Origin of the sequence: Streptomyces sp. NPDC050759, from assembly GCF_044456945.1 — a bacterium.
Classification (GTDB): Bacteria; Actinomycetota; Actinomycetes; order Streptomycetales; family Streptomycetaceae; genus Streptomyces.
Genome location: NZ_JBITGI010000009.1, coordinates 109712 through 167382, shown reverse-complemented (window position 1 = coordinate 167382; position 57671 = coordinate 109712). Strand labels below are relative to the sequence as shown.

Sequence of the window (57671 nt, the reverse complement as noted above, 5' to 3'; positions counted from 1 at the left end):
CGCACAGACCACCGAGGGCCGAGGACCGAGGACATCGCAAGGAGCTTCAGGTGTTCAATGACATAGGACCGCTCGAGCTGATCACGCTCGTTGTCCTCGCCGTGCTCGTCTTCGGTCCGGACAAGCTCCCGAAGGTCATCCAGGACGTCATGCGGACCGTGCGCAAGATCCGGGAGTTCTCGGAGAGCGCCAAGCAGGACATCCGCTCGGAGCTGGGCCCGGAGTTCAAGGACTTCGAGTTCGAGGACCTCAACCCCAAGACGTTCATCCGCAAGCAGCTGGACAACGACGAGCTGGGGCTCAAGGAGATCCGTAACGGCTTCGACCTGAAGAAGGAGATGGCCGAGGTCACCGACGCGGTGCACAGCACGGACACCCCCGCGGCGTCTTCCTCCGGTGGCCGGATCGACATGACCAAGAAGCCCGAGGAGCCCGGCGAGGACAACCGCCCGCCCTTCGACGCGGACGCCACCTGAGCCGTACGCCCCACCGGAAGGCGCCTGTCGAGCGGTTCGGCTCGAGGGCGCCTCTTTCCGTCGTACGTGACGCGTTTCATACTCTGCTCTCACCTCGTACGGCCTGAAGCCACCCCCCGTACGCCCCCGCGCGCCGGGCGGAATCCCGGCAGCTCGGAGCGGTGTGGCTATGCTGCCGAGTTGTTGTGCGGGCCGAACGCAAACCAGCGACGCCGCCCGAAGGGGGGCGGGGCCGGTCCGGTCCGACGAGAGCTAGTAGGAGGCGTCCGGCACATGGAGACGACGAGTGGGGCGGTCGCGCAGGCGCCGGCCGCGGAGGGTGGCCAGCAGGTTTCCTCCGCCCGGCGCACGGTCGACGGCTACCTTCAGGCGCCCTTCCCCTGGTACGGCCTCGACGAGGCCTTCACGGGGCCGCGCTGGCTGATGCAGGTCGGCACGTCGGCCGACGGGGCCGTCGAGCACGGGTCGATCGGGCACGGTGACGAGCCCTCGGTGAAGAACGAGGCGGGTTCCACGGCGGAGCCGAAGGAGAAGTTCGCGGTGGTCGTGACCGTCGCCGCGAACCCCTCCCGCAGGAGCGCGGACGGCACGGGGCTGCTGGAGGCCACGTCCGTCTCCTCCGCCGCCTGGCTGGCCGGGGTGGGGCTGCTGTCGTTCACCTGGCCCGGCCAGATGGACCACTCCCTGCGGGACGACTGGCTGGACCAGCAGACCGAGACGGCCTGGGTCCTGGCGGACGACCTCGAAGGAGCCGACTGGTCCACGCTGTCCCTGCCGGTGGACGGGGTGCCCACGCCCTTCCACTACCGGGAGTCGGAGTTCGGCTGGGTGCTCGCGGGTTCCACGCGGGAGGGGGTGCACGTGGGGGCGTACGGGAGAGGCATGAGCGCGTACGGGCTCGGGTTCGCGATGATCAAGGACATCTCGGCGTACGCCTAGCTCGTACAGGGGCACCGCAGGCCCGTGCGGTGCCCCACAACCGTCCTATCGGCCCAGTCGTCGCCGTACCCGCCGAACCTGGCGGTGGTCGGCGAGCGCGTCGAGGAGCCGGCGTCCGGTGCCGGCCTCGTGAGCCGGGCCCTCGAGCCGCAGCAGGGCGCCGTCGCGGACGACGGCGTACGCGAGGGGCGCGTCGGTCTTCGGCAGACTGACCGGGTGGCGTCCGGCCGGGAGCCTGAGACGGGCGGGGAGCCGCAGTTCGGCCGTCGTCCCGCCGTCACCGGGGATCAGCTCGGCGTCCACCGTCAGGGCGGACACGGTGACCTTGAGGCGAGCCGGGCCACTGGCCGGGGTCGCCGCGAGGTACGGCAGCGGGAGCGACCGCTCGCCGCGCCCGGTGTTCGCCGCGGCGGCACCGGCCGTGTCGGAACCGAGCTTTCGCTGGCGCTGGTCCACGTCGAGGGCGAGCTGGCCGCTGCCCGTCCAGTACGGCAGCGCGAGCCGCCCGCCGGTCAGTGCCGGGCCCGTGGCCGGGGCACCCGGGGTGCCGTCGCCGGTGAGGCGGACCATGCGGTCGACGCCCAGCAGCTGGACGTACGCCCACACGTCGTGCACCCCGCGCTCCAACGGCCGCCCGCCCGCGAGCCGTTCCGGATCGAGCCGCAGCCGCCCGGACGCGACGAGCCGCGACCGCCCCTGGCCGAAGGGCTCGAGCCGCACTTCGAGGTCGCCCTCGGGGTACCACCAGTCCTCGCGGTCGCGGTCCTTGACGACCAGTTCGGCGTACGCCAGCCGGAACGGATCGCGGACCTCCCAGCCGTCCTCGGTCCCCGGGACCCCGGCGAGCAGCTCCGGGTCCAGCCACCGCTTCCCGTCCCGCTCGACCAGCACCAGCGGCTCGCCGTCCCCGCGCAGCAGATCAAGGGTGACGTCGGCGGCCAGCCGGCCGTCCTCCCACCGGAGTCTGCCGACCGTGCTGCGGGCCTTGACCTCACGGATGCGCTCGGCGAGGGCCACGGCGCCGTCGAAGTCGCCGCGCTCGAGGAGTTCGGCGCGGAGGCGGGACACGGCGGGGAGCCCTTCGCGAACGGCGGCGGGAAACTCCGTCAGCGCCAGTTCGCGGGCCGCGTCGAAGCGGGGGCGCTGGTCGGCCGGGTCCTCGCGGAGGATCTCGGGCTCGCGGGTGCGGGAGAGGATCTCGACGTGGTAAAGGCGGTGCAGGAGGCGGTTCTGCAGCGCGTCGACGTCGTCGGACGGAGGAGTGCCGTCCTTGATCTGACGCACGATGGTGCGGCAGTTGGACCAGAAGCCGTGACGCGGGTTGAAGCGGTGCTGGGTGTTGTTGCCGCCGTCGTCCCGCTTCATCCAGTAGTAGCAGGGGTAGTCGGCCAGGACCGAGATCCGCTCGGCCTTCAGATAGGCGGCGCTGACGAAGGCCAGGTCCTCCAGGATCCAGGGCCCCTCGGGGAACAGCAGACCGTGCTCCTCGATGAAGGCGCGCCGGAACATCTTGTGCGGCGACATGCTCTGCATGAGCTCGTCGTTCTCGATGGTGCAGGCGTCCACCGTGTGCCGGAACAGCCGCCGGGGCCGCACCATCGTGCTGGACATCTTGCCGAGGACCACGTCGGCGTCATTGCGCTTCGCGTGCTCGTACAGCCGCTCCAGGGCCTCGGGCCCGAGCATGTCGTCATGGTCGACGAACTGGATGTACTCGCCCTTGGCGTGCCGCATGCCGAGATTGCGCGGTGCGCCCGGCCAGCCGGAGTTCGGCCGGGTGTGCACCTGGACGTTCGGACGCCCGGCGGCGATCTTCTCCAGCCGCTCCAGCGTGTCGTCCGTCGACCCGTCGTCGACGTAGATGACCTCGTACTCGTCGGCGGGCAGACTCTGCCCGAGCAGCGACGGCGCGCACTCGTCGACGTACTTCCCGGTGTTGTAGACGGGAACGATGACGCTGACTTTGACTCTCGGCATTCCACGGACCTTACCTGGCCCCTGGAATGCCTTCTGTCCCGTGCGTCTCAGAACTTGTTCTTGGGCGTGATCCCCAAAGACAACCCCGAAAGCCCCCGCTGCCGCCCTCCCAGCTTCCCCGCGATCCCCCGCAGAGCCGCTCCCGCCGGGGAGTCCGGGTCGGTCAGGACGACCGGCTTGCCCTCGTCGCCGCCCTCGCGGAGGCGGACGTCGATCGGGATGGAGCCGAGGACCGGGACCGTCGCGCCCGTCGTGCGGGTCAGGCCGTCCGCCACCGACTGACCGCCGCCCGTGCCGAAGACGTCCACCATCTCGCCGCAGTGCGGGCACGGCAGGCCGGACATGTTCTCGACCACGCCGACGATCTTCTGGTGGGTCTGCACGGCGATGGAGCCGGCGCGCTCGGCGACCTCGGCGGCGGCCTGCTGCGGGGTCGTCACCACCAGGATCTCCGCGTTCGGGACGAGCTGGGCCACCGAGATCGCGATGTCGCCCGTGCCGGGGGGCAGGTCGAGCAGCAGGACGTCCAGGTCGCCCCAGTACACGTCCGCCAAAAACTGCTGCAACGCCCTGTGCAGCATCGGCCCGCGCCACACAACCGGCGCGTTGCCCGGCGTGAACATGCCGATCGAGATGACCTTCACGCCGTGCGCGGACGGCGGCATGATCATGTTCTCGACCTGGGTGGGGCGGCCGTCGGCGCCCAGCATGCGCGGCACCGAGTGGCCGTAGATGTCGGCGTCGACCACGCCCACCTTGAGGCCGTCGGCCGCCATCGCCGCCGCCAGGTTCACCGTCACCGAGGACTTGCCGACGCCACCCTTGCCGGAGGCGACCGCGTAGACCCGCGTCAGGGAGCCCGGCTTGGCGAAGGGGACCTCGCGCTCGGTCTGGCCGCCGCGCAGCGCGGTCGCCAGCTCCTTGCGCTGCTCGTCGCTCATCACGTCCAGCGTGACGTCGACGCGCGTGACGCCCTCGACCGCCGCGACCGCGTCCGTCACGCGCTGCGTGATCGTCTCGCGCATCGGACAGCCGGAGACCGTCAGGTACACGGTCACCGCGACCGCCCCGTCGGCCCCGATCTCCACCGACTTCACCATCCCGAGCTCGGTGATGGGCCGGTTGATCTCGGGGTCGTTCACCGTCGCCAGTGCCTCGCGCACCGCGTCTTCGCTAGCCATACAGACGATGGTACGGCGCCGTACCATCACCCCTGTACGGCTCTCAACGGTCGTCTACGTCACGTCCCGACGGCCGATCCGACCGTTCTGCCCGGAATACACCGTGCCCGTCCTGCCTGGCCTCCAGCTCCTTCATCAGGTCCTGGAGCTCCGAGCGGATCCAGTCGCGGGTCGCCACCTCCCCGAGGCCGATCCTGAGCGCGGCGATCTCGCGGGTCAGGTACTCGGTGTCCGCGATCGACCGCTCGTTCTGCTTGCGGTCCTGTTCGAGATTGACCCGGTCCCGGTCGTCCTGCCGGTTCTGCGCGAGCAGGATCAGCGGGGCCGCGTAGGAGGCCTGGAGGGACAGCATCAGCGTGAGGAAGATGAACGGGTAGTTGTCGAAGCGCAGATCGCCGGGCGCGAAGATGTTCCACAGCACCCACGCGATGATGACGACCGTCATCCAGACGATGAACCGCCCGGTGCCGAGGAACCGCGCGATCCGCTCCGACAGCCGCCCGAACGCCTCCGGGTCCCACTCCGGCAGCAGCCGGCGGCGCGGCGACCGCGGCTGGTCGAGCCGGGTGCGGGGGCGGGTGGCCGCCGTGGCCCCGGCCGGGCCGCGCTCACGGGCCGAGGTCTCGCGCTCAGGCACCATGACGGGTCCCCTCCTCGGAGTCGAACTCCGTCTCCCGCCAGTCCTCCGGCAGCATGTGGTCCAGTACGTCGTCCACGGTCACCGCGCCGAGCAGCGAGCCCGAATCGTCGACCACGGGCGCCGCGACCATGTCGTACGTCGCGAAGAACCCGGCGACGACCGGCAGGGTCGCGTCCGGATCGAGGGCCTGCAGGTCGTCGTCGACCATGGAGCTGACGAGGGTGTACGGCGGGTCGCGCAGCAGCCGCTGGAAGTGGACCGTGCCGAGGTACTTGCCGGTCGGCGTCTCGTCGGGCGCCCGGCACACGTAGACCTGGGCGGCCAGGGCCGGGGACAGGTCGGCGTTGCGGACGCGGGCGAGCGCGTCGGCGACGGTCGCGTCCGGCCGTAGGACGATCGGTTCCGTCGTCATCAGACCGCCCGCCGTGTGCTCCTCGTACGCCATCAGGCGCCGCATGTCGGCCGCGTCCCCCGGCTGCATCAGGCTCAGCAGCCGCTCCTGCTCCTCCGTGGGGAGCTCGGAGAGCAGGTCGGCAGCGTCGTCGGGGTCCATGGCCTCCAGGACGTCGGCGGCCCGCTCCTCCTTCAGCTTGCCGAGGATCTCGATCTGGTCGTCCTCGGGGAGCTCTTCCAGTACGTCGGCCAGGCGGTCGTCGTCGAGAGCCGCGGCCACCTCGGCGCGCCGCTTGGGGGAGAGGTGGTGCAGGACGTTGGCGAGGTCGGCCGCGCGCAGCTGCTCGAAGGTGGCGAGGAGGCTCTCGGCGCCCTGTCCGTGCTCCTCCAGCGTGAAGCCGGTGACCGCGGACCACTCGACGGTCAGCGCCTCGCCCTTGCGCCGGAACGCCCCGCCCTTGCCGCCCTTGCGCACGAAGACACGGTCGATCTCCCAGTCCCGGCGGGCCGGCAGGTGGTGCATCGACGCGTCGAGGACGGTGACCCGTTCGTTCGTCTCCACGAGCGTGACGCGCCGGTCGAGGAGTTCGCCGAAGACCAGGCGCTCGGTGGGCCGTTGCTCGAAACGGCGGACGTTGAGCACGCCGGTGGTGATGACCTGACCGGACTCGATGCTGGTGACCCGGGTCATGGGCAGGAAGATGCGGCGCCGGGTGGAGAGTTCGACGACCAGTCCGAGCACGCGGGGCGGCCTGCGCCCGACGCGCAGTACGACGACCAGATCGCGCACGCGGCCCACCTGGTCGCCGTTGGGGTCGAAGACGGCGACGCCGGCGAGATGCGAGACGAAGATCCGGGGGGCTCCCGCTGCCATGGCTGTGCTTCCTTTGCATACGAGGCTGCGTACGGGGCTGCGTACGGGGTGTTTCGTTCGTCGTTCGTTGTCCGGATTGCCCGCTCGGGAGGGCTTAAGGCTAGCCCGTACCGATCGGATACGCCCTGGTGAGCGGTGCGGACGGTCTGGCTCCGCCCGGGACCCGGGGCCCCGGTACGCTGCCGTACGCCGCTGAAGGACCCTCGTCAGAAAGGCAGCCCCACCTGTGACTGCGATTCCCCAGGGCCGTGCCCGCAGGGCCGTACTGGTGAGCGCGATCTGCGCCCTGGTCGTGACGGGAACGGGGCTGACAGGATGCAGCGAGGACCCCGACGAGGGCACCAACGGGGTCGGCAAACTGCCCGCCGCCCAGATCCAGTCCAGGACCCGGGCCGCCGCCGAGTCCGCCGACGCGCTGCGCCTGTCGGGGAACGTCCTCACCAGCGGGCGTACATACAAGCTCGACATGCGCCTGAACTCCGACGGCGGCTCCGGATCGGTCACCGCGGAGGGGGCCACCTTCCAGCTGCTGCGGATCGGCGAGGAGCTGTACCTGAAGGCCGACGCGGACTTCTGGACCCAGGAGGACGGCAAGGGCGACGGTTCGGACTCGGACGCGGCCGCCGACAAGCTCGACGGCAAGTACGTGAAGGTGCCGTCGGGCGACCCGGCGTACAAGAAGTTCAGCGGTTTCACGGACAAGGACGTTCTCCTCGACGGACTTCTGACGCTGCACGGCAGCCTGGACACCGACGGCCACCATGAGCAGGCGGGTACCCGCACGATCCGCATCACGGGTGACAAAGGCGACGGCGGCACGCTGGACGTCTCCCTGGAGGGCAAGCCGTACCCCCTGCGCCTGGCCCGGGCGGGCGGCGCGGGCACGCTGACCTTCTCGGCCTGGGGCAAGAACTTCTCGCTGACCGAACCGGGCAAGGACGAGACGGTGGACTACGGCAAGCAGCTGCCGACGTCCTAGACGTCCTGGACGCGCCCTGGACGTCCTAGCGTTTGCGTCGTTTCGGGCGCTTCGCCAGCAGCCGCGGAAGCCCCGCGGGGATCGGCTCCCGCGTGGTCGCCGGTGTCGGCAGCGGCGGCTGGGCCAGGTCGCCGTCGGGGAGCGAGCCCGTGATCCCCGTCGGCTCGAGCCGGACCACCCGGCACTCGCGGGACCAACGGTCCGTCATCGCCTCGCCGTCGGGGGCGTTCAGCCGTTTCCCCTTGAGCTCGGCGACCGCCGCCTGCCACGCCTCGGATCTGGGCGCCAGTTCCACGACCTTCGCCGCCCAGGAGACCAGCCGACCGCCCTTGTCCTTGCTCCGGACGGTCACCTCGGCCGGGCCTCCGTCGGTCAGTCCGGGCAACGGCTGCTCCCCGGTGCCGTCGCCGACCAGGCACGCGGCGCCTTCGTGCCACACGTGCCACAGGGCGCGCGCCGGGCCTTCGGATCCCTTGACCCAGATGAGGCCGGACTTCTTCGTGGCCTCCTCGACGAGGGCCCGGTCGAGCAGCTCACGTGTCATGAGGCCCACCCTAGAGCCAGCCGTTGCGCTTGAGGGTGCGGTGGATGCCCAGGCAGATGACACCGGTGATCGCCATGATCACCGGATAGCCGAGCTTCCAGTGGGTCTCCGGCATGTAGTCGAAGTTCATGCCGTAGACCCCGCACACCATCGTCGGTACGGCGATGATCGCGGCCCAGGACGTGATCTTCCGCATGTCCTCGTTCTGGGCGACGGACGCCTGCGCGAGGTTGGCCTGGAGGATCGAGTTGAGGAGCTCGTCGAAGCCGAGGACCTGCTCCTGGACGCGGGCGAGGTGGTCGGCGACGTCCCGGAAGTACTTCTGGATGTCGGGGTCGACGAGCCGCATCGGCCGCTCGCTGAGCAGCTGCATGGGCCGCAGCAACGGGGCGACGGCCCGCTTGAACTCCAGCACCTCACGCTTGAGCTGGTAGATCCGCGCAGAGTCGACACCGCGTGAGACCTTGCCGCCGCGTCCCGGCGTGAACACCTCGGTCTCGACCTCGTCGATGTCGTCCTGCACCGCGTCGGCGACCGCGACATAGCCGTCGACGACATGGTCGGCGATCGAGTGCAGCACCGCCGACGGGCCCTTGGCGAGCAGCTCGGGGTCGTCCTGGAGCCGGTGGCGCAGCGCCCTGAGCGAGCCCTGGCCGCCGTGCCGGACGGTGATGAAGAAGTCCCGGCCGGTGAAGCACATGACCTCACCGGTCTCGACGATCTCGCTGTTGGCGGTGAGCTCGTCGTGCTCCACGTAGTGGATGGTCTTGAAGACGGTGAACAGGGAGTCGTCGTAGCGCTCCAGCTTGGGCCGCTGGTGGGCCTGCACGGCGTCCTCGACGGCGAGCGGGTGCAGCCCGAACTCCCCGGCGATACCGGAGAATTCCGCCTCGCTCGGCTCGTGCAGACCGATCCAGACGAACCCGCCGTCCCGGCGCACCTGGCGCATCGCCTCGTGCGGGCTCAGCTGCTGGTCGGTCGCCACGCGCCGGCCGTCGCGGTAGACGGCGCAGTCGACGACGGCGGAGGGCGTCGAAGGGTCGCGCGTCGCGTCGTACGCGCCGGTGTCCTTGCGCAGCGAGGGACGCGACGGGCGTACTGCGGCACGCAGGTCACGGATCATCGACATGGCAGGCTCCTTCGTGACGGGCAACAAAGGGCCCCGGCGACGGGTGGAACTACCCGGAATGAGGACGTCCTGCTGTGGGTGTTTGGCACGTCCACAAAGCGGGGAGCACCGCACCATCGCGGTGGCGGACTTCGTTACTGATTCAGCTACTGCTGGCGATCAGACAGATCAGGCAAAACGAACGAAGTGCTCTTCCGCACGAAGACGCGAACGTGAGAGGCGGCGGTTGCCGAAAGTCACAGAGCTGCATCAGCGGCCGGAAGAACGAGTGGTACTACCAGGTCGACTTCGATCCATGACAGCCCCACCTCCTCCGGCCGGTCCCTCGTAAGGGACGATTCATTCCCGTAAGGGAGTCTCACCAGGCGTCGGGGCTCGATTCGCGACTCCCCCAGTGCCTAAAGCCTGGGAGGTACCCCCATCTGCGTGCTGCCCCGACGACCGGGCCAGACTACCAGCAGGCCGAAGTGTCAAGGCGCTGCTTTGCCCGGTACTGACGAGTTCTATGCTCGCGGCATGGCAGATGTTCTTCCTCTGGTCGAGGCCCGGTTGCGCAGCGCGCTGGGCGAGCCGGACGCGCGCGCGGCGGTCACCTTCCTCGGCACGGACCGCATCGAGGTGCTCCGCTTCACCGACGGGGACGTCGTCCGCTACGCCACCCTCGGCATGTCCGCCCAGCCGATGGGCGACCCCACCGCGATGCTCGCCGACCCGGTCAAGGGCCCGCGCGCCGAGCTCGTCCTTTCCGTACGGTCAGGGCTCGCCGACACCGACAAGGCGCTCCGCCCGCTCGCCGTGCTCGCCGCGTCCCCGCAGGTCGAGGGCGTGGTCGTGGCTCCGGGCGCCTCACTCGACGTGGGTGAACCCCTGTGGCCGGGCGCCCCGTTCACCTCGGTCCTGGTCGCCGAGCCGGGCGGACTGGTCGAGGACCTGGAACTCGACGAGCCCCTCGACCCGGTCCACTTCCTGCCGTTGCTCCCCATGACGCCGAACGAGGCCGCCTGGAAGCGCGTCCACGGCGCCCAGGCCCTCCAGGAGCGCTGGCTGACGAACGGGACGGACCTCAGGGATCCGTCCCGGAAGTCCGTCCCGCTGGAGTGAGCCTCGCGTGAGCAAGGTCACCAAGTGGTGGCAGGTCACCAAGTGATGGCCGGAAGCCGTCAGTTGGCGAAGACGGCCACGCTGTCCTCGGTCGCGTGCCTCGGCTCCAGCTCCTCGGCCTCGTGCGTGAGCGCCTTGCGCCGTACGACGACCACCAGCGCGCCCAGTGCCGCCGTCACCGCCGCGACCACGAACGGGATGTGGATGTCGGTCCACTCCTCGATCTTCGGCGCGAAGTAGGGCGCCGCGGCCGCCGCGAACCAGCGCACGAAGTTGTAGCCCGCGCTCGCCACGGGCCGCGGGGCGTCCGAGACGCCGAGCGCCAGTTCCGTGTAGACGGTGTTGTTCACGCCGATGAAGGCGCCGGACAGGATCGTGCAGACGATGGCCGCCGTGTGGTTGCCGTAGCCGAGGACGAGCACGTCGAGCGCGAGCAGGACGAGTGAGCCGCCGAGCACCTTGAGCGAACCGAACCTCTCCTGGAGGCGCGGCGCGGCGAACACCGAGAAGACGGCGAGCAGCACACCCCAGGCGAAGAACACGGCGCCCGACTTGTACGGGGTCATGTCCAGAACGAAGGGCGTGAAGGCCAGCACGGTGAAGAACGTGTAGTTGTAGAAGAAGGACGACACCGCGGCCGAGGCGAGCCCGCCGTGGCCGAGCGCCTTGATCGGATCGAGCAGGGACGTCTTCCGGGCCGGCTTGGGCTGTTCCTTCAGGAACACCGTGATGCACAGGAAGCCGATCGCCATCAGGAAGGCCGTACCGAAGAACGGGTAGCGCCAGCTGGCGTCACCGAGCAGCGCGCCCAGGAGCGGGCCGCAGGCCATGCCGAGGCCGAGCGCGGACTCGTACAGCAGGATCGCCGCCGCGCTGCCGCCCGCCGCGGCGCCGACGATGACGGCGAGGGCCGTCGAGACGAACAGGGCGTTGCCCAGGCCCCAGCCGGCCCGGAAGCCGACCAGCTCCTGGACCGAGCCCGAGGTGCCCGCGAGCCCCGCGAAGACCACGACGAGGGCGAGGCCGAGCAGCAGGGTCTTCCTGCCGCCGATGCGGCTGGAGACGAAGCCGGTGACCAGCATCGCGATCGCGGTGATCAGGAAGTACGAGGTGAACAGGAGGGAGACCTGGCTCGCCGTGGCGTCCAGGCCCTGGGCGATCGACGGCAGGATCGGGTCCACGAGTCCGATGCCCATGAAGGCGACGACGGAGGCGCCCGCCGTCGCCCATACGGCCTTCGGCTGGCGCAGGATGCCGCCGGCTCCCGCATCGAAGGGGTCCATGGTCGTTCCTTCCACTGCTGACAGAGATGGTTGGTATATGCACATAGTAAGTTAGAGTGGCTAATTAATGCAAGCTACATCTAGTCTTGCCCGGTGAAGTCGGGGTGACCGCTTCCGTCCGGACGGGTGATCGTCCTTGACGTGAGGGAGCGAGGGTAGGACCGTGGGGCCCTATGAGGGGCGAACCCAGTTGCCCGAAGTGTGGTGGCCGGGTCAGGGCTCCCGGACTCTTCTCCGATTCCTGGCAGTGCGATGTGCACGGGACCGTGCATCCGCTGCAGCCCGTGATCCCGCCCAGCGTCGAGGCCCTCGATGTCGTGGTGCACCGCACGCAGGTGCCGGTGTGGATGCCGTGGCCGCTGCCGGTCGGCTGGCTGTTCACGGGCGTAGCCTGTGCCGGTGACGACCGCAGCGGCGGTCGCGCCACGGCCGTGGCCTGCACGGGACCCGGACCGCTCGGGGGTGTCGGCGAGCTGATTCTCGTGGCCGAGGAGCTCGGGGTCGGGCTCGGGGCGCGTTACGCGGGCATCGACGGGCCGGATCCGGGGCCGTACATGAGCGTGGAGAAGCCGGCGCAGGCGAAGGTGCTCGCCGCCGGTCGGCCGACTCCGCTGTGGCATGTCGCCGGGGCACCGGACGACCGGGCGGTGTTCGCGGGGGAGGCGCTCGGGTTGTGGCTGTGGGCGGTCGTCTGGCCCGAGCAGTCCGGGTTGCTGCTGTACGACGAGCTGGTGCTCACGGATCTGCGGGACGCGGGGGCCGAGGTGGAGCTGGTGCCCTGTGGGGCGCTGTCGCCCCGACTGCTGAAACCCTGACGGTAGGGGTCTGCTGAACCCTGACTGTAGGGGTCGCACCCTTGCGGCGGGTGTGACGGAGGGGCTGGATGATCTGGTTATCCTTGAGCGTCCTCTTCTGTTCCGTCAGCGTCTGGAGTCCGCGTCGTGCGTATCGATCTGCACTGCCACTCCACGGCCTCCGACGGGACCGACACGCCCGCCGAGCTGGTGCGCAATGCCGCCGCTGCGGGACTGGACGTCGTCGCCCTCACCGATCACGACACGACCCGTGGGTACGACGCGGCCATCGCCGCGCTGCCCATGGGGCTGACCCTCGTCACCGGGGCCGAGCTGTCCTGCCGGATCGGCGGGGTGTCCATGCACATGCTGGCCTACCTCTTCGATCCCGAGGAGCCGGCGCTGCTCGCCGAGCGGGAACTGGTGCGGGACGACCGGGTGCCCCGGGCGCGCGGGATGGTGACCAGGCTTCAGGAGCTGGGCGTGCCGGTCACCTGGGAGCAGGTGGCGCGGATCGCCGGTGACGGATCCGTCGGGCGGCCGCATGTCGCCACCGCGCTCGTCGAGCTCGGAGTCGTCGCGAGCGTGGACGACGCCTTCACCGGCGACTGGCTGGCCGACGGCGGCCGGGCCTACGTGGAGAAGCACGAGACCGACCCCTTCGAGGCGATCCGGCTGGTCAAGGGGGCCGGCGGGGTCACCGTGTTCGCCCACCCGGGCGCGAGCAAGCGCGGTCACACCGTCCCGGAGTCCGCGATCGCCGAGATGGCCGCCGCCGGGCTCGACGGCATCGAGGTCGACCACATGGACCACGACGAGGACACGCGCGTACGGCTGCGGGGGCTCGCCAAGGAGCTGGGGCTACTGACCACCGGCTCCAGCGACTACCACGGCAGCCGCAAGACGGTCGCCCTCGGCGAGTACACGACGGACCCCGAGGTGTACGGGGAGATCACACGACGGGCGACGGGCGCGTTTCCCGTCCCGGGGACCGGCGGAATCTGAGGCCCGACCCCGCTTCCCGTCACCCGGCGCCAGGCCGTGCCCGGCTCCGTGTTCCACCCCCTTCGGTAAGGCAAGTTCCGTCATGTTCGACGTCGCCGTCTTCGGCTCGCTCTTCCTCACCCTGTTCGTCATCATGGATCCCCCCGGGATCACCCCGATCTTCCTCGCGCTGACCGCCGGCCGGCCCGGCAAGGTGCAGAAGCGGATGGCCTTCCAGGCCGTCTGCGTCGCGGGCGGTGTCATCGCCGTCTTCGGGCTCCTGGGCCACCAGATCCTGGACTACCTGCATGTCTCCGTGCCCGCGCTGATGATCGCGGGCGGCCTGCTGCTCCTGCTGATCGCGCTCGACCTGCTCACCGGCAAGACCGACGAGCCGAAGCAGACCAAGGACGTGAACGTGGCGCTCGTACCCCTGGGCATGCCGCTGCTGGCGGGTCCGGGGGCGATCGTCTCCGTCATCCTCGCCGTGCAGAAGGCCCACAGCGTCGCCACGCAGGTCTCGGTGTGGACGGCGATCCTCGCCATCCACGTCGTGCTGTGGCTGGTGATGCGGTACTCGCTGCTGATCATCCGGGTCATCAAGGACGGCGGGGTCGTGCTGGTGACACGGCTCGCGGGCATGATGCTCTCCGCGATCGCCGTGCAGCAGATCATCAACGGGATCACCCAGGTGGTCCGCGCGAGCTGAGCGGCCATGGGTACGGCGGCCATGGGTACGGCGGCCATGGGTATGGCGGCCATGGGTATGCGCAGAGCCCCCGCCCGGCGTCGATGCCTGGCGGGGGCTCTGAAGCTTCGGCGGTGATCCGCGTCTGTTACGAGGCCGAGGTGTCGGCCGGACGGATCCAGAGCCGCTGTCCTATGGCGGCGGCCTGCTGAACGATCCGGTTGACGGAGGCGGCGTCCACGACAGTGCTGTCCACGGGCGTGCCGTCGACGTCGTCGAGTCGCATGATTTCGAAGCGCATGGCTTCTCCCTTCGTCTGGTCATCCTCCTGCGGAGAATTACTGCGTACGTGAGGAGTCAACGGGATGCGTGTTACAAACATTCCCTACGCTAAAGAAATTTTTCGAACGGCTAACTACTGACCGGTAAGTGAGTCTTCGGAGACTCCTTGGGACCGGTTGTGTTCGCAGCGTGACCGCCGGGACAATGGGGGCGATGAACGACGACCTGGCGCCCCTGAGCGCCCGCATCGACCGCACCAACGAGCTGCTCACGCGCATGCTCGCCGAGGTCGCGAAGACGCCCTCGACGCATGCGATCTTCGTCGACGCGGGATACCTCTACGCGGCCGCCGGACGACTCGTCGCCGGCACCGAGGACCGTCGCGCCTTCGACCTCGACGCCGAGGGCCTGATCGAGGCCCTCATCGACCGGGCCCGCACCATCTTCGCGGACAGCAGACTGCTGAGGGTCTACTGGTACGACGGCGCGAGACGCCGTATCCACACGTCGGAACAGCAGTCCATCGCCGAACTCCCGGACGTGAAGGTCCGGTTGGGCAATCTCAACGCCAACAACCAGCAGAAGGGCGTCGACTCGCTGATCCGCTCCGACCTGGAGTCCCTGGCCCGGCACCGCGCGATCAGCGACGCGGCACTCCTGGGCGGAGACGAGGACCTGGTCTCGGCGGTCGAGGCGGCCCAGGGTTACGGCGCCCGCGTGCACCTGTGGGGCATCGAGGCACCGGAGGGCCGCAACCAGGCGGAACCGCTCCTGTGGGAGGTCGACAGCCAGCGCACACTCGACCTCGACTTCTTCAAACCGTACGTCTCCCGGCGGGCGGCCGTGCCCTACGAGGCGACGGCCACCCGGCCCGCCCGCGACGACGTCCGTTTCGTGGGCGCGCAGATCGCCGCGAAGTGGCTTGCGGAGCGGGGGAGAGCCGCTCTGCAGGAGCTGCTGCCCGGCCATCCGTATCTGCCGGGCTCGGTGGACCAGGACCTGCTGGTGGAGGCGGAGGGCCTTCTCCAGTACTCCCTGCGGGGGCAGGCGGATCTGCGACGGGCACTGCGGGACGGGTTCTGGGAGCACCTGCAGGGGCAGTACTGACCGCTTGTCGGCAGGTACTGACTGCTCAACGGGCGACGCTGTCCCAGAAGTCGGCCAGGGCGTGAGCGGTGGGGAGGGGCTGGTCGGTGTTGGGGGAGTGTTCGGCTCCCGGGATCACCGTGCGGCGGGCGCCCAGTCGTACGGCCATGTGGTCGAGGAGGGGCACCGGCCAGGTGTCGTCCTGCGATCCGGACAGCACGTGGAACGGCAGCGGAACGGCGGCGAGTTCGCCGACCCGGTCCGGCTCGGTGCACAACTGGCGGCCGGTCGCGAGGAGTTGGGCGGGCTTGTTGCCGAGCCAGCGGCGGCGGAGCTGTTCTACGTTTCCGATGCCCTTGGCGGGGCCACCGACGTCCTCCGGCGGTCCCATGGCCAGGATCGCGTCCCACACCTCGGTCATCGTCATCACACCGAGCGCGTCCCGCAGCAGCTTCACCCGCTGCTGCTGGGAGTCGGAGATCTGCGCGGGGCCCGAGGAGACGAGGGTGAACGAGAGGAAGGGGGAGTGGTCGAGCAGTACGGCGGCGCGCGCGATCTGACCGCCCAGGGAGTGCCCGACCAGGTGCACGGGTGCGTCGAGGGCGGCGGCCTGGGCGAGTACGTCCCGCGCCAACTCGCCTTGGGTGTAGGCGGATTCGTCGGTCTCCGGCCCGTCCGACTCGAACTGTCCCCGCCCGTCCACGGCCACGACCCGGTAGCCGCGCGCCGTGAGCGGCTCGTGGAGCAGCGTGAAGTCCTCCTTGCTCCCCGTGAACCCGGGCAGCAGCAGCGCGGTGCCCTTCTTGGCGACACCGGAGGGCACGTCCGAGTCCACGACCGCGAACTCACCGCGTGCGGTGCGCAGGGGGTAGGCACGGGCGCCGGGAGGCGGGGGGAAGACGGCTCGGGTGCTCACGGGGTGAGGGTATCGGGCGGGGGTGACGGGCCGGGGCCGTAGGGGGTGGCGCGGGCGTCGTCGGGTGGCTGCGGGTTCGTCGTGGCAGGTCGCATCCACGCGGCCGAGCCGCATGGGGATTCCGCCCGGCTCCGCTTGGTGGGTGTGGTCTGCGTCGGCTGCCACGGGCCGCTGCGGTGCGGGTACGCCGACGGCCCGGCCCCAGGTGAAGGGGCCGGGCCGTCGGTGTGAGGATCAGCTGTCCGCGGGCTCCGCGGCGGCCGTCTTGCGGGTCCGGCGGCGCGGTGCGGCAACCTTCGGCTCCTGGTCCGCCTGGGCCGGGATGTCGGCGGTCACGGCGGGCTCGGCGGCCTTGCGGGTGGTACGCCGACGGGGCTTGGCCTCGACCGTGTCCGTGACGACCTCGGCGGTGGCCGCGGCCTTGCGGGTGCGGCGCGGCTTGACCTCCGCGGTCTCCGCCGTGTCGGTGGCCTCCGCCGGGGCGGTCGTGGCCTTGCGGGTGCGGCGCGGCTTGGTGGCCGTGCCTTCCGCGGTGTCCACTGCCGTCTCGGCCGCCTTCGCCGAGCTCGCCGTCTTTCGCGTACGCCGCGGGTTGGCCACCTCGGCCGCCTCCGGCTCCTGGACCGCCTGGGCCGGGATGTCGGCGGTCACGGCCGGCTCGGCGGCCTTGCGGGTGGTACGCCGACGGGGCTTGGCTTCCGTCGCCTCGGCCGTGTCCACGGCTGCCTCTGCGGCCGGGGTGGCGGCTGCGGTCTTGCGGGTGCGGCGCGGCTTGGCCTCGGTGGCTTCGGCCGTGTCGACGGCGGCTTCTGCGGCCGGGGTGGCGGCAGCTGCCTTGCGGGTGCGGCGCGGCTTGGCCTCGGTGGCCTCGGCCGTGTCGACGGCGGCTTCCGCGGCCGGGGTGGCGGCTGCGGTCTTGCGGGTGCGGCGGGGCTTGGCCTCGGTGGCTTCGGCCGTGTCCGTGACGACCTCGGCGGTGGCCGCGGCCTTGCGGGTGCGCCGGGGCTTGGCCTCCACGGCCTCCGCCGGGTCGGCGGTGGCCTCCGTCGTCGCGGACGCGGTGGCGGTCTTGCGGGTGCGGCGCGGCTTGGTGGCCGTGCCTTCCGCGGTGTCCACTGCCGTCTCGGCGGCGGGAGCCGCGGCCGCGGACTTCCGCGTCCGCCGCGGCTTGCTCTCCGTGGCCTCGGCCGTGTCCACTGCGGCCTCTGCCGCCGGAGCCGCAGCCGTCGTCTTGCGCGTACGGCGCGGCTTCGTGGCCGGGGCCTCCGCCTCAGGAGCGGCCTCGGTGACCGGAGCGGCCTCCGTGACCGGCGTGGTCTCGACGACCGTCTCCACCGCGGCCGGGGTCTCCGCGGACCTGCGGGTCCGGCGGCGGCGCGGCATGGTCGGGGTCTCGGCGTCGAGGGACGGGCCCTCCGCCGCCGTGACGGCGGACTCCGCGGCCTCGGACACGGCCGGCTCGACCGCCGCCGCTGCCGTGGTCGCCGTGGCCGGCGCCGAGTCGGGCGTCCCGCCGCGGGTGCGGCGACGACGGCGCGGGGTACGGGTCGCGGTGGTGTCCTCTACCGCGGTGGTCTCCGACGGGGCGACCGCCTCGGCGGGGGACGTCGCGTCCGGCGAGGTCCCACCACGGGTACGACGGCGACGGCGCGGCGTACGCTCCGAGCGCTCGCTGTCGGCGGAGCGGGACTCGTCCCGGCCACCTCGTCCACGACCTCGGTCACGATCACCTCGGTCACGGTCACCCCGGTCACGGTCACCGCGACCGCGTGCACCGCGGCCGCCCGTCTCACCCAGGTCCTCGAGCTCCTCCGCGTCGAGCCCCGCACGGGTGCGGTCGGCCCGCGGCAGGACACCCTTGGTGCCCGCGGGGATGTTCAGCTCCTCGTAGAAGTGCGGGGAGGTGGAGTACGTCTCCGGCGGGTCGTTGAACTTGAGCTCCAGCGCCTTGTTGATCAGGTTCCAGCGCGGGATGTCGTCCCAGTCGACGAGGGTGATCGCGATGCCCTTGGCACCCGCGCGGCCGGTACGGCCGATGCGGTGCAGGTACGTCTTCTCCTCTTCGGGACACTGGTAGTTGATGACGTGCGTGACGCCCTCGACGTCGATGCCGCGGGCGGCGACGTCGGTGCAGACGAGCACGTCCACCTTGCCGTTGCGGAAGGCGCGCAGCGCCTGTTCGCGGGCGCCCTGGCCGAGGTCGCCGTGGACCGCGCCGGCCGCGAAGCCACGCTGCTTGAGCTGGTCGGCGAGGTCGGCCGCGGTGCGCTTGGTGCGGCAGAAGACCATGACCAGTCCCCGGCCGTCGGCCTGCAGTATGCGCGCGACCATCTCGGGCTTGTCCATGTTGTGCGCCCGGTACACGTGCTGCTTGGTGTTCGCGACCGTCCTGCCCGCGTCGTCGGGCGAGGTGGCGTTGATGTGCGTGGGCTGCGACATGTAGCGGCGCGCGAGACCGATGACCGCGCCCGGCATGGTCGCCGAGAACAGCATCGTCTGGCGGCGGGCCGGCAGCATGTTGATGATCTTCTCGACGTCGGGCAGGAAGCCCAGGTCGAGCATCTCGTCGGCCTCGTCGAGGACGAGCGCCTTGATGTGGCCCAGGTTGAGCTTCTTCTGGCCCGCGAGGTCCAGCAGTCGGCCCGGGGTGCCGACGACGACGTCGACGCCCTTCTTGAGGGCCTCGACCTGGGGCTCGTAGGCGCGGCCGCCGTAGATGGCGAGGACGCGTACGTTGCGCACCTTGCCCGCGGTCAGCAGGTCGTTGGTGACCTGGGTGCACAGCTCGCGCGTGGGGACGACGACGAGCGCCTGCGGGGCGTCGGTCAGGTCCTCGGGCTTGGCGCGGCCGGCCTCGACGTCGGCGGGGACGGTGACGCGCTCGAGGAGCGGAAGGCCGAAGCCCAGCGTCTTGCCGGTGCCGGTCTTGGCCTGACCGATGACGTCGGAGCCGGAGAGGGCCACCGGGAGCGTCATCTGCTGGATGGGGAACGGGTTGATGATGCCGACGGCTTCGAGGGCCTCGGCCGTCTCGGTGAGAATCCCGAGATCGCGGAAGGTCGTAGTCAGGGTGCTGCCTCTTCTGTGTGTGCGGTGCGAGGCGAGCGCGGGGGGTCGTCTACCGTGCTGGGGACGTCGGCTGCCTTACGGGCTAAGCCGTAATGGCACGGGACCACTGCCGACGCTCTAGCGCTCGTACCGCTGAGGGTCCCCCTCCGAACTCCGTACGCACTGTGCCGTACGGGCGAGGAGGGCTGTCGGGTCGGAGCCGATCGGGCCACCGACCGGGCATCCTCATACGTGCGGCCTGTCGAGGTTCGGTGCACTCATGAAGTGCCGTCGTACCAGCAGGCGCATTACCACCATACCCCGGAATCGTGCACATGCGATGGCCGATTTGGTCACGTAGTCGTCGTCACACTGATTGACCAGGGCCTTCCACCGTCCGGAGAGCGGGCTATTGTGCGCTTCATGACGACCTCTGACAAGCCCGACAACGCCTCCGAGACCCCTGCCGAACCCTCCGTCGAGCGCACCGGTGTCGCCGCCCAGGACTGGACGACGGCCTCCGCCGACCCGCAGTACCGAGCCGCGGTCGTCGACCTGCTCGGCGCGCTCGCGTACGGCGAACTGGCGGCCTTCGAGCGGCTCGCGGAGGACGCGAAGCTCGCGCCGACGCTGGCCGACAAGGCGGAGCTTTCGAAGATGGCGTCGGCCGAGTTCCACCACTACGAGAAGCTGCGCGACCGGCTGGCCGAGATCGGCGAGGAGCCGACGCTCGCGATGGAGCCGTTCGTCGCGGCACTCGACGGCTTCCACCGGCAGACGGCCCCGTCGGACTGGCTGGAGGGGCTCGTCAAGGCGTACGTCGGCGACTCGATCGCCAGTGACTTCTACCGGGAGGTCGCGGCGCGGCTCGACGCGGACTCGCGCGAGCTGGTGCTGGCGGTCCTCGACGACACCGGGCACGCCGGGTTCGCCGTCGAGAAGGTGCGGGCGGCGATCGACGCGGACCCGCGGGTGGGTGGCCGACTGGCCCTGTGGGCGCGGCGGTTGATGGGGGAGGCACTGTCGCAGTCGCAGCGGGTCGTCGCCGACCGGGACGCGTTGTCGACGATGCTCGTCGGTGGGGTCGCCGACGGGTTCGATCTCGCCGAGGTGGGGCGGATGTTCTCGCGGATCACCGAGGCGCACACGAAGCGGATGGCTGCGCTGGGCCTGGCGGCGTAGCGCCCGACAACTCGGGGGGCTGTGCTCTGTCGGCGGCTGCGGGTTCGTCGTGGCCGGCCGCGCAGTTCCCCTACGCCGGTGCTGATCGGCGCAGTCTCCCGTTCGGCCGCAGGAGCAGGGACAGCGACGCCACCGAGACCACTGCCGCGCCCAGCAGGATCAGCAGGATGTTGCCCGGGCCCAGCGCGGTGTGGGTCACGAAGGCGCCGAAGAGGGCTCCCGCGGTGCCCGTCGCGAGGACCAGGGAACGGGTCGGCAGGCGGTGGGCGAGGCGGTGTACCGCCACCCCCGCCAGTACGAGACCGAGCAGAGCGGAGCCGAGCGCTTCGATCAACATCATGGGGTCCCTCCCACACGGCCACACTGCGCATCACGGTCGTAGCCCGTCATACCCGTGACCTGCGGAATGCAATCCTCCTCGGGGTGGTCCCCGTGCTCCATACGTGGAGAAAAGAATCCTGCCCGCGAATCCTGCCCGCGGCACGAAGAGGGGCCCGGCGACTTCCGGTCGCCGGGCCCCTCTTCGTCTGTCTGCCTACAGCGCGCCGAAGCCCACCTTGCGCGGAGCCGGCTCACCGAGCTCGACGTACGCCAGACGGTCGGCCGGGACGAGGACCTTGCGGCCGTGCTCGTCCACCAGGCTCAGCAGCTGAGACTTGCCGGCCAGGGCCTCCGCCACCGCCCGCTCGACCTCCTCGGCGCTCTGACCGCTCTCCAGAACGATCTCGCGGGGCGCGTGCTGCACGCCGATCTTGACCTCCACGGCTATGTCCCTCCGACGGTCAGTGAAGTGCGCGACCTTCCGCGCCGTACCCAGCACACATTAGCCCGGTGAGGGGACGTACACGTTCCGGGCAAGAACGCCAACAGCGAACAAGGGACGGGAACAAACGACCCGCACGCGCGCGTGCGGGTCGAGTGGTGGTTCCGGTGACGCTCTCAGTGGTTCTCCGTGCCGTGCAGCGGGAATCCGGCGATGCCCCGCCACGCCAGTGACGTCAGCAGCTGGACCGCCTGATCGCGCGGGACGCTGCGGTCGCTGTGCAGCCAGGACCGGGCCACCACCTGGGCGAGGCCGCCGAGGCCCGAGGCGAGCAGCATCGACTCCGCGCGCGAGAGACCGGTGTCCTCCGCGATGACCTCGGAGATCGCCTCGGCGCACTCCACGGTGACCTTGTCGACGCGCTCGCGCACGGCGGGCTCGTTCGTCAGGTCCGACTCGAAGACCAGGCGGAAGGCACCGCCGTCGTCCTCGACGTACGCGAAATAGGCGTCCATGGTCGCCCGTACGCGCTGCTTGTTGTCGGTCGTCGACGCGAGCGCGGTTCGCACCGCCAGGATCAGGGACTCGCAGTGCTGGTCCAGCAGCGCGAGATAGAGGTCGAGCTTGCCCGGGAAGTGCTGGTAGAGCACCGGCTTGCTGACGCCGGCCCGCTCGGCGATGTCGTCCATCGCGGCCGCGTGGTAACCCTGCGCCACGAAGACTTCCTGCGCGGCGCCCAGCAGCTGGTTCCGTCGGGCACGGCGCGGCAGGCGCGTCCCGCGCGGGCGTGCCGCCTCTGTCTGCTCGATGGCTGTCACGCCGCCTCCCAATGTCGTCCACATGCGGTGTGCGCCGCGCCGCCATCGTACTTTTCGGTAACCGTGCTGTGCGCGGTACGAACGCAGAATTTCACGGACCGGACGGTGACGAAAACCGCCCAAAGGTTTCAAACGGTCATCTAGTGGGCATCGGCCGTCCCGTTCCTGCTCGGGAATGCGCTGATGAGTGCTTTGTCGGCCGCTCGGTGCCGGGCCGACGTCACCGATAGTCGTCCTCGTCAAGCGAGACGATCCTGGCCTGTTCGACGAGGTCGGCCTCGTTGGCCCGGTCGGGGTCCACGCCGGTCAGGGGGTCGTCACGGTCGGGCGCGATGTCGGTGTGCTGCTCGGCCGCGTCGACCTCGGGGGCCTCGACGTCGAGCTCGACGTCGTCGTCCTCCTCGAAGGCCTCGGGGTCGGTGAAGGCCTCGGGGTCGGTGGGGTCGTAGGCCATGGTGGGCTCCCTTCCTAGAACGTCCCTGAGGTACACAGGGGGCCACATTCGGGTGCCCTGCGTACGAGCCTAGGAGACACACGATCTGGACGCCATGCGATGTACGTGCCGCCCCGCACACGCCTCGCACATGTGCTCTGTGATGGCGAACACATGAACCACTGCGTGATCGTCTCGTAACATTGCCGCATGTCTTCGACCGAGCTGCCCTTCGTGCCGCCCGCCGCCGTCCTTCCGAAGGTGGCGCCCGTCAGGGTCGGTGAGGGCGAGCGGATCAGGTCGGTGGGCTTGCCGGGGATCACTCTGACGGTCCGTTCGAGACCACCCGCGCGCGAGGGGCTGCCGCCCGCCTTGTACGTCCATGGCCTGGGCGGTTCCTCGCAGAACTGGTCGGCGCTGATGGAGCAGCTGGAGGGCGACGTCGACGGCGAGGCCGTCGATCTGCCGGGCTTCGGTGACTCCCCGCCGCCGGACGACGGCAACTACTCGATCACCGGGCACGCGCGCGCGGTGATCCGTTTTCTCGACGCGTCCGGCCGCGGTCCCGTCCACCTCTTCGGGAACTCCCTCGGCGGCGCGGTGTCCACGCGCGTGGCAGCGGTGCGGCCGGACCTGGTGCGCACGCTCACCCTCGTCTCGCCGGCCCTCCCGGAGATCCGCGTCCAGCGCACCGCCGTGCCCACGGGGCTGCTGGCGGTGCCCGGCGTGGCCGGTCTGTTCACCCGATTCAGCAAGGACTGGACGGCCGAGCAGCGCGTCCGAGGGGTCATGGCCCTGTGCTACGGCGACCCCGGGCGGGTCACTTCGGAGGCCTTCCGGTACGCGGTGGAGGAGATGGAGCGGCGGCTGCAACTGCCGTACTTCTGGGACGCGATGACGCGTTCCGCGCGCGGGCTGGTCAACGCGTACACACTGGGCGGCCAGCACGCGCTGTGGCGCCAGGCCGAGCGTGTTCTCGCGCCCACGCTCCTCGTCTACGGCGGCCGCGACCAGCTCGTCGGCTTCCGCATGGCCCAGAAGGCGGCCCGAGCCTTCCGCGACTCCCGACTGCTGACCCTGCCGGAGGCGGGGCACGTGGCGATGATGGAGTACCCGGAGACGGTGGCGGGGGCGTTCCGTGAGTTCGCCGCGGACAGAGCGAGTTCCGACGGTTCCGTGGCAGGCTCTGACAGGCGCGACGGCTCCGTGGGCGCCTCGGGCGACGGCGGCGATGCCGCGACGGCTTCCGGTGACGGGGCCGACGCCACGACTGTGGGGAGCTGAGGCGGGGCGTGGGACGCCACAGTCGACGCGGGCCAGCTCCCAAGAAGGGGCCCGACAAGGGCAGTTCTGACCGCGGTGACACGGGCCGGGCGGGTGCCGAGGGTCTGGGCATGGAGGTGACGGGCCGGGCGGGCGTCGAGGCGGCGCGGGGCGCCGAGGGCTTTGGCGCGGAGGCGATGGCCGGGACGGGCGCCGAAGGAGTCCGGGGCGTCAAGGATCGCGGCGCGGAGACGACGGGCGGGACGGGCGTCGAGGGAGTGCGGGGCGCCAGGCGTCTTGGCGCGGAAGTGACGGGCCGGGCGGGCGCCGAAGGGGCGCGAGGCGCCACGGGTCTCGGCGCGGAGGCGACGGGCCGGGGACGGATGCCGACTTCAACCGCTCCGGCGGCGCAGGCTGCTCGGCAGAGGGCGCAGGGAGGCCGGGGGCCCGACCGCGGGGCACCCGGGGCCGAACCCGGGGGCGCCGCTGCCGGGTATCGGGTGCCTGCGCAGGGCGGCCCTCGGCTGCCCGACGGCACGCCCGCACATGGTTTCCCGGGGCTTGCGGACGGTACCCCCGCACGTGGCATTGCTCGGCTTGCGGACGGCACGCCCGCACGTGGGTTTCCCCGGATTCCGGACGGTAGGCCCGCACACGGTTCTCCTCGGCTTGCGGACGGTACGCCTGCGCGTGGCATTCCTCCGCTTGCGGACGGCACGCCCGCGCAGGGGTTCCCCCGGCTTCCGGACGGCACGCCCGCGCACGGCTTTCCGCGGCTGCCCGACGGCACGCCGGCGCGCGGAGTGCCTCGTGTGTCCGACGGTTCGTCCGAGGGTCCGTCCGGGCAAGGTGTACGGCGGTTTCCGGACGGGACGCCCCCGCACGGGTTCCCGCGGCTGCCCGACGGCACCCCGGCCCATGGCGTCCCCCGGGCCCGTGGTGGCCATCCCGAGCAGCGTGAATCCGGGGGCGGTTGGGGGGAGTTGAGCGACCGAGGGCCGGACGGGTACGCCGCCGCCGGACCGGGAGCCGCTCCTCCGCGGCAGCGGCAGGGCCCGTCGGGTTCGAGGCGGGGGCCACGGCAGGATTACCTCGACGCGTTCACCGACGAGGTGGACGTCTTCGCGCCCGGCGAATCTCGTGGCCCTGGTGGGCCCCGCGGCGCTGTTCCCGCGAGCCGTTCCGTCACGGGGGCCCGCGCGCCCGTCGCCACGCACCCCTCCGACCCGTACGGCTCGGTCACCGACTGGCCCGACGCCACCGACATCGACACCGACGAGGACGCCCGCCCCGACACCGACACGGGCGACGCGCCGCCGGCCGACCCGTCGGCGGCCAAGGGCGGCAAGGGCCGGGCGTTCACCGGCATCGCGGCCGCCGCCGTCGTCACCGTGCTCGCCGTCGTCGTGGCAGGACAGGTCACCGACCGGCACGACACCGCCGTGGGCACACAGTCCGCGACCGACCAGGCCCGGGACGCCCGCGACCCCGCCACGGGCGCGGACGGGCAGCCGACGCCGTCCACCTCGGCCAGTGTGGCGACGCTGACGTACGAACAGGCGATGGGCACCAAGTACCCGCTCAGCGCCAAGCTGGACGGCTCGGGGAAGTTCGACGCGGTCCAGGGGGTCGACAAGGCGCCCGGTAAGGGACAGAAGTACACCTACCGCGTGGACGTGGAGCAGGGTCTCGGACTCGACGGCCAACTCTTCGCCGAGGCCGTGCAGAAGACGCTCAACGACGACCGCAGCTGGGCCCACAGCGGCGCCCGGACCTTCGAGCGCGTCTACTCGGGCAAGCCCGACTTCGTGATCACGCTCGCCAGTCCCGGCACCACGGCCGACTGGTGCGCCAAGTCCGGCCTCGACACCACCGAGGACAACGTCTCGTGCGACTCGGCCGCCACCGAACGCGTGATGATCAACGCGTATCGATGGGCGCAGGGATCAACCACATACGGTGATCGGATCCATGCCTACCGGCAGATGTTGATCAATCACGAAGTCGGTCACCGCCTCGGCTACTCCCATGTCACCTGCGACAAGAACGGCGAGCTCGCGCCGGTGATGCAGCAGCAGACCAAGTTCCTCGACCACGACGGGATCCATTGCCGGGCCAACCCCTGGCCGTATCCCGGGAGTTGACGGATGGTGCCCATGTCACATTGACATGGGTTGATTCGGTCGTACATATTGCTGCGCATGTGGTCTAGTCATGCCGTCGAGAGCAGCGCCGCCATCCAGCTGGCGCTCATCGGTGTGACCCCGCTCTGCGTGGCCGACATTCTCTGTCGCTGACGCCCGCCCCCAGGCGCGCGCGTCGCGAAGCCCGCATTTCTCCGTGACCTCGGTCATGGCTCTTTCGACGACCCGACGCCGGGGCAGACGTCTGTCCACTTTCGTCTCACCCTTCGTCAGTCTGTCTCGCCAGTCGAGACTCATCATTCGAGAGGTCGTCTCCGATGCGTCCACCGTCCCTCACGACGCGCCGTATGGCAGCGGTATCCGTAAGCCTGGTTCTGGCAGCGGGCGCCGCCGCCTGCGGCCCTGAGGACAACGATGCCAAGAGCTCCGGTGGCGACTCCACGCCCCACAAGGGCGGCACCCTCACGGTGCTGAACTCCAACCCCCAGCAGGACTTCGACCCCGCCCGCCTGTACACCTCCGGCGGCGGCAACGTGCCCTCGCTCGTCTTCCGCACCCTCACCACCCGCAACCGCGAGAACGGGGCCGCCGGGGCCGAGGTCGTCCCCGACCTCGCCACCGACACCGGGCGCCCCAACAAGGACGCGACCGTGTGGACGTACACGCTGAAGGCAGGGCTCAAGTACGAGGACGGCACCGCGATCACCTCGGCCGACGTCAAGTACGGCATCGAGCGCTCCTTCGCGCCCGAACTCTCCGGCGGCGCCCCCTATCTGCGGGACTGGCTGGTCGGCGCGGCGGACTACCAGGGGCCGTACAAGGACAAGAAGGGTCTCGCGGCCATCGGGACCCCGGACGCCCGCACCCTCGTCTTCCATCTCAACAAGCCCGAGGGCGAGTTCCCGTACCTGGCCACGCAGACGCAGTTCACGCCCGTCCCGAAGGCCAAGGACACCGGCACGAAGTACGAGGAGCACCCGGTCTCGTCCGGCCCGTACCAGGTCGTCACGAACGAGAACGACGGCGAGCATCTTGTCCTGGAACGCAACAAGTACTGGTCGGCCTCGACGGACGCCGAGCGCAAGGCGTACCCGGACAAGATCGACGTGAAGTCCGGGCTCGACTCATCGGTGATCAACCAGCGGCTGTCGGCGTCCCAGGGTGCGGACAGCGCCGCGGTCACCACGGACACCAACCTCGGCCCGGCCGAGCTCGCCAAGGTGACGGGCGACAAGGAGCTCGCCGACCGCGTCGGCACCGGGCACTTCGGCTACACCAACTACATAGCGTTCAACCCGACGGTCAAGCCGTTCAACAACGTCAAGGTGCGGCAGGCGATCTCGTACGCCATCGACCGGTCCTCCGTGGTGAACGCGGCCGGCGGCAGCGCGCTCGCCGAGTCCGCCACCACCTTCCTGCCGAACCAGAAGTCCTTCGGCTACGAGCCGTACGACCTCTTCCCGGCAGGTGCGACGGGCAACGCGGCGAAGGCCAAGGAGCTGCTGAAGCAGGCCGGACACCCGAACGGGCTCACCGTCACGCTCACCCACTCCAACGCCAAGGACTTCGAGACCAGCCCCGAGATCGCGACCGCGATCCAGGACGCGCTCAAGAAGGCCGGCATCACGGTCAGGCTCCAGGGCCTGGAGGACAACGACTACTCGGACACGATCCACAGCGTGAAGACCGAGCCCGGCTTCTTCCTCGCCCACTGGGGTGCCGACTGGCCCTCCGGCGGCCCCTTCCTCGCCCCGATCTTCGACGGCCGGCAGATCGTCAAGGACGGCGCGAACTTCAACACGGGCCTGCTCAACGACAAGTCGGTCAATGACGAGATTGACGCGATCAACAAGTTGACCGATCTTGACGCTGCCGCCAAGCGATGGGGTGCACTGGACAAGAAGATCGGCGAGCAGGCACTGACCGTGCCGCTGTTCCACCCGGTCTACAAGCGGCTGTACGGCAAGGACATCAAGAGCGTCGTGATCAGCGACTGGACCGGTGTGCTGGACATCTCGCAGGTCGCGGTCAAGTAACCCGATGAGCGAGGCACTTGTCGCCACCGAGGTTCCCGAGGCGTCCGTCCCGGGAACCTCGGGGGCCCGTCAGTTCTGGCGGCGGCTGCGGGCGCAGCGCGCCGCCATGGTCGCGGCGTCCGTCGTCGCACTGCTCGTCCTGGTGGCGCTCGCGGCGCCCCTGCTCACCGCGCTGGAGGGCCAGGACCCCACCACCTACCACCCCTCCCTGGTGGACTCCGCGCGCGGTGGCGTGCCCATCGGGTCCTTCGGAGGCATCAGCGCCGACCACTGGCTCGGTGTCGAACCGCAGACCGGACGCGACCTGTTCGCGCGCCTGGTGTACGGCGCCCGGGTCTCCCTGGGCGTCGCGCTGACCGCGACCGCCGTACAGGTCTTCCTCGGTGTCGTCGTGGGTGTCGCGGCCGCGCTCGGCAACCGATGGGTTGATCAACTGTTGAGCCGGATCACCGACATCATCGTGGCCATGCCGCTGATGATCATGGCGTTGGCGCTGCTGGCCATCGTGCCGAGCAGCTTCCCGCGGCCGGTCCTGGTCGCGCTCATCATCGGCTTCGTCGCCTGGGGCACGATCGGCAAGATCGCCCGCGCCCAGACACTCACCCTCAAGGAACTCGACTACGTGGCCGCCGCCCGGCTGAGCGGCTGGGGCACCTTGCGGATCGCCCGCCGGGAACTGCTCCCCGGTCTCGCGGCGCCCGTCATCACCTACGCGGCACTGATGGTGCCGGCGAACATCAGCATCGAGGCGTCCTTGTCCTTTCTCGGCGTCGGCGTGAAGCCGCCCACACCGTCCTGGGGACAGATGCTCTCCTCCGCCGACGTCTGGTACCAGGCGGCCCCGCAGTACCTGCTGCTGCCCGCGGCCGCGCTGTTCGTCACCGTCCTCGCGCTCACCGTCCTCGGCGACGGCGTCCGCACCGCCCTCGACCCGCGCGCGGCCTCCCGACTGCGCATCGGCACGGGCCGCAAGCAGGAGTCCAAGGCCGGCAAGGAGGGCTCCGCATGAGCGGCTTCACCGGATTCGTCCTGCGCCGGGCCGTGAGCGCCGTACTCACTCTGCTCGCCCTCTCGGTGATCATCTACGTCGTCTTCTACGCCACTCCCGGCAACGTCGCCCAGATCACCTGCGGCCCGCGCTGCTCGCCGGAACAGGTGCACCAGGTCGCCCTGCAGCTCAGGCTCGACGACCCGCTGTACCTGCGCTACTGGCACTTCCTCCAGGGCATCGTCGCAGGCCACGACTACTCCACCGGCACGTCGGTCGAGCACTGCCCGGCACCCTGCCTAGGGCTGTCGTACCAGAGCGACCAGCAGGTCACGCAGATCATCCTGAACAAACTTCCCGTCAGCCTGTCACTGGTGGCCGGCGCGATGGTGCTCTGGCTGCTGCTGGGCGTCGGCACCGGCGTGCTCTCCGCCTGGCGGCGCGGCCGGTTCAGCGAGCGCGCGCTGACCGGCCTCACTCTCGCGGGAGTCGCCACGCCTGGCTTCGTCATCGGCCTCGTCCTGATGATCGTGGTCTGCGGACAGCTGGAGCTCCTGCCCTTCCCGGAGTACGTCGCCCTCTCCGACGACCCCGAGCAGTGGATGTGGGGCCTGCTGCTGCCCTGGGTCACGCTCGCCCTCGGAGAGGCGGCCTACTTCGCGCGGCTGACCCGTGCGTCGATGCTCGAAACGCTCGCCGAGGACCACATCCGCACCTTCCGGGCCTACGGCGTCGGCGAGCGCTCGATCGTCGGCCGGCATGCCCTGCGCGGGGCCCTGGCTCCGGTCATCGCCCTGAACGCCAACGACTTCGGCAGCGCGGTGGGCGGGGCCGTCCTCGTCGAGTCACTGTTCGGCCTGCCCGGCATCGGCCAGGAACTGGTCCACGCCGTCACCGTCGTCGACCTCCCGGTCGTCGTCGGGATGGTCCTGGTCATCGGCTTCTTCGTGGTGCTCGCCAACGCCGTCGCGGACGTCCTGTACGCGGTGGCCGACCGACGGGTGGTGCTCGCATGAGCCTCGTCCATGTCACGAACCTGACCGTCGAGTTCGGCGACCTGCGTGCCGTCGACGGCCTCTCCTTCCGCCTGGAGCAGGGCGCCGCCCTCGCCCTGGTCGGCGAGTCCGGCTCCGGCAAGTCCACCGTCGCCTCGGCCCTGCTCGGGCTGCACCGCGGCACGGGCGCACGCGTGGGCGGCTCGGTCGAGGTCGCCGGAGTGGACGTACAGCAGGCGTCGGACGACGACCTGCGGCGGCTGCGGGGCGCGCAGGCCGCGATGGTCTTCCAGGACCCGCTGTCGTCCCTGGACCCGTACTACGCGATCGGCGACCAGATCGCCGAGGTGTACCGCGTGCACACGCGTGTGTCGTGGCGAGCGGCACGCGCGCGTGCGGTGGAGGTGCTGGACCGGGTCGGCATTCCGGACGCCGTACGGCGGTCCCGGGCCCGTCCGCACGAGTTCAGCGGCGGCATGCGTCAGCGCGCCCTCATCGCGATGGCGCTGGCCTGCGAGCCCGACCTGCTGATCGCCGACGAGCCGACGACCGCGCTCGACGTGACCGTCCAGGCCCAGATCCTCGATCTACTGCACACCCTGCGCCAGGAGACCGGCATGGGCCTGCTGCTCGTCACGCACGACGTGGGAGTCGCCGCCGAGAGCGTCGACGACGTGCTCGTCATGCGGCACGGTCGCGCGGTCGAGCAGGGGCCGGTCGGCGCGGTGCTCGGGGCGCCCGCGGAGGCGTACACGCGTGAACTGCTCGCCGCGGTCCCGCGCGTGGACGCGACTCGGACACCTTCCCGGGCATCCGACGAGGTGGTCCTCGAGGCGAAGAGCCTGCGGCGCGAGTTCGGGCGCGGCAAGAAGGCGTTCGCGGCCGTCGACGACGTCTCGCTGATCATCCACCGGGGCGAGACCCTCGGCGTCGTCGGCGAGAGCGGCAGTGGCAAGACGACGCTGGGGCGGATGCTGGTCGGGCTGCTGGAGCCGACGGTGGGCGAGGTCCGTCACGACGGCCACGCGCGCGTGGGCGTGAACCCGGCCGTGCAGATGGTCTTCCAGGACCCCGTCTCGTCCTTGAATCCACGCCGCAGCGTGGGCGAGTCGATCGCCGACCCGCTCCGCGCGCGGGGTGAACGCGACGAGAAGCGGATCCGGGGGCGCGTGACGGAACTGCTGGAGCGCGTGGGGCTCGAAGGGGCGCACTACGACCGCTACCCGCACGAGTTCAGCGGCGGCCAGCGCCAGCGCGTGGGCATCGCGCGGGCGCTCGCGGCCGACCCGCGCGTCATCGTCTGCGACGAGCCGGTCTCCGCGCTCGACGTCACCACCCAGGCCCAGGTGGTCGCCCTGCTCGGCGAGTTGCAGCGGGAGCTCGGCCTCGCGCTGGTCTTCGTCGCGCACGACCTCGCCGTCGTGCGCCAGGTCAGCGACCGGGTCGCCGTGATGCGGCGCGGCCGGATCGTCGAGACCGGGCCCGCCGACGAGGTGTACGACAACCCCCAGGACCCGTACACCAAGCAGCTCCTGGCCGCCGTACCGGCGCTCGATCCGCGGATCGCGGCCCGGCGCAGGGCGGAGCGCCGGGAAGTGGCCGTGACCTGACGTTACGTGTCCGCATGATCTCTTAGCGCGACCGAACGCGATCCGCACGGGAAAGTTACGACCGTTCACCCCTTTTGGTGGCGCGATGGACAACCGTCCGTCGCGCCACCGCCTTGTCCGCATACGTTCGTCCCGCTGCGAGCCGCCGGGCAACGGCGGCTCTCGACACGGGAGATCGGGGGCGCACTCGTGCGCATAGGACTGCTTACGGAGGGTGGCTATCCGTATGTGAGCGGTGATGCCAGGCTCTGGTGCGACCGGCTCGTGCGCGGCCTCGAGCAGCACGAGTTCGACATCTACGCGCTCAGTCGCAGCGAGCGCCAGGAGGACGAGGGCTGGGTCCAGCTGCCGCCGCAGGTCCGCCGGGTCATCACGGCCCCGCTGTGGACCGCGCCGGACGACGGGGTGGGGTACGGCAGGCGGGCGCGCCGTCGGTTCGCCGAGTCCTACGGCGAGTTGGCGGCGGCGCTGTCCGAAGGGGGGGTCGGCGACGCCTCGGGGGAGTCGTCGGCCGCCGAGGCGGACCGTTTCGCCAGCGCCCTGTACGGGCTCGCCGAACTCGCCCGCGACGAGGGCGGACTGGTGGGGGCCCTCCGCTCCGAGACCGCCGTACGCGCCCTGGAGCGCGCCTGTCGCGCACCCGGCGCCCGGCAGACGGCACGTGAGGCGCGCGTACCGGATCTGCTGGCTGTCGCCGCGCACCTGGAGCGCGCCCTGCGCCCCCTCTCGCTCGACTGGTACGAGGACGACGGCCTCGGCGCGGTCGACCTGTGCCACGCGGCCTCCGGCGGCCCGGCCGCCCTGCCGGGTCTCCTCGCGCACCACTTCTGCGGCGTCCCACTGCTGGTGACCGAGTACGGCGTGCGGTTGCGCACGCACTACCTGGCCGATACCGAGTCCGCGCCCCCCGTACGGGCCCTGCTCGCCGCCTTCCACGGCAGGCTGGCCACCGAGACCTACCGGCGGGCCGCGGTCGTCACGCCCGGCAACACCCACGCCCGCCGCTGGCAGGAGCGCTGCGGCGCCGACCGCGAGAAACTGCGCACGGTCTACCCCGGCATGGACGCCGCCCGCTTCACGGAGGTGGGGGAGTCCGCGGCGTGCGGGGACCCGGACAGGCTGGTCTGGGTGGGCCGCGTCGAACCCGCCAAGGACCTGATCTCCCTTCTCCACGCCTTCGCGGAGATCCGCAAGGAGGAGCCGAAGGCGCGGCTGAGAATCGTCGGCGCGCCCTCCGGGGCCGAGGGCGCGGCCTATCTGGGGCACTGCAAGGCGCTGGCCGCGCAGCTCTTCCCGGACGAGGCGGAGGGGCTGCACGCCGTCGGCGACAACCCCGTCTCCTTCGAGGAGGTCGGCGGTCCCGAGGTGCCGACCCTCGCCGACGCATACGCCTCGGGCGCGGTCACCGTCCTGTCCAGCGTCGTCGAGGGCTTCCCGATCAGCCTCGTCGAGGCCATGTTCTGCGGCCGGGCCACCGTGTCCACCGACGTCGGCGCGGTCGTGGAGGTCATCGGCGGCACGGGGCTCGTCGTCCCGCCGCGCAACCCGAAGGCGCTCGCGGAGGCGTGCGTGACGCTGTTGCGCGACCCCGAGCGCCGTGAGCGCCTAGGCGCCGCCGCGCGCGCCCGTGCCCTCGAACTGTTCACCGTGGAGCAGAACATCACGGCATTTCACGGCATTTACCTGGAGATCGTCTCGCACACCCCGATCCGCCGGGTCGTGCTGGACGACACCGGAGAGCCCCTCCCGTTCGCCGCCCCCGCCGAGGCGCATGTCCCCGGCCACTGGACCGAGCTCAACACCCGCGTCGTGGCCCGAGGTGGCCCCGGCTGGGCCGCGGGGCCCCCGGCTCACGCGACGCCTCCTTTCGCCGCCACGGAAGGAGCGTCCGGATGAGCGACGTGGGAATCGAGCGCCCCGGTACTCCGGGTGGCCCGGGGACATGGGACACGGAGCCCTCTGAGGAGTGGCTGACGCGGGAGACGTCCGTGAGCGACGGGCGGGGGGCGGGCGAGCGCGGGGCGGATGGCGGCATGGGGCGCGTCGGGGCATCGGGAACGCCGGAGCCGCGAGCCGTGGAGAGCCCCGAGGAGTCCGAGGAGCGGGAGGAGTTCGGAGGATTCGGAGCGCCCAAGGCGTCCAAGGCATCCGGAGCGCCCAAGGCGTCCGAAGGGTCCGAAAGGGCTGAGCCGGGCGTCGCCGACACACTCACCAGTGAGCCCGAGCCACTCACCGGTGAGGCTTCCGGGGCCGCCGCCGCGCACGCCCCTGAGTCCGCCGGAGATGCCGAGGCGCACACCTCTGTGTCCTCCGGACATGCCGAGGCGCACACCTCCGTGTCCTCCGGACATGCCGACGCGAACACCCCGGTGTCTTCGGGAGAGCCCGGCGTGCACGATCCCGTGGCTTCCGAGGGCGCGGACCCGCACCCCCCGGTGTCCTCGGGAGAGCCCGGCGTGCACACTCCCGAGGCCTCCGGGGCCGCGGACCCGCACCCCCCGTCGGCACCCACCCCCCGCGCCGCCGAGGTCTCCGCCGGCCGCAAGCCCATCACCCCAGGTCCCGCCCGCCGTTCCCCTGCCGACCCGGTGAAAGCCCTGATGCACCGGCACCGCGAGCTGTGCGAACGGGCCGTCGACCCCCTGGAGATCGCCGCCGGTCTCGAGGCCCACGGTGTCACCGACCGCACCGCCGTCCGCTTCCGGCACCGGGACGTCTTCTCCCTCGCCGAGGAGATGTACGCCCGCGTCCCGAGGGACGGCGAGACGCCCCCGCAGCCCATGGTGGAGCAGGCACCACGGGCCTGTGCCGACTGGACCCTCCTCACCCTCCTCCCCGGCGCCCTCTGCGCGGCCACGGTGGCCGGCATCCGCCTCACCGACGGCCAGTCCCGCCTGGTCGTCGCCCTCGTGGGCTTCCTGGCCGTGTCCCTGGCCATGCGTGCGGCCCTGTCCCGCGGCCCCCTCGGCATCCCCGAGCGTGCACCCACCACCGGCACCTCCACCTGGACGTACTGGCTCCTCGCCTACGCAGCCCTCGGCGACGGCCTCCTGACGGCGGCCGTGACCGGCGGTCCCCACGCCCTGCCCACCGGTGCCGCCGACGCCCCCTGGCCCATGGCCACGGCTCCCGTCCTCGCCCTGGCCCTGTCCTGCGCTCCGGCAGCCTGGGCCGCCCACCTCTTCGCGGCGCGCGCCCGCCGCAAACTGACCGTCAGCCGAGGCCTGGAGGACTTCGCGGCCGCCGTACGCCCCCTGCTGCTCGGCACGTTCGCCGTGTACCTGTGCGCCCTGACGGCTCTGTCGGCCCTGTCCGGCGCCGTCCTGGACGAACCCTCCGCCCACCCACAAGTCATCGCCCTGGGCGCCCTCCTCTTTCTCGCCCGCCTCCTCACCATCCACGGCTTCACCCACGCCCCCGCGGTGGTGCTCACCGCCACCGCGACAGCCCAGGCGACGGCCCTGGCCGCGGCCTTCGCCTCCCGCCTGCCGGGCTGCGGCTTCCTGACCGCTCCGGTGGAAGCCCTCGTGGGCCTCTGGGGCGCGGGCGGCATCCAGACCCTCTCCTGCGGGATCTGCGCCCTGGCCCTGCTGATCCACGGGTTCCGCAAGCTGACGAGGGCATCGGCCCACGCCCAGGCGGAGGACCCGTGCTGACCCGGCCCCGAGCGACACACCCCCCGTAGGAGCGGCCGCCCGCCCGCGTGGGCGAAACCACCCCGCTGAACCCGCACAGGCCGCCGCAGGCACCCCGGCCCCACCGCCGGAGACAACTCGCAAGCCCCTCCCGAAGGAGAACCCGCAATGACCACCTCCCGACCTGCCCCCAAGGCCCCGGGAGCAGCCCGATGAGAGTCCTGCTGATCGGAGCCAACGGCTACCTCGGCCGCTTCGTCGCCGACCGCCTGCTCGCCGACCCCGCCGTCCAGCTCACCGCGCTCGGCCGCGGCGACGACGCCGACGTCCGCTTCGACCTCGCGTCCGGCAGCCCCGGCGCCCTCACCCGCTTCCTCGACGCCGTCCACCCGGGCGTCGTCGTCAACTGCGCCGGCGCCACCCGCGGCGGTGCCCGCGAACTCACCCGCCACAACACGGTCGCGGTCGCCACCGTCTGCGAGGCCCTGCGGCGCAGCCGCTGCGGTGCCCGTCTGGTGCAGATCGGCTGCGGCGCGGAGTACGGCCCCAGCCAGCCCGGCTCCTCCACGGCCGAGGACGCCGTCCCCCGCCCCGGCGGTCCGTACGGCGTCAGCAAGCTCGCCGCCACCGAACTGGTCCTCGGATCCGGCCTGGACGCGGTCGTCCTGCGGGTCTTCTCACCGGCGGGCCCCGGCACTCCCGCGGGCTCCCCGCTCGGCCGTCTCGCCGAGGCCATGCGCCGCGCCATGCAGTCCGGTGACGGCGAGCTGAAACTCGCCGGCCTCGGCGCCCAGCGCGATTTCGTCGACGTCCGTGATGTGGCCCGCGCGGTCCACGCGGCCTCGCTCTCCGCCGCGCAGGGCGTCATCAACATCGGCTCGGGCCGTGCCGTCCGCCTCCGCGACGCCGCCGCCGTCCTGGCCCGGGTCGCCGGATACGGCGGCGCCCTCCATGAACTCGACGGTCCTCCCGGGCCGCTGAGGGCGACCATCGGGCATCCCCGCTCCGAACCGGACCACGCGGGACCCGTCGCGTATCCGTACCCCGACGGCTGCGGCAGCTGGCAGCAGGCGGACGTGCGCACCGCACGCGACCGGCTCGGCTGGCGCCCCCGGATCAACCTCGAAGAGTCCCTCGCCGACATCTGGATGGAGGCGGCATGCCGCATCTGACCAGCACGGAGACCAACACGCCGAGCACCGACCTGCGCGTCGGCCTCGGTGCCCCCGGCTTCGCCCACCCCTTGGTCGCCCCCGCCGAGTGGGCCGAACTCACCCGTCCCGGCACCCCACTGCACTGGGCCGTCCTCAACGTCGCCGACGGACCCGGTGCCCGCCCCGACCCGCACTGCCTCGAAGCGGCCGGCCGGCTGCGCAACGCGGGCGTCCGCGTCCTCGGTCACCTCGACACCTCCGGGGTCCGCACCTATGGCGAACTGGTCCCCGAGGCGCACCGTTACGTCGACTGGTACCAGGTCGACGGCTTCCTCCTGGACCACTGCCCGGCCGAACACGCCGCGCTCCCCGAAGTCCGCCGCACCGTCACCGCGCTCCGCGCGATTCGTGACGATGCCCACATCGTCCTCGGCCACGGCACCCACCCCCACCCCGGTTACGCCGAGACCGCCGACCAGTTGGTCACGTTCTCCGGCTCCTGGAGCGACTACCGCTGGTCGCAGGTGGCCGAGTGGACCGCCGACTACCCGCCCGACCGCTTCTGCCACTTCGTCCACGGAGTGCCGGGCCCGCACCTCGAGGAGGCTCTGCGGATCGCCCGCTGGCAGGGTGCCTCGACGATCTGGTTCACCGACCGCACGGATCGCGGCGGCCGCGTCGACCCCTGGGAGACCCTGCCCGGCTACTGGGACGAAATCGTCTCGCGGATCGGAACGGGTGTCTCGGAATGAAGAAGCCCATGGCAGTGTTACGGGGAGAACAACTGTAGTGATTGACCGACCAACGGAGTCCCCGTGTCGCTGCCACCCCTGGTCGAGCCCGCCTCCGAGCTCACCGTAGACGAGGTCCGCAGGTACTCCCGCCACCTGATCATTCCCGACGTCGGGATGGACGGGCAGAAGCGGCTGAAGAACGCCAAGGTGCTCTGTGTGGGCGCCGGCGGCCTGGGCTCGCCGGCGCTGATGTACCTGGCCGCCGCGGGCGTCGGCACGCTCGGCATCGTGGAGTTCGACGAGGTCGACGAGTCGAACCTGCAGCGCCAGATCATCCACAGTCAGGCCGACATCGGCCGCTCCAAGGCCGCGTCCGCGCGTGACTCGGTCCTCGGCATCAACCCGTACGTGAACGTGATCCTTCACGAGGAGCGGCTCGAGGCCGACAACGTGATGGACATCTTCAGCCAGTACGACCTGATCGTCGACGGAACCGACAACTTCGCGACCCGCTACCTGGTCAACGACGCGTGCGTGCTGCTGAACAAGCCGTACGTCTGGGGCTCGATCTACCGCTTCGACGGCCAGGCCTCCGTCTTCTGGTCCGAGCACGGCCCCTGCTACCGCTGCCTCTACCCGGAGCCCCCGCCCCCCGGCATGGTTCCCTCCTGCGCCGAGGGCGGCGTGCTGGGCGTGTTGTGCGCGTCCATCGGCTCCATCCAGGTCACCGAGGCGATCAAGGTCCTCACGGGCATCGGTGATCCGCTCGTCGGCCGCCTGATGATCTACGACGCCCTCGAGATGCAGTACCGCCAGGTCAAGGTCCGCAAGGACCCGAACTGCGCGGTCTGCGGCGAGAACCCGACCGTCACCGAGCTCATCGACTACGAGGCCTTCTGCGGCGTCGTCTCCGAGGAGGCCCAGGAGGCGGCCGCCGGCTCGACGATCACTCCGAAGCAGCTCAAGGAGTGGATCGACGACGGCGAGAACATCGAGATCATCGACGTCCGTGAGATCAACGAGTACGAGATCGTCTCCATCCCGGGCGCGAAGCTGATCCCGAAGAACGAGTTCCTCATGGGCACCGCCCTGGAGGGCCTCCCGCAGGACAAGAAGATCGTCCTGCACTGCAAGACGGGTGTCCGCAGTGCGGAAGTCCTCGCGGTCCTGAAGTCCGCGGGCTTCTCCGACGCCGTGCACGTCGGTGGCGGTGTGATCGGCTGGGTCCACCAGATCGAGCCGGACAAGCCGGTCTACTAGGCCCATGTCTTCCCGGGAGGGGCTCGGCACCAGGTGTGCCGGGCCCCTTTCCGTCACTGGCGCCGGCCGCAGACCTTGCCGTCCTTCGGCACCGTTCCCTTCAGCAGATACGCGTTCACTGTGGAGTTCACACAGTCGCTCCGGTTGCCGTACGCCCCGTGTCCCTCGCCTTTCCAGGTGAGCTCCACACCGACGCCCTTGCCCAACTCGTCCGCCATCCTGCGGGCACCCTCGTACGGGGTCGCCGGGTCGCCCGTGTTGCCGATCACCAGCACCGGTGCCGCACCGGGTGCGCTCACCTCCGGGGTTTCGTACTGTCCGGGCACCGGCCAGTCGTGGCACCAGCCGGCCGCGTCCCAGCCGAGGAAGGGGCCGAACACGGGCGAGATTCTCTGGAACTCGGGCAGCAGCTTCTTCGCCTCCGCGAGCGTGGGCCGCTGCTTGTCGTCCAAGCACGATATGACCCGTTGTGACTGCGTCACCAGGGCGTAACGGCCCGAGGCATCCCGTTCGTTGTAGCCGTCGGCGAGCGCCAGCAGTTCGGAGCCGTCCCCCTGCTCGGCCGTGTCGAGAGCGCTGGTCAGCGAGGGCCAGCTGTCCTGGCGGTACAACGGCCAGACGATGCCGGTGAACGCCAGCACCTGGGTCAGCTTCCGCCCGGAATATGTGTCCAGCGGGTCCGCGTCGATCCGCTCCAGCAGGTCAGCGATCTTCCGGGTGCCTTGTTCGGGGTCCTGGCCGGTGGATTCGAGGTAGTTGTCGAGGGCGCGCTGGAAGCCCCGGGCCTGGTTCTTTCGGTGGTCCACCAGGTCGGCGGTCGGATCGACGACCGCGTCGAGCACCAGCCGCCCTGCATTCTCGGGGAACATGTGGGCGTAGACACCGCCGAGTTGGGTGCCGTACGAGATGCCGAAGTAGTGCAGCTTGTCGTCGCCGAGGACCTGGCGCATCAGGTCCATGTCCCGCGCGGTGTCGGTGGTCGAGACGTGCGCCAGCAGTCTGCCCACGCGCTTCTCGCAGCCCTGGGCGAAGTCGGTCGCGTCCCTGAGAAACGCCCGTTCCTCTGCAGGGGTGTCCGGGGTGGGGTCCACCGCCTCGGCGGCCTGGGTCTCCTTGTCGCCACGGCAGCGGACGCCTTCGCTGGCGCCGACCCCGCGCGGATCCCAGCTCACCAGGTCGTACCGCTCGCGCAGGAGGGAGACGGTGGCGGCGTACCCGGGCATTCCGGTGACGCCCGACACACCGGGGCCGCCGAAGTTGAACAGGAGCGAGCCGATGCGGTCGCCGCCGCGGGCCTTGGAGCGGATCAGCGCGAGGTCGATCGTCTCGCCGTCCGGCTTCGACCAGTCGAGCGGCACCTTCAACGTCGCGCATTGCCAGTCCCTGCCGGGCGGGGAGGAGTCCGCGGTGGCCTTGCAGCGCTCCCAGTCGAGCTTCTGCTTGGTCAGCGCGGCGGGCAGCGCTTTCGCGCCTGTGGTGGTGGGCCTCGCGCTGCCCGACCGCTCGTCCCCTTCACCGCCGTCGGACGAGCCGCCGCTGCAGCCCGCCGCCAGCAGTGCGGCTGTGGCGGTCACGGCCGCCCACCGTACGAAACGCCCCATTCCAGTCCCCCTCCCCAGCCGTCCGTGCCGAGCCACGAACGTCGGTCTGGCCATGGTAGGCCGATCACCCGGCACCCGTCGGGGCCTGTGGATAACCTCCTGACCAGCGATTTTCGCCCGACCTCGGGATGGCTGCGGGTGCGCTACGAGCAGACGGTCCCGGCCGCCGGCACCTTTCCGCTCAGGAGATAGCCGTTCACGGCGTCCTGGACGCACTTGTTCTTGCTGTCGTACGCCCCGTGCCCCTGCCCCTTGTACGTCAGCTCGACCCCGACGCCGGCTCCGAGCGCCTCCACCATCTTGCGCGCGCCCTCGTACGGCGTCGCCGGGTCCCCGGTGTTGCCCACGACCAGGATCGGCGCCGACCCGGGCGCGCTCACGTCGGGATGGTCGGCGGCGCCCGCCACGGCCCAGTCGGTGCAGCTCAGCATCGACCAGGCCATGAAGTCGCCGAACAGAGGGGACGCGGCACGGAACTCGGGCAGCTTCCGCTCGACCTCGGTAGTGGTGTACCGGGGCCTGTCGTCGGCGCAGTTGATGGAGACGTTGGCCGCGGCCATGTTGCTGTATTCGCCGTTCTCGCTCCGCTCGTTCATCGAGTCGGACAGCAGCATCAGGATGCTGCCGTCACCGTCGTACGCCTGCTCCAGGCCCTGGGTGAGGTACTCCCAGAAGTCCTTGGAGTACAGCGCCTGCACGATGCCGTTGGTCGCGGCCGTCTGGGTCAGTACCCGCTGCCCGATGCCGGGGATCGGCCTGCTGTCGAGGTCGGCCAGCAGTTCGGCGATGCGGTTCCTGACCTCCTGCGCGGTGTCGCCGACGGGGCAGCCCGTGGGCTGCGAGGTGCAGTCCTCGGCGAAGTTGTCGAGCGCGAGCTGGAATCCCTCGGCCTGTCCGAGCGAACCCTGCTCACCGCTCTGCGCCGGGTCGACGACCGCGTCGAAGACCGCGCGCCCCACGTGCTTCGGGAACAGGTGGGCGTAGACGCCGCCGAGTTCGGTGCCGTACGAGATGCCGAAGTAGTACAGCTTGTCGTCACCGAGGACCTGGCGCATCAGGTCCATGTCGCGGGCCGCTTCGGTCGTGCGCACATGCGGCAGCATCTTCCCGGAGTTCTCCTCGCAGGCCGCGTTGAACTCCTTGGTGTCGGCCAGCAGCGAGGCGCGCTCGGCCGCGTCGTCAGGGGTCCAGTCCTGCGCGAAGTACACGTCGAGCTGGGGGTCGTTCAGGCACTCCACGGGGGCGCTGCGGCCGACCCCACGGGGGTCGAAGCTCACCAGGTCGTAGCGGGTGCGCAATTTTGCGAAGTCCGTGCCGAAGGCGGGCAGCGTGGTGACGCCCGAGCCGCCGGGCCCGCCGAAGTTGAAGACGAGTGAGCCGATGCGCCTGTCCTCGGCGCCACTGGCCTTCGCCCGGATCAGGGCGAGGCCGATCGTGTCGCCCTTGGGCTTCGCCCAGTCGAGAGGGACCTTGAGGGTGGTGCACTGCCACTCGTCGTCACCTGGCAGCGGTGAAGGGGCGTCACCGCCGCCCTCGGCCCGGGAGGGCGCCGGGCAGTCCTTCCAGCTCAGCTTCTGGGCCGACAGGTCCCCGTCCTGGGAGTCGCCGCCGCAGCCCGCCAGCACGGAGGTCAGCAGGACGGCGGTGGTGGTCAGGGCGGCGGCGCGCAGTCGAGGGGGGGTGGGCATGATCCCATCCTGCGGTCGCGCGCGGGGGGACGCTCGGGACGCGGGCCGTAAGAGGTACCTGTCCCGGCTCGGCGGTACGGACTACAGCGCGCCCTTGCGGGACAGTTGGTTGAAGGCCAGCCAGCCCGGCAGCACCGGCAGCCACAGCGTCAGCAGACGGAACAGCAGGACGGCCGGGGCGGCGACCTCCTTGGGGAGCCCCACGGCGATCAGACCGACCGTCAACGTGGCCTCCACGGCGCCCACACCGCCCGGTGTCGGGGCGGCCGAGCCGAGCGCGTTGCCGGCGAGGAAGACGACGGCGACGCTGGCGATGCTGAGCGACGTCCCCTCCTGGCCGAACGCGCGGATCGAGGCGTCCAGACACATCACGAAGCAGGCCGTCAGCAGCAGCATGCCGCCGATGCCGGTGACCAGCTTCTGCGGCCGCTGGAGCACGTCCAGCATGCGCGGCACGACACCCGCGAACAGCGACCTCACGCGCGTGACGACGAATTTCCTGAGGAACGGCACGGAGGTGACCACGAGCACGAGCACCGCCACCGTCAGCAGACCCGCGATGACCGTCCGGGACGGCGACAGCGACGGCGTCTTCTCGGTACCGGTCAGATAGCCGAAGGACAGCAGCATCACGATGTGGCAGCCGAGCCCGAACAACTGCGAGGCGCCGACACTCGCCACCGCGAGCCCCGGCCGCACTCCCTGGCGCTGCAGGAAGCGCGTGTTGAGTGCCACACCGCCGACCGCGGCCGGTGCGACGATCTTCACGAACGAACCGGCGACCTGGGCCGCGACCGTCCGCAGGAACCCCACCCGCTCGGGCACGAAGCCCAGCAGGGCCATGGCCGCGGCGAAGTAGCTGCACGCCGAGAACAGCACGGCGGCCGCGACCCAGCCCCACTCGGCGTTGGCGACGAGCGGCCCGAACTCGATGTGGGTGAGCTGCGTCAACAGGAAGTACGCGCCGATGGCACCCGCGATGAAGCTGATCAGCGTGCGCGGTTTCACCCGCTCCAGGCGAGCCGGTTCGACCGGCGCCTGTGGCCTGATCAGCAGCACCTGGTGGCGGATCTGCGTCAGCAGGTCTTCCTCGCGTGCCTCTTCGATGGCTTCGTCGATGGCCCGTTTCTCGGCCCGCGCCTCTGCCTTGACCGTCTTCTTGTCGGGCTTCTCGAGTACGGGTCTGGTGTCCTCAGGTGCCTCCTCCAGACGGGCCTGCTTGGCCTGCTGGGACGCATGCAGGACAGCCTCACGCTCGCGCTGGGCCCGCTCCCGGGCCAGTTTGCGCAGCGTCGCGCGCGTGGAGCGCGTCAGCGCGATGGGCTGCAGCATCGGCAGACAGTCGGCCACGGCGTCGGGGCCGAGGATGCTGACCGCCGAGGCCACCGCGCGCTCCGCGCCGGCCAGCAGCCCCAGGGTCGTCACCAGCTGGGCGACGTCCATGCGCAGCAGCAGGGTGCTGGCCGCGATCTCGCCGCCACGAAGATCGGTGAGGATCACCGCACCGGAACGATCCACCAGGATCGCGTCACCCGCGAGCCTGCGGTGCGCGATACGCCGCGACTGCAGCGCCTGCACCTGACGCCAGGTGTTGCGCAGCAGTTCGTCGGTGATCTCCTCCTCGGCCAGTGACTCGAGTGTGCGCCCGCCGGTGTGCTCGTAGACCAGCATCACGGCGTCGGGGCCGAGCTCGGAGGTGGCGATCAGCTTGGGCGCGTTGGCACCGGCCGCGATGGCCGCGTAGGCGAGCAGCGCCTCCTGCTCCAGCGCCTGCCTGAGCGACTGCAGGCTGCTGCGGGTGGCGAAGCCGCGCAGCGTGAGATTGCGCCACACGCGGTAGAAGAAGCCCTGCGCCTGCTGCTCCCGGTCGACCACCGTCACATCCAGCGGGGGACCGTCCTCCAGTGTGACGAAGTAGCGTCGGCCGCGGTCGCTGTTCTCTGCGGTCTCCGAAGCCTCCTCGCGGGCCGCGCTGACCGGGTGGAAGCCGACGGTCCTGAGGCCCGCGATCAGCGTCTGCCCGGTGGGCCGGACATTGGGTGAGCCGACCGCGTACAGGGTCCCGTAGGCGACCGTCCAGCCGATCAGCACCGTCAGGATGATCGAGAACGGCGTGGTGTAGCCGGTGACGAGCATCGAGAACGCGTCGAGCATCAGCACGATCCACAGCACCGCCCGCCAGCGCGGCCTGCGGGACATGCCGACGGCCGTCATATAGGCGATGACGGGCGCCAGATAGCCGTGCACCGGGTCGGTGAGGGCGTGGATGTCGCCGGGGGAGGGCTGGGTGAGCGCCTCCTGGATCGAGCTCGGGGCGGCCTTGGCGACCCACAGGTCGGTGGCGAGCGTCACACCGTGGGCGAGGACCGCGGCGAGCACGCCGTCGGCGATCCGCAGTCCGTCGCGCTTGATCAGCCGTTCGATCGCGAACGCGACCGGGACCAGGAGGATCGCGATGCTGGAGGCGAGACCGGCGATCTTGATGAGCAGGTCGGGCGCCTGACCGGTGCCCTTGTTGATGTCCTGTTCGAGGCCGGAGGTGGTGCCGTGGGCGAACGCGGCGATGGCGAGCAGGACGACGACGGCCAGCACGCCGACCAGCAGTCGCATGAGGTCGGAGGGCCGGTGCACGCGCGCGGGAAGCAGCGGTTCGTCGCTCTCGACCTCGTCGGCGTGCACCTCCTCGACGCAGGCGTCGGTGTCCTTGCCGTCCGCGTCGGCGGTGTCGGGGCGCGACGAAGCGTCAGAGGTGCTCTCGGCGCCCTCCGGGTGCACACCCTGTGGCTTCATCGTCTCTTCTTGATCTCGTATCACCAGTCACCGCCCGCACGATGGTGGCATGCCCCACCGACACACGGGGGCGTCAGGGTGCACATGCGGGGGCGCACAGTCTGCCCGAAGCGCTGTTCCCGGGCGAGGGATACCCACGGTCGCGAGCCCGTCACATTGTCGGTGGGGTGGGGCAGGATGGGGCGGATGAGCGAGCAGAGCCTTCCTCGGGACGCCCACCCGGAGTACGCGGACACGCTGCCGGAGTACGCCGAGCGGGTCCTCGACGTCGCCGAACGCATTCCGCCCGGGCGCGTCATGACGTACGGCGACGTCGCCGAGTGGCTGGAGGAGGGCGGCCCTCGTCAGGTGGGCCGGGTCATGGCCCTGTACGGCGGAGCCGTCCCCTGGTGGCGTGTCGTCCGTTCGGACGGGGTCCTGCTTCCCGGGCACGAACTGCGGGCGCTCGATCACTACCGCGCCGAGGGCACGCCTCTGAAGGAGGCGAGCAGGGCCGCCGAGAATCATCTGCCGCGCCTCGACATGAGACGGGCGCGCTGGGACGGCGGCGATCGTGCGGAGGGTCACACCTGACAGCTTCCGGCATCCCGCGGGCCCCGGGGCACCCTGAGGCCCGTACGGGGGAAACAGGGCACGTCCGTGGCATGCCGTACGTTCGTGGGGTGAGGGACATACGGGTCCCGTGGGCCGCATGGGTCGCGCGGGAAGAAGCGGAAGCCCTGCTTCCGCACTCGGCGTCGGCGTAGCGTCGCCTGCACGCGTCCCCCTCACCCCCCGTCCACCGCTCTCCACGCGCGGCGGGCCGCCCAACAGCACACCCACCAGGACCGGCGAACCACGTGAGCTCCTCTTCCTCCACCAGGCGTCTGTCGCACTCCCCGGTGCGACAGGGGACCCGTGGCGCTTACCGACTGGTGCGTACCCCGCCGGCCCGGGTGGATCCCCCTCGTCTGGACGCCGCACAGCGTGCCGTGGTTGAGCACGGAAGCGGCCCTTTGCTCGTTCTTGCAGGTCCGGGCACCGGGAAGACCACCACGCTCGTCGAGTCGGTGGCCTCACGAATCGCCCGCGGAGGGGACCCCGCGCGTGTGCTCGTGCTGACGTTCAGCCGCAAGGCGGCCGTCGAGCTGCGCGACCGCATGGCGCTGCGCATAGGAGCGGCGCGCGCGCCGCAGGCGACCACCTTCCACTCGTTCTGCTACGCCCTGGTCCGCGCCCACCAGGACAGCGACCTGTTCGTGGAGCCGCTGCGGCTGCTGTCGGGACCCGAGCAGGACGTGGCCGTACGTGAACTGCTCGCCGGTCAGCCGGACCTGGAGCGGCTCGGCCTCGCGCACGTGCGCTGGCCGGACGAACTGCGCGCCTGTCTGACCACCCGCGGCTTCGCCGACGAGGTCCGCGCGGTCCTCGCCCGCAGCCGTGAACTGGGCCTCGGGCCAGGCGCCCTGGACGCCTTCGCCCGCCGCAGCGGCCGCCCCGACTGGCGGGCCGCGGCCGCCTTCCTCGCCGAGTACCTCGACGTCCTCGACCTCCAGGGCGTCCTCGACTACGCCGAACTCGTCCACCGCGCGGTGCTCCTCGCCCGCCGCCCCGAGGTCGCCGAGCGACTCGCCGCCCAGTACGACGCCGTGTTCGTCGACGAGTACCAGGACACCGACCCGGCCCAGGTACGGCTGCTGCAGGCGCTCGCCGGGGGTGGCCGAACCCTCGTCGCCTTCGGCGACCCCGACCAGTCGATCTACGCGTTCCGTGGCGCGGACGTCAACGGCATCCTCGACTTCCCGTACGCCTTCCCGCGCGCGGACGGCCGGACGGCCCCCGTCGAGGTCCTGCGCACCTCCCGCCGCTCCGGAGCCGCCCTGCTGGCCGCGACCCGCCTGGTGACCCAGCGCATGCCGCTGACCCGGCTGCCGGCGGAGAAGGTCCGCGCCCACCGCGAACTCGCCCCGGTCCGGGACGGGGGACGCGTGGAGGCGTACACGTACCCGACGTCCGGCACCGAACTGGACAACATCGCGGACATCCTGCGCCGTGCGCATCTGGAGGACGGCGTCCCCTGGGGCGAGATGGCGGTTCTGGTGCGCGCGGGATCCCGCACCATTCCGACGGTCCGGCGCGCTCTCACAGCGGCCGGAGTCCCCCTCGACATCGACGGCGACGACCTGGCCCTGCGACACGAACCGGCGGTGGCGCCACTGCTGACGGCGTTGCGCGCCGTGGCCACGGCGGAGGCGGCGGAGGGTGGCGTACGGCTCGAGGAGGGCGGCGCGGAGGCGGCGGAGGGTGGCGTACGGCTCGAGGAGCGCGACGCTTCCGACGAGCCGCGGTCGGTGTCGGAGGAGGAGGCGCGGCAGGGCTCGGCCGACGAGCCACGGTCGGTGTCTGAAGAGAAGGCGCGGCAGGACTCGGAGGATGAGCCACAGACGGTGTCCGAGGCGGAGCCGCGGCAGGGCCCGGCCGATGAGCCGCGGTCGGTGTCGGGGGAGGAGCCGCAGCAGGGCTCGGCCGACGAACCACAGCCCCCCTCCGCAGCACCGCCGTCCGACACCTCCTGGCTCGACACCGAGACCGCCCTCACCCTCCTCGCCTCCCCCCTCGCCGGTATGGACGCCGCCGACCTGCGCCGCCTCGGCCGTGCTCTGCGGGACGAGGAGCGGGCCGCGGGCAACGCACTGCCGCCGCCCTCCGACGTGCTGCTCGCGCGGGCGCTCGCCGAGCCCGAACGCCTGGCCGTGCACGACCCCGCCTACGCGCGCGGAGCCCAGCGGCTCGGCGCGCTGCTCGGCAAGGCCCGCGAGCGCCTCGCGAACGGCGGCAGCGCCGAGGAGGCGCTGTGGGACCTGTGGGAGGGCACCCCGTGGCCCGGGCGCCTCGAGCGGGCCGCCCGGCGCGGCGGCGCCGCGGGACGCAACGCGGACCGTGATCTCGACGCCGTGTGCGCGCTGTTCGCGACCGCCGCGCGCGCGGAGGAGCGCACCGGGGGCCGCGGCGCCCTGAACTTCCTCGAGGAGATCGACGCCGAGGACATCGCCGCCGACACCCTCACCCGGCGTGCCGTACGCCCCGACGCCGTCCGCCTGATGACCGCGCACCGCTCCAAGGGGCTGGAGTGGCGCCTGGTCGTCGTCGCGGGCGTGCAGGAGGGCCTGTGGCCGGACCTGCGCCGCCGCGGCTCCCTCCTGGAGGCCGACCGCATCGGCCGCGACGGACTCGCCGAACCGCTCACCCCGGGCGCCCTGCTGGCGGAGGAGCGCCGCCTGTTCTACGTGGCCGCCACGCGTGCGCGTGAGCGACTCGTGGTCACGGCGGTGAAGGCACCGGCCGACGACGGCGACCAGCCCTCCCGTTTCCTGACCGAACTCGGCGTCGAACCCAGGGACGTGACGGGCCGCCCCCGCCGCCCGCTGTCCGTCGCCGCCCTGGTCGCCGAACTCCGCGCCACCACCGTCGACCCACGCGTCTCCGACACCCTGAGAGAGGCCGCCGCCCGCCGACTGGCCCGGCTCGCCGCCCTCGCCGACGAGGACGGCCGCCCGCTCGTCCCCTCCGCCCATCCCTACCGCTGGTGGGGAATGTTCGAGCCGACCGAGTCCAAGGTGCCGCTGCGCAACCGCGACCAGCCCGTCGTGCTCTCCGGAAGTGCCCTCGACCAGCTGGCCAACACCTGCGCCCTCCAGTGGTTCCTGGGCCGCGAGGTGAAGGCCGACGCGCCCGCGACGGTCGCCCAGGGCTTCGGCAACGTCGTGCACGTCCTCGCCGACGAGGTCGCCTCCGGACACACCCCCGCCGACCTCGACGTCCTCATGGAGCGCCTCGACTCCGTGTGGAACGCGCTCGCCTTCGACGCGCCCTGGAAGTCGGCGCAGGAGAAGGAGAACGCGCGCGTGGCGCTCGAACGCTTCCTGAAGTGGCACGTCATGGATCGCACCGGCCGCACACCGGTGGCCAGCGAGCACGACTTCGACGTCACCCTGGAGGCGGGCGAGGTCGAGGTGCGCATCCGCGGTCAGATGGACCGCGTGGAGGCCGACGGCGAGGGCCGTGCCTATGTCGTCGACTTCAAGACCGGCAAGCAGCCGGTGAGTTCCGCCGAGGTCGAACGCCACCCCCAGCTCGCCGTCTACCAGCTCGCCGTCCGGGAGGGCGCCGTCGACGAGGCCTTCGACGGCGTACGGCCGGAGCCGGGCGGCGCCGAACTCGTCCAGCTGCGCCAGGGCGCCCCCAAGCGGGACGGCGGCGAGACCCTCCCCAAGGTGCAGGCGCAGGAACCGCTGGAAGGGGAGTGGGTCGGAGATCTGCTCGCCACGGCGGCGGGAAAGGTCCTCGACGAACGGTTCACACCGAACGCGGGGCAGCACTGCTCCCACTGCGCCTTCCGGGCCTCGTGCAGCGCTCAACCGGAAGGACGGCAGATCGTGGAGTGAGCTGGGCACACCAGTGTGATCAGTCGCACCACGCGTGCTGACCTGCGCTCCTTCCGGCCCGCCGGGGTGATTCGTCCTCCGTTGTCAGTGCGCGCCGCTAGCCTCTGCGACATGCCCGCCCGTATCACCGATCCCGATCAGCTCAAGGAGCTCCTCGGTATCCCGTTCACCCCGGAGCAGACGGCCTGCATCACCGCGCCGCCCGCCCCGCAGGTGATCGTGGCCGGCGCCGGCTCGGGCAAGACGACGGTGATGGCGGCCCGCGTGGTCTGGCTGGTCGGCACCGGCCAGGTCGCCCCCGAACAGGTCCTCGGCCTCACCTTCACCAACAAGGCCGCCGGAGAGCTCGCCGAGCGCGTCCGCAAGGCACTCGTCAAGGCAGGCGTCACCGACCCCGACGTCATCGACCCGGACAACCCGCCGGGCGAACCCGTGATCTCCACCTACCACGCCTTCGCGGGCCGCCTGCTGACCGACCACGGCCTGCGCATCGGGCTCGAACCCACCTCCAGGCTGCTCGCCGACGCCACCCGCTACCAGCTCGCCGCGCGCGTGCTGCGCGAGGCCCCCGGCCCCTACCCGGCCCTGACCCGCTCCTTCGCCGACCTCGTCAGCGACCTCCTCACCCTCGACGCGGAACTCGCCGAGCACCTCGTACCCCCCGAGCGCCTGCGCGCGTACGACGCCGAACTGCTGCGCGACCTGCAGGGCGCCAAGCTCACCAACGACGCCCTGCGCAAGGTCCCCGAGACGGCCGCCGCCCGCCGTGAACTCGCCGACCTGGTCGTCCGCTACCGCGCCGCCAAACGCGAACGCGACCTGCTCGACTTCGGCGACCAGATCGCCCTGTCCGCACGCCTCGCGGGTGCCCCGGAGGTGGGCCGCATCCTGCGCGACGAGTTCAAGGTGGTGCTGCTCGACGAGTACCAGGACACCTCGGTCGCCCAGCGCGTCCTGCTGGCAGGCCTGTTCGGCGGCGGCACCGGCCATCCGGTCACCGCCGTCGGCGACCCCTGCCAGGCCATCTACGGCTGGCGCGGCGCCTCCGTCGCCAACCTCGACGACTTCCCCGAACACTTCGCCCACCCCGACGGCCGGCCCGCCACCCGCCAGGCGCTCAGTGAGAACCGCCGCAGCGGCGGCCGCCTCCTCGACCTCGCCAACGGCCTCGCCGAGCCCCTGCGCGCCATGCACGCGGGCGTGGAGGCCCTCCGCCCGGCCCCCGGCGCCGAGCGCGACGGCATGGTGCGCTGCGCCCTCCTGCCCACCCACGCCGAGGAGATCGACTGGCTCGCCGACTCGATCGCCCACCTGGTACGCACCGGGAAGGAGCCCGGCGAGATCGCCGTCCTGTGCCGCACGGCGACCGACTTCGCGGAGATCCAGGGCGCCCTCGTCGAACGGGACGTCCCGGTCGAGGTGGTGGGACTCTCGGGCCTGCTGCACCTGCCCGAGGTCGCCGACCTGGTCGCCGTCTGCGAGGTCCTCCAGGACCCCGGTGCCAACGCCGCCCTGGTCCGCCTGCTGACCGGCCCGCGCTGGCGCATCGGCCCGCGCGACCTCGCCCTCCTCGGCCGGCGTGCCCGGCGGCTCGTGTCGCACGCGCGTGTGGACGGCGACGACGACCCCGACCGCCGGCTCGCCGAGGCCGTCGAGGGGGTCGACCCCGCCGAGGTGATATCGCTCGCCGACGCCCTGGAGACCTTCCTGGAGACGCCCCTCTACAGCGACGACGAGGACGACGACGGGCTGCCTTTCTCACCGGACGCGCGCGTGCGGTTCGCGCGCCTGGCCGCCGAACTGCGGGACCTTCGCCGCTCCCTCGCCGACCCCCTGATGGACGTCCTGCACCGCGTCCTCGCCGTCACCGGCCTGGAGGTCGAACTGTCGGCGTCCCCGCACGCCTTGGCCGCCCGCCGCCGCGAGACCCTGTCCAACTTCCTCGACATCGCCGCCTCGTTCGCGGCCGGCGACAACGAGGCGAGCCTCCTCGCCTTCCTCGGCTTCCTGCGCACCGCCGCCCAGTACGAGAAGGGCCTCGACAACGCCCTGCCCGGCGGTGAGAACACCGTGAAGGTGCTCACCGCGCACAAGTCCAAGGGCCTGGAGTGGGATGTCGTCGCCGTCCCCGGCCTGGTCACCGGGACCTTCCCGAGCACCCAGGGCCGCGAGAAGTGGACCGCCCAGGGCAAGGTGCTGCCGCACGCGCTGCGCGGCGACACCGACACCCTGCCCGACATCGACTCCTGGGACTCACGCGGCATGAAGGCCTTCCACGAGGCCATGAAGGACCACCAGCACACCGAGGAACTCCGCCTCGGCTACGTCACCTTCACCCGCCCGCGCTCCCTCCTCCTCGGCTCCGGCCACTGGTGGGGACCGACACAGAAGAAGCCCCGAGGACCGTCCGACTTCCTCAAGGCCCTGTCCGACCACTGCACGTCCGGCTACGGCGAGATCGAGGCCTGGGCCGACGAACCCGCCGAGGACGCGGAGAACCCGGCCCTGCACGGACAGAGCGCCGACCAGGTCTGGCCCCTGCCCCTCGACGACACCGCCCTCGCGCGCCGCCGCGCCGCCGCCGAGACGGTCCTGGCCCATCTGGAGAACCTCGCCTCCCCCACGGACGGCCATCCCGCAGCCGCCCACGACCCGGACACCTACGACGACCCGGACTGGCCCCCGCCACCGGACGACGAGGAGCCGGACTTCGACGACCGGGACCTCGCAGAGCGGGACTTCGCAGAACCGGACCCGGAAGACTTCGTGGACGCCGGGGACGAGTCCCTCCCGGAGGACCCCGCCGACTGGGACTCCTGGACGACGGTCCGCGCGGCCGTTCCGCACCAGGCCACGGCCCCGGACGGCGACGAGCCCCCCGGCCCCGGCGAGGGCCCGCGCAGCCATCCCGAGGAGCGTGAGCCTCAAGAGGCGCGCGCCCACCGTGCGGAGCGCCCGTCCAAGCACCCACGCGCCCAGCAGCAGCCTCCCACGCACCCCCGGCTCACCCCCGAGGAAGCCCGCACCATCGCCTCCTGGGACCGCGACCTCGACGCCCTGGCCGGGGAACTCCTGCGCACACGGCAAGCCGTCACCGACGTGCCCCTGCCCGCGTCACTCACCGCGTCCCAGGTCCTGCGTCTGGCGAGCGACCCGGACGGGCTCGCACAGGAGCTCGCGCGCCCCATGCCGCGCCCCCCGCAACCCGCCGCACGCCAGGGCACCCGGTTCCACGCCTGGGTCGAAGCCCGCTTCGAGGCCCTGACCCTGCCCATGCTGGAGCCCGACGACCTGCCCGGCAGTGACGCCGAGATCGCCGACGAACGCGACCTGGAAGCCCTCAAGGACGCCTTCGAGCGCAGCGAGTACGCCCACCGCACCCCCTACCGGGTGGAGACGCCCTTCCAGCTCGCCATCGCCGGCCGCGTGATCCGGGGCCGTATCGACGCCGTCTACCGACACAGCGACGGGGACACGACGACGTACGAGATCGTCGACTGGAAGACCGGCCGCACCCGCACCGCCGACCCCCTCCAGCTCGCCGTGTACCGGTTGGCCTGGGCCGAGCGGCAGGGCATCCCTGTGGAATCGGTCACGGCCGCGTTTCTCTACGTCCGCACCGGAGACGTCGTACGCCCCAAGGATCTGCCCGGCCGGGCAGCACTGGAGCGGCTGCTCACCCAGGGGCCGGGAGGGCAGTCGAACGGTTCCGCGCAAGCACACTGTGAGGAACCGCCCACCGAGGATGTCGGTGCGGGCCGATAGGCTCGTGACCATGAGCCAACCCGTTGACAGTGCCGTCAGCGCCGTCCGTACGTACATCGAGCAGCACCGCGCCGCCTTCCTCGACGACCTCGCCGAATGGCTGCGCATCCCGTCCGTCTCGGCGCAGCCCGACCACGGCCCCGATGTACGCCGCAGTGCCGACTGGCTCGCTGCCAAGCTCAAGGAGACCGGGTTCCCCACGACCGAGGTCTGGCAGACCCCGGGTGCGCCCGCCGTCTTCGCCGAGTGGCCCGCAGAGGACCCGACGGCGCCCACGGTCCTCGTCTACGGCCACCACGACGTACAGCCCGCCGCCCGCGAGGACGGCTGGGACAGCGACCCCTTCGAGCCGGTCGTCCGCGACAACCGCCTCTACGCGCGCGGGGCGGCCGACGACAAGGGCCAGGTCCTCTTCCACGCCCTCGGCGTCCGCGTCCACCTCGCCGTCACCGGCCGCACCGCCCCGGCGGTGCATCTGAAGCTGCTGATCGAGGGCGAGGAGGAGTCAGGCTCACCCCACTTCCGCGCCCTCGTCGAGGAGCACTCGCGCCGGCTCGCCGCCGACGCCGTGATCGTCTCCGACACCAGCATGTGGGATGAGGACACCCCCACGGTGTGCACCGGCATGCGCGGCCTCGCCGAGTGCGAGATCCGGCTGTACGGCCCCGACCAGGACATCCACTCGGGCGCCTTCGGCGGCGCTGTGCCCAACCCGGCCACGGCGGTCGCCCGCCTGGTCGCCGCCCTGCACGACGAGCACGCACGCGTGACCGTCCCCGGCTTCTACGACGGCATCGTCGAACTGACCGACCGTGAGCGTGAACTCTTCGCCGAACTGCCCTTCGACGAGGAGCAGTGGCTGCACACGGCCAGGTCGCACGCCAGCCACGGCGAGTCCGGGCACACCACCCTGGAGCGGATCTGGGCCCGCCCCACCGCCGAGGTCAACGGCATCGGTGGCGGCTACCAGGGTCCCGGGAGCAAGACGATCATCCCGTCGTCGGCCATGGTGAAGCTGTCGTTCCGTCTGGTCGCGGGCCAGGATCCCGACCACATCGAAAAGGCCGTCCGCGCTTGGGCCACCGAGCAGGTGCCCGCCGGGATCCGGCACGAGATCACCTTCGCGCCCGCCACGCGCCCGTGCCTGACCCCGCTCGACCACCCCGCGCTGCAGTCCGTGGTCCGCGCCCTGGGCCGCGCCTTCGAGAGCTCGGTCCGCTTCACCCGCGAAGGCGGCTCCGGCCCCGCCGCCGATCTCCAGGTCGTCCTCGGCGCACCCGTGCTGTTCCTCGGCATCTCCGTCCCCTCCGACGGCTGGCACGCGCCGAACGAGAAGGTCGAGCTCGATCTGCTGCTCAAGGGCGTCGAGACCTCCGCGTACCTTTGGGGTGATCTCGCCGAGCACTGGAGCCACGCGCCCTGACCGTCCCGCGCCGCCCGGCCCGGCAGTGCGCGGGGCACCCTGAAAGGGCCGCCCCGAACCGCGAAGCCCCGCCGGACCCGGTCGCCCTCCGACGTCCGTCCCGCCGAACCGTTCGCCGAAACAATCCGCTGCACCGGGGGAGTTGGAAGCACCCGTGACCACCTGGACCGACCACACCGCCGACCGTCCCGTCTCGCTCACCGCCCCCAGCGGCATCGACCGCGCCGCGCACCACCGGCTCGACGAGGCCTGGCTCGCGGCAGCGTGGAGCCACCCCACCACCCGCTGCTTCGTGGTTTCCGGCGGTCAGGTCCTGATCGACGAGACGGCTGACGGCCGTACCGAACTCGTCATGACCCCGTCCTTCGAGGCCCCGCTCACCGAGGCGCACCGCTACTTCCTCGGCATCGACGAGGAGGGCGTCCGCTACTTCGCCCTCCAGAAGGACGCCCTGCCCGGCCGCATCGACCAGTCCGCGCGTCCGGCCGGTCTGCGCGAGGCCGGCCTGCTGCTGTCCGCGCGGGAGGCGGGCCTGATGGTGCACGCCGTCGGCCTGGAGAACTGGCAGCGAACCCACCGCTTCTGCTCCCGCTGCGGCGAGCGCACCGTCATCGCCGCGGCCGGCCACATTCGCCGTTGCCAGGCCTGCGGCGCCGAGCACTACCCGCGCACCGACCCGGCCGTGATCATGGCCGTCACGGACGACGAGGACCGCATCCTGCTCGGCCGCCAGGTGCACTGGCCGGAGGGCCGCTTCTCGACCCTCGCCGGATTCGTCGAGCCGGGCGAGTCCATCGAGCAGTCGGTGCGCCGCGAGGTCTTCGAGGAGGCCGGGATCACTGTCGGCCCGGTCGAGTACGTCGCCAGCCAGCCCTGGCCGTTCCCCTCCAGCCTCATGCTCGGCTTCATGGCCCGTGCCACCTCCACCGAGATCAATGTCGACGGGGACGAGATCCATGAGGCCCGCTGGTTCTCCCGCGACGAACTGGGCGCCGCCTTCGAGGCCGGAGAGGTCCTCCCGCCGTACGGCATCTCGATCGCGGCCCGTCTGATCGAGCTCTGGTACGGCAAGCCGCTGCCGACGAGGAGTTTCGTCTGAGAGGACGGGCATGCCCGACCCGTACTGGAACCACAACGTCCATTACCACCCCTTGGTGCTCGACGCCGTTCCCGACGGCTGCCGGGAGGCCCTGGACGTCGGGTGCGGGGACGGGCTGCTCGCCCGCAAGCTGGCTCAGAAGGCCGCGGCCGTCACGGGCGTCGACCGCTCACCGGAGATGATCCGGCAGGCACGCGCGACCGCCTCCGGGAACATCACGTTCCTGGAGGCGGACTACCTCGACGAGACCGCCCTCCCCGCGGGCAAGTACGACTTCGTCAGCGCGGTGGCCGTCGTACATCACGCGCCCTTCGAGGACGCGGTCGACGGCGTGGTCCGGCTGCTGGCCCCCGGCGGACGACTGGTGATCGTCGGGATGGCGTACAACAGGACGGCGCTGGACTGGATCATCAGCGCCTGCGGCCTACCCGTGTCGCTGCTCCTCGGACGGCGACGGGGCGGCAAACGGGCGCCGGTCGGCATGCCCATGGAGGACGCGACCGTGCACTGGGGCGAGGCCCGCAGGGCTGCCCGCCGCCTTCTGCCCGGCTGCCGTTACCGGCGCCGACTGCTGTGGCGCTACACGGCGGTGTGGGACAAACCACAAGAAGGCGGTTCCTGAGCTGCCCCAGGAACCGCCGATGTCCCGCAGTGTTATGCGCTGATCTTCTGCTTCACCTGCGCCAGCGACGGGTTCGTCAGCGTCGAGCCGTCGGCGAAGAGCACGGTCGGAACCGTCTGATTCCCGCCGTTCGCCTTCTCCACGAAAGCCGCGGACGCCGGGTCCTGCTCGATGTTGATCTCGGTGTACGCGATGCCCTCGCGGTCCAGCTGCTTCTTCAGCCGCTGGCAGTAACCGCACCATGTGGTGCTGTACATCGTCACAGTGCCCTGCATGTCTCGCGCGCTCCTTCGGTGGCTCGGGGGAAGAGGTCGTCCGTTGAGGGAACGTATGCGACCTGAACGCCATTCCCGACCCGGGTGCCCGGCCAGGTGACGCCTGCCGCATTAGTACGACTGCGGCTACCTGCCTGTGGACAACCGGCTCACCCGTCTCCGCCGACCTGGCAGCATGGCCGTGTGACAGCAGCAACGCACTCCACGCTCTTCCCGCGCACACCGGACTCGGCCGACGCGGTGCTCGAAGGGCTTGATCCCGAGCAGCGCGAGGTGGCCACCGCCCTGCACGGGCCGGTGTGCGTGCTGGCGGGCGCCGGTACCGGCAAGACCCGGGCGATCACCCACCGCATCGCCTACGGGGTGCGGGCCGGAATCCTCCAGCCCTCCAGCGTGCTCGCCGTCACCTTCACCAACCGCGCCGCCGGAGAGATGCGCGGGCGACTGCGCCAGCTCGGCGCCGCGGGCGTCCAGGCGCGTACGTTCCACTCGGCGGCCCTGCGCCAGCTCCAGTACTTCTGGCCGAAAGCCGTCGGTGGGTCCATGCCCCGGCTCGTCGACCGCAAGATCCAACTCGTCGCCGACGCGGCCGCCGCCTGCCGCATCCGCCTCGACCGGGGCGAACTGAGGGACGTCACCGGCGAGATCGAATGGTCCAAGGTCACCCAGACCGTTCCGTCCGACTACGCCCTCGCGGCAGCGAAGGCCGGCCGCGAGACCCCGCGCGCCGCGGCCGAGATCGCACAGCTCTACTCCGCATACGAGGACCTCAAGCGCGATCGCGCCGTCATCGACTTCGAGGACGTCCTGCTGCTGACCGTCGCCATCCTCCAGGACCGGCACGACATCGCCGAACAGGTCCGTTCCCAGTACCAGCACTTCGTCGTCGACGAGTACCAGGACGTCAGCCCCCTTCAGCAGCGCCTGCTGGATCTGTGGCTCGGGCGCCGCGACAGCCTGTGCGTCGTCGGCGACGCCAGCCAGACGATCTACTCCTTCACTGGCGCAACTCCCGACCATCTTCTCGACTTCCGTACCCGCCACCCCGGCGCCACCGTCGTCAAACTGGTCCGCGACTACCGGTCCACACCCCAGGTCGTCCATCTCGCCAACGGCCTGCTCGCCCAGGCCCGCGGCCGCGCCGCCGACCACCGGCTGGAACTGATCTCCCAGCGTCGGCCAGGCCCCGAGCCCGTCTACACCGAGTACACCGACGAGCCCGCCGAGGCCGAGGGAGCCGCCCGCCGCATCCGGGAGCTCCTGGACGCAGGCGTCCGGGCCAGCGAGATCGCCATCCTGTTCCGCACCAACTCCCAGTCCGAGACCTATGAACAGGCCCTCGCCGACGCCGGAGTGCCCTACCAGTTGCGCGGCGCCGAGCGGTTCTTCGACCGTCCCGAGGTACGCAGGGCCATCGTCAACCTCCGAGGTGCGGCCCGCTTCGGCGGCAACGACTCGCGGTTGGACGACGCCGTCGACCTGCCCTCGCAGGTGCGTGCCGTGCTGTCGGGCGAGGGCTGGACCACCGTGCCGCCGGCCGGCTCCGGGGCCGTCAGGGAGCGCTGGGAATCGCTGGCCGCCCTGGTGAACCTCGCGCAGGACTTCGCCGCCGCGAGAGCCGGCGCCACTCTGAACGACCTCGTGGCCGAACTCGA

The 57671-nt window shown here is 71.2% G+C and carries 46 protein-coding genes (1 of these 46 cut by a window edge); 28 read left to right on the top strand and 18 right to left on the bottom strand.

From position 1 onward, the window contains the following. The first annotated feature begins 50 nt into the window (after positions 1–50). On the top strand, positions 51–476 hold the full coding sequence (locus ACIBJB_RS26240; RefSeq protein ID WP_057610056.1) for a sec-independent translocase: 426 nt from the start codon (positions 51–53) through the stop codon (positions 474–476). 273 nt (positions 477–749) lie between these two features. Then, complete coding sequence (locus tag ACIBJB_RS26235) at positions 750–1415, top strand: hypothetical protein (RefSeq protein WP_266559831.1); 666 nt, start codon at positions 750–752, stop codon at positions 1413–1415. A 45-nt stretch (positions 1416–1460) separates the two neighbouring features. On the opposite strand, the gene ACIBJB_RS26230 is transcribed toward ACIBJB_RS26235, so the two are convergent. The 4 genes from ACIBJB_RS26230 to ACIBJB_RS26215 are packed head-to-tail and all read right to left on the bottom strand — an operon-like array spanning position 1461 to position 6480. Continuing rightward, the gene (locus ACIBJB_RS26230) at positions 1461–3392 is read right to left on the bottom strand and encodes a glycosyltransferase family 2 protein (protein WP_398933628.1); all 1932 of its coding nucleotides are present in this window, start codon (positions 3390–3392) and stop codon (positions 1461–1463) included. A 47-nt stretch (positions 3393–3439) separates the two neighbouring features. Continuing rightward, positions 3440–4573, bottom strand: coding sequence for an Mrp/NBP35 family ATP-binding protein (locus ACIBJB_RS26225; protein WP_398933625.1), 1134 nt, complete (start codon positions 4571–4573; stop codon positions 3440–3442). Between the two features lie 43 nt (positions 4574–4616). Next, positions 4617–5213: a DUF1003 domain-containing protein gene (locus ACIBJB_RS26220; RefSeq protein WP_398933623.1), complete on the bottom strand. Its 597-nt coding sequence runs from the start codon at positions 5211–5213 to the stop codon at positions 4617–4619. Next, positions 5203–6480 carry a magnesium transporter MgtE N-terminal domain-containing protein gene (locus ACIBJB_RS26215; RefSeq protein ID WP_398933621.1) on the bottom strand — a complete coding sequence of 426 codons (1278 nt, stop codon included), beginning with the start codon at positions 6478–6480 and terminating at the stop codon, positions 5203–5205. The genes ACIBJB_RS26220 and ACIBJB_RS26215 overlap by 11 nt, the downstream gene beginning before the upstream one ends. A 226-nt stretch (positions 6481–6706) precedes the next feature. Here ACIBJB_RS26215 and ACIBJB_RS26210 point away from each other — a divergent pair, with 226 nt between their 5' ends. Then, on the top strand, positions 6707–7459 hold the full coding sequence (locus tag ACIBJB_RS26210; RefSeq protein ID WP_398933619.1) for a hypothetical protein: 753 nt from the start codon (positions 6707–6709) through the stop codon (positions 7457–7459). A gap of 25 nt (positions 7460–7484) precedes the next feature. Here ACIBJB_RS26210 and ACIBJB_RS26205 read toward each other — a convergent pair whose 3' ends face one another. Both ACIBJB_RS26205 and ACIBJB_RS26200 read right to left on the bottom strand, forming a co-directional pair. Then, positions 7485–8003, bottom strand: coding sequence for a hypothetical protein (locus ACIBJB_RS26205; protein ID WP_398933617.1), 519 nt, complete (start codon positions 8001–8003; stop codon positions 7485–7487). 10 nt (positions 8004–8013) lie between these two features. Then, positions 8014–9132 carry a magnesium and cobalt transport protein CorA gene (locus ACIBJB_RS26200; RefSeq protein WP_398933615.1) on the bottom strand — a complete coding sequence of 373 codons (1119 nt, stop codon included), beginning with the start codon at positions 9130–9132 and terminating at the stop codon, positions 8014–8016. A 516-nt stretch (positions 9133–9648) separates the two neighbouring features. Here ACIBJB_RS26200 and ACIBJB_RS26195 point away from each other — a divergent pair. Continuing rightward, a complete protein-coding gene (locus tag ACIBJB_RS26195; protein WP_398933613.1) occupies positions 9649–10233 on the top strand; it encodes a suppressor of fused domain protein in 585 nt (194 codons plus the stop codon). Between the two features lie 59 nt (positions 10234–10292). Here ACIBJB_RS26195 and ACIBJB_RS26190 read toward each other — a convergent pair whose 3' ends face one another. Then, positions 10293–11516, bottom strand: coding sequence for an MFS transporter (locus ACIBJB_RS26190; protein WP_398933610.1), 1224 nt, complete (start codon positions 11514–11516; stop codon positions 10293–10295). Positions 11517–11689: 173 nt separating this feature from the next. On the opposite strand from ACIBJB_RS26190, the gene ACIBJB_RS26185 reads away from it, so the two are divergent. From ACIBJB_RS26185 to ACIBJB_RS26175, 3 genes are all read left to right on the top strand, one after another. Then, the gene (locus ACIBJB_RS26185; RefSeq protein ID WP_398933608.1) at positions 11690–12331 is read left to right on the top strand and encodes a DUF6758 family protein; all 642 of its coding nucleotides are present in this window, start codon (positions 11690–11692) and stop codon (positions 12329–12331) included. Between the two features lie 126 nt (positions 12332–12457). Further along, on the top strand, positions 12458–13315 hold the full coding sequence (locus ACIBJB_RS26180) for a PHP domain-containing protein (protein ID WP_398933606.1): 858 nt from the start codon (positions 12458–12460) through the stop codon (positions 13313–13315). 82 nt (positions 13316–13397) lie between these two features. Beyond that, positions 13398–14003, top strand: coding sequence for a MarC family protein (locus ACIBJB_RS26175; RefSeq protein WP_398933604.1), 606 nt, complete (start codon positions 13398–13400; stop codon positions 14001–14003). 127 nt (positions 14004–14130) lie between these two features. Here ACIBJB_RS26175 and ACIBJB_RS26170 read toward each other — a convergent pair whose 3' ends face one another. Next, complete coding sequence (locus tag ACIBJB_RS26170; protein ID WP_007384531.1) at positions 14131–14283, bottom strand: hypothetical protein; 153 nt, start codon at positions 14281–14283, stop codon at positions 14131–14133. A 194-nt stretch (positions 14284–14477) separates the two neighbouring features. On the opposite strand from ACIBJB_RS26170, the gene ACIBJB_RS26165 reads away from it, so the two are divergent. Further along, the gene (locus ACIBJB_RS26165; protein ID WP_398933602.1) at positions 14478–15371 is read left to right on the top strand and encodes an NYN domain-containing protein; all 894 of its coding nucleotides are present in this window, start codon (positions 14478–14480) and stop codon (positions 15369–15371) included. Positions 15372–15396: 25 nt separating this feature from the next. On the opposite strand, the gene ACIBJB_RS26160 is transcribed toward ACIBJB_RS26165, so the two are convergent. Together ACIBJB_RS26160 and ACIBJB_RS26155 are read right to left on the bottom strand one after the other, a co-directional pair. Continuing rightward, entirely contained in the window at positions 15397–16266 is an 870-nt protein-coding gene (locus ACIBJB_RS26160) for an alpha/beta fold hydrolase (protein WP_398933600.1), read from the bottom strand. A gap of 234 nt (positions 16267–16500) precedes the next feature. Next, the gene (locus tag ACIBJB_RS26155) at positions 16501–19242 is read right to left on the bottom strand and encodes a DEAD/DEAH box helicase (RefSeq protein ID WP_398933598.1); all 2742 of its coding nucleotides are present in this window, start codon (positions 19240–19242) and stop codon (positions 16501–16503) included. Between the two features lie 486 nt (positions 19243–19728). Between ACIBJB_RS26155 and ACIBJB_RS26150 the strand changes: the two genes are divergently transcribed. Continuing rightward, the gene (locus ACIBJB_RS26150; RefSeq protein WP_398933596.1) at positions 19729–20496 is read left to right on the top strand and encodes a ferritin-like fold-containing protein; all 768 of its coding nucleotides are present in this window, start codon (positions 19729–19731) and stop codon (positions 20494–20496) included. A gap of 70 nt (positions 20497–20566) precedes the next feature. Here ACIBJB_RS26150 and ACIBJB_RS26145 read toward each other — a convergent pair whose 3' ends face one another. From ACIBJB_RS26145 to ACIBJB_RS26130, 4 genes are all read right to left on the bottom strand, one after another. Beyond that, positions 20567–20833, bottom strand: a complete 267-nt coding sequence (locus ACIBJB_RS26145) for a hypothetical protein (RefSeq protein WP_398934013.1) — start codon at positions 20831–20833, stop codon at positions 20567–20569. A gap of 198 nt (positions 20834–21031) precedes the next feature. After that, positions 21032–21259 (bottom strand): DUF3107 domain-containing protein, encoded by a 228-nt coding sequence (locus ACIBJB_RS26140; protein ID WP_020119766.1) that lies wholly within the window; start codon positions 21257–21259, stop codon positions 21032–21034. Between the two features lie 176 nt (positions 21260–21435). Beyond that, positions 21436–22077, bottom strand: a complete 642-nt coding sequence (locus ACIBJB_RS26135) for a TetR/AcrR family transcriptional regulator (RefSeq protein ID WP_057610072.1) — start codon at positions 22075–22077, stop codon at positions 21436–21438. A gap of 220 nt (positions 22078–22297) precedes the next feature. Further along, a complete protein-coding gene (locus tag ACIBJB_RS26130) occupies positions 22298–22531 on the bottom strand; it encodes a hypothetical protein (RefSeq protein WP_398933593.1) in 234 nt (77 codons plus the stop codon). A 189-nt stretch (positions 22532–22720) separates the two neighbouring features. Between ACIBJB_RS26130 and ACIBJB_RS26125 the strand changes: the two genes are divergently transcribed. The 12 genes from ACIBJB_RS26125 (at position 22721) to moeZ (ending at position 38329) form a co-directional block, all read left to right on the top strand. Then, a complete protein-coding gene (locus ACIBJB_RS26125; protein ID WP_398933591.1) occupies positions 22721–23794 on the top strand; it encodes an alpha/beta hydrolase in 1074 nt (357 codons plus the stop codon). Between the two features lie 962 nt (positions 23795–24756). After that, positions 24757–25917, top strand: a complete 1161-nt coding sequence (locus ACIBJB_RS26120; RefSeq protein WP_398933589.1) for a DUF3152 domain-containing protein — start codon at positions 24757–24759, stop codon at positions 25915–25917. Between the two features lie 57 nt (positions 25918–25974). Next, positions 25975–26070: an Ms4533A family Cys-rich leader peptide gene (locus tag ACIBJB_RS26115; protein WP_311714713.1), complete on the top strand. Its 96-nt coding sequence runs from the start codon at positions 25975–25977 to the stop codon at positions 26068–26070. Between the two features lie 164 nt (positions 26071–26234). After that, complete coding sequence (locus tag ACIBJB_RS26110) at positions 26235–27953, top strand: ABC transporter substrate-binding protein (protein ID WP_398933587.1); 1719 nt, start codon at positions 26235–26237, stop codon at positions 27951–27953. Between the two features lie 4 nt (positions 27954–27957). Further along, a complete protein-coding gene (locus ACIBJB_RS26105) occupies positions 27958–28962 on the top strand; it encodes an ABC transporter permease (protein WP_398933585.1) in 1005 nt (334 codons plus the stop codon). Further along, entirely contained in the window at positions 28959–29957 is a 999-nt protein-coding gene (locus tag ACIBJB_RS26100) for an ABC transporter permease (RefSeq protein WP_398933583.1), read from the top strand. Before ACIBJB_RS26105 ends, ACIBJB_RS26100 begins: the two co-directional genes overlap by 4 nt. Then, positions 29954–31546, top strand: a complete 1593-nt coding sequence (locus ACIBJB_RS26095; protein ID WP_398933581.1) for a dipeptide ABC transporter ATP-binding protein — start codon at positions 29954–29956, stop codon at positions 31544–31546. Before ACIBJB_RS26100 ends, ACIBJB_RS26095 begins: the two co-directional genes overlap by 4 nt. A 228-nt stretch (positions 31547–31774) precedes the next feature. After that, a complete protein-coding gene (locus ACIBJB_RS26090) occupies positions 31775–33442 on the top strand; it encodes a glycosyltransferase (RefSeq protein WP_398933579.1) in 1668 nt (555 codons plus the stop codon). 539 nt (positions 33443–33981) lie between these two features. Beyond that, positions 33982–35202 (top strand): hypothetical protein, encoded by a 1221-nt coding sequence (locus ACIBJB_RS26085; RefSeq protein WP_398934011.1) that lies wholly within the window; start codon positions 33982–33984, stop codon positions 35200–35202. 191 nt (positions 35203–35393) lie between these two features. After that, positions 35394–36353 (top strand): NAD-dependent epimerase/dehydratase, encoded by a 960-nt coding sequence (locus ACIBJB_RS26080; protein WP_328640781.1) that lies wholly within the window; start codon positions 35394–35396, stop codon positions 36351–36353. Further along, a complete protein-coding gene (locus tag ACIBJB_RS26075; RefSeq protein WP_398933576.1) occupies positions 36341–37087 on the top strand; it encodes a spherulation-specific family 4 protein in 747 nt (248 codons plus the stop codon). Before ACIBJB_RS26080 ends, ACIBJB_RS26075 begins: the two co-directional genes overlap by 13 nt. 63 nt (positions 37088–37150) lie before the next feature. After that, positions 37151–38329 (top strand): adenylyltransferase/sulfurtransferase MoeZ, encoded by a 1179-nt coding sequence (gene moeZ / locus ACIBJB_RS26070; protein WP_398933574.1) that lies wholly within the window; start codon positions 37151–37153, stop codon positions 38327–38329. A 53-nt stretch (positions 38330–38382) separates the two neighbouring features. Here the strand turns inward: moeZ and ACIBJB_RS26065 are convergent, their stop codons facing one another. From ACIBJB_RS26065 to ACIBJB_RS26055, 3 genes are all read right to left on the bottom strand, one after another. Beyond that, entirely contained in the window at positions 38383–39930 is a 1548-nt protein-coding gene (locus ACIBJB_RS26065) for an alpha/beta hydrolase (RefSeq protein WP_398933572.1), read from the bottom strand. A 143-nt stretch (positions 39931–40073) separates the two neighbouring features. Continuing rightward, the gene (locus ACIBJB_RS26060) at positions 40074–41618 is read right to left on the bottom strand and encodes an alpha/beta hydrolase (protein WP_398933570.1); all 1545 of its coding nucleotides are present in this window, start codon (positions 41616–41618) and stop codon (positions 40074–40076) included. Between the two features lie 81 nt (positions 41619–41699). After that, complete coding sequence (locus ACIBJB_RS26055) at positions 41700–44408, bottom strand: lysylphosphatidylglycerol synthase domain-containing protein (RefSeq protein WP_398933568.1); 2709 nt, start codon at positions 44406–44408, stop codon at positions 41700–41702. Between the two features lie 186 nt (positions 44409–44594). Here ACIBJB_RS26055 and ACIBJB_RS26050 point away from each other — a divergent pair, with 186 nt between their 5' ends. The 6 genes from ACIBJB_RS26050 to ACIBJB_RS26025 all read left to right on the top strand — a co-directional run bounded on the left by ACIBJB_RS26050 (position 44595) and on the right by ACIBJB_RS26025 (position 55741). Beyond that, positions 44595–44981 (top strand): MGMT family protein, encoded by a 387-nt coding sequence (locus tag ACIBJB_RS26050; protein ID WP_398933566.1) that lies wholly within the window; start codon positions 44595–44597, stop codon positions 44979–44981. A 266-nt stretch (positions 44982–45247) separates the two neighbouring features. Continuing rightward, the gene (locus ACIBJB_RS26045; protein ID WP_398933564.1) at positions 45248–48832 is read left to right on the top strand and encodes an ATP-dependent helicase; all 3585 of its coding nucleotides are present in this window, start codon (positions 45248–45250) and stop codon (positions 48830–48832) included. Between the two features lie 111 nt (positions 48833–48943). Further along, a complete protein-coding gene (locus tag ACIBJB_RS26040) occupies positions 48944–52597 on the top strand; it encodes an ATP-dependent helicase (protein ID WP_398933562.1) in 3654 nt (1217 codons plus the stop codon). Between the two features lie 10 nt (positions 52598–52607). Further along, positions 52608–54020 (top strand): dipeptidase, encoded by a 1413-nt coding sequence (locus ACIBJB_RS26035; protein ID WP_398933559.1) that lies wholly within the window; start codon positions 52608–52610, stop codon positions 54018–54020. Between the two features lie 154 nt (positions 54021–54174). Continuing rightward, positions 54175–55119, top strand: a complete 945-nt coding sequence (gene nudC, locus ACIBJB_RS26030) for an NAD(+) diphosphatase (protein WP_057610091.1) — start codon at positions 54175–54177, stop codon at positions 55117–55119. A gap of 10 nt (positions 55120–55129) precedes the next feature. Continuing rightward, positions 55130–55741: a class I SAM-dependent methyltransferase gene (locus ACIBJB_RS26025; protein ID WP_398933557.1), complete on the top strand. Its 612-nt coding sequence runs from the start codon at positions 55130–55132 to the stop codon at positions 55739–55741. Positions 55742–55773: 32 nt separating this feature from the next. On the opposite strand, the gene ACIBJB_RS26020 is transcribed toward ACIBJB_RS26025, so the two are convergent. Continuing rightward, on the bottom strand, positions 55774–56016 hold the full coding sequence (locus tag ACIBJB_RS26020) for a mycoredoxin (RefSeq protein WP_037719776.1): 243 nt from the start codon (positions 56014–56016) through the stop codon (positions 55774–55776). A 183-nt stretch (positions 56017–56199) separates the two neighbouring features. On the opposite strand from ACIBJB_RS26020, the gene ACIBJB_RS26015 reads away from it, so the two are divergent. After that, a protein-coding gene (locus tag ACIBJB_RS26015; RefSeq protein ID WP_398933555.1) for an ATP-dependent DNA helicase UvrD2 crosses the window boundary here: on the top strand, positions 56200–57671 show its 5' portion. Its footprint extends 724 nt past the window's final position; the window shows 1472 of its 2196 coding nt (coding positions 1–1472); the start codon lies at positions 56200–56202; its stop codon lies beyond the right edge, outside the window.

What these genes read in the sequence shown, in the direction of transcription:
- ACIBJB_RS26235 (WP_266559831.1), top strand. Translation starts at nt 750, where the DNA reads ATGGAGACGACGAGTGGGGCGGTCGCGCAGGCGCCGGCCGCGGAGGGT.
- ACIBJB_RS26230 (WP_398933628.1), bottom strand. Translation starts at nt 3,392, where the DNA reads ATGCCGAGAGTCAAAGTCAGCGTCATCGTTCCCGTCTACAACACCGGG.
- ACIBJB_RS26225 (WP_398933625.1), bottom strand. Translation starts at nt 4,573, where the DNA reads ATGGCTAGCGAAGACGCGGTGCGCGAGGCACTGGCGACGGTGAACGAC.
- ACIBJB_RS26220 (WP_398933623.1), bottom strand. Translation starts at nt 5,213, where the DNA reads ATGGTGCCTGAGCGCGAGACCTCGGCCCGTGAGCGCGGCCCGGCCGGG.
- ACIBJB_RS26215 (WP_398933621.1), bottom strand. Translation starts at nt 6,480, where the DNA reads ATGGCAGCGGGAGCCCCCCGGATCTTCGTCTCGCATCTCGCCGGCGTC.
- ACIBJB_RS26205 (WP_398933617.1), bottom strand. Translation starts at nt 8,003, where the DNA reads ATGACACGTGAGCTGCTCGACCGGGCCCTCGTCGAGGAGGCCACGAAG.
- ACIBJB_RS26200 (WP_398933615.1), bottom strand. Translation starts at nt 9,132, where the DNA reads ATGTCGATGATCCGTGACCTGCGTGCCGCAGTACGCCCGTCGCGTCCC.
- ACIBJB_RS26195 (WP_398933613.1), top strand. Translation starts at nt 9,649, where the DNA reads ATGGCAGATGTTCTTCCTCTGGTCGAGGCCCGGTTGCGCAGCGCGCTG.
- ACIBJB_RS26190 (WP_398933610.1), bottom strand. Translation starts at nt 11,516, where the DNA reads ATGGACCCCTTCGATGCGGGAGCCGGCGGCATCCTGCGCCAGCCGAAG.
- ACIBJB_RS26185 (WP_398933608.1), top strand. Translation starts at nt 11,690, where the DNA reads ATGAGGGGCGAACCCAGTTGCCCGAAGTGTGGTGGCCGGGTCAGGGCT.
- ACIBJB_RS26175 (WP_398933604.1), top strand. Translation starts at nt 13,398, where the DNA reads ATGTTCGACGTCGCCGTCTTCGGCTCGCTCTTCCTCACCCTGTTCGTC.
- ACIBJB_RS26170 (WP_007384531.1), bottom strand. Translation starts at nt 14,283, where the DNA reads ATGCGCTTCGAAATCATGCGACTCGACGACGTCGACGGCACGCCCGTG.
- ACIBJB_RS26165 (WP_398933602.1), top strand. Translation starts at nt 14,478, where the DNA reads ATGAACGACGACCTGGCGCCCCTGAGCGCCCGCATCGACCGCACCAAC.
- ACIBJB_RS26155 (WP_398933598.1), bottom strand. Translation starts at nt 19,242, where the DNA reads ATGACGCTCCCGGTGGCCCTCTCCGGCTCCGACGTCATCGGTCAGGCC.
- ACIBJB_RS26145 (WP_398934013.1), bottom strand. Translation starts at nt 20,833, where the DNA reads ATGTTGATCGAAGCGCTCGGCTCCGCTCTGCTCGGTCTCGTACTGGCG.
- ACIBJB_RS26130 (WP_398933593.1), bottom strand. Translation starts at nt 22,531, where the DNA reads ATGGCCTACGACCCCACCGACCCCGAGGCCTTCACCGACCCCGAGGCC.
- ACIBJB_RS26125 (WP_398933591.1), top strand. Translation starts at nt 22,721, where the DNA reads ATGTCTTCGACCGAGCTGCCCTTCGTGCCGCCCGCCGCCGTCCTTCCG.
- ACIBJB_RS26115 (WP_311714713.1), top strand. Translation starts at nt 25,975, where the DNA reads ATGTGGTCTAGTCATGCCGTCGAGAGCAGCGCCGCCATCCAGCTGGCG.
- ACIBJB_RS26110 (WP_398933587.1), top strand. Translation starts at nt 26,235, where the DNA reads ATGCGTCCACCGTCCCTCACGACGCGCCGTATGGCAGCGGTATCCGTA.
- ACIBJB_RS26105 (WP_398933585.1), top strand. Translation starts at nt 27,958, where the DNA reads ATGAGCGAGGCACTTGTCGCCACCGAGGTTCCCGAGGCGTCCGTCCCG.
- ACIBJB_RS26100 (WP_398933583.1), top strand. Translation starts at nt 28,959, where the DNA reads ATGAGCGGCTTCACCGGATTCGTCCTGCGCCGGGCCGTGAGCGCCGTA.
- ACIBJB_RS26095 (WP_398933581.1), top strand. Translation starts at nt 29,954, where the DNA reads ATGAGCCTCGTCCATGTCACGAACCTGACCGTCGAGTTCGGCGACCTG.
- ACIBJB_RS26080 (WP_328640781.1), top strand. Translation starts at nt 35,394, where the DNA reads ATGAGAGTCCTGCTGATCGGAGCCAACGGCTACCTCGGCCGCTTCGTC.
- ACIBJB_RS26075 (WP_398933576.1), top strand. Translation starts at nt 36,341, where the DNA reads ATGCCGCATCTGACCAGCACGGAGACCAACACGCCGAGCACCGACCTG.
- ACIBJB_RS26065 (WP_398933572.1), bottom strand. Translation starts at nt 39,930, where the DNA reads ATGGGGCGTTTCGTACGGTGGGCGGCCGTGACCGCCACAGCCGCACTG.
- ACIBJB_RS26060 (WP_398933570.1), bottom strand. Translation starts at nt 41,618, where the DNA reads ATGCCCACCCCCCCTCGACTGCGCGCCGCCGCCCTGACCACCACCGCC.
- ACIBJB_RS26055 (WP_398933568.1), bottom strand. Translation starts at nt 44,408, where the DNA reads ATGAAGCCACAGGGTGTGCACCCGGAGGGCGCCGAGAGCACCTCTGAC.
- ACIBJB_RS26050 (WP_398933566.1), top strand. Translation starts at nt 44,595, where the DNA reads ATGAGCGAGCAGAGCCTTCCTCGGGACGCCCACCCGGAGTACGCGGAC.
- ACIBJB_RS26040 (WP_398933562.1), top strand. Translation starts at nt 48,944, where the DNA reads ATGCCCGCCCGTATCACCGATCCCGATCAGCTCAAGGAGCTCCTCGGT.
- ACIBJB_RS26035 (WP_398933559.1), top strand. Translation starts at nt 52,608, where the DNA reads ATGAGCCAACCCGTTGACAGTGCCGTCAGCGCCGTCCGTACGTACATC.
- ACIBJB_RS26025 (WP_398933557.1), top strand. Translation starts at nt 55,130, where the DNA reads ATGCCCGACCCGTACTGGAACCACAACGTCCATTACCACCCCTTGGTG.
- ACIBJB_RS26020 (WP_037719776.1), bottom strand. Translation starts at nt 56,016, where the DNA reads ATGCAGGGCACTGTGACGATGTACAGCACCACATGGTGCGGTTACTGC.